We start from the raw sequence: 54,519 nt of genomic DNA on the forward strand, positions 1-54,519 counted from the left end.
GACTACGGCGCGGTGGTGCTCGCCACCATCGGGGTGCCGGGCGGGACCAGGCACACGCTGGTGGACCGGGCGGGGTACGACCGGTCGCGGGGCCGTCGGCGTTCCCGGGGCCGGCCCTCAGCGCGGGAGCGCGTCGAGCCAGCGGCCGACCAGGGTGCGGACGGTATCGGCGGCCTCGACCTGGGGGTTGTGGCCGACCCCGTCGAGGACGGCGGCGGCCATCCGGGGGTAGTGGTCGAGCAGGGCGAGCTGGTCGCGCCAGCCGACCAGGGCGTCCTGCCGGGTGGTGACCAGCAGGTGGCGGCCGCGGTGCCGCGCGGCCCGGTGCTCGGGCCAGTGCGGCAGCAGGAAGTCGGCTTCGAGCTCGGCGGCGGCCGCCCGGTCGTGCGCCTCCCAGCCGGGCCGGACGTACCGCTGGAACAGCTCCCAACTCGGGCCGGTGTGGCGGGCCATGACGTACCGGAACAGGTCGCGGTCGGCCGCCGGGAGCCGGGCGAGGAGGTCCTCGTCGCGTTCGACCACGGACTCCTCCGGCAGGTCGCGGTCGGCACCCCAGCGCACCACCGGCACCAGCAGCGCCGAGCCCAGCACCTGCTCGCCGAAGCGCGCGGTCACCGCCCGGGCCAGCTGGCCGCCGAAGGACTGCCCGACCACGGCGAAGGGCCGCCCGCCGACCTGGGCCTCGATCCATTCGGAGAGCGCCTCGGCCAGGGCGGCCGCCGAGGTCGGGCCCGACAGCCGGGGGCTGGCGCCGTGGCCGGGGAGGTCGAGGTAGAGGCGCCGCCAGCCGGGGCGGTCGGCGAAGGCGGGTTCGAGCGGGAGCAGGACGCGGTGGTCGACGGTGTAGCCGTGGATCAGGACGATCGGGGTGCCGTCGCCGAAGGCGGTGTGGTGGATCGCGGGGGCGGTCGCGGCGGTCGTGTCGGTCGCGGCGACGGCGTCGTTCAGGTCGGTCGTGTCGGTCGTGTCGGTCATGACGGCAGCGTCCAACCCTGACACCCGTGGCAAGGTCAAGCCGTCGAGTTCGGGTGGTAGATCAGGAGAGGCCCTTGACCACGTCCAGGTACTCCCGGATGGCGTCCCGGTTGCGCGTCAGGCACAGGATCCGGCGGGTCATCCGGTCCGTCTCGGACTCCAGGGTGGCGAGCATCTCCGGTGTGGCGTCGGCGAAGTGGATCGTCCGCGGGGTGTCCAGGCAGGGCAGGATCTGCTTGATGATCCGGGTCGGCAGCCCCGCGTCCAGCAGCCCGCGGATCTGCAGCACCCGGTCCACGAGGTACTCGTCGTACGCGCGGTAGCCGTTCGCCTCACGGCGCGGTGTGATCAGCCCCTGCTGCTCGTAGTAGCGCAGCAGGCGCGGAGTGGTCTCCGCCCGCCGGGCGAGCTCGCCGATGCGCATGTGTGACCACCCTCACCCCGGGCCGGCGCCATCCCGGCTGGACCTTGACACGAATGTCAACGATAGACGATCGGGCCCATGCCCACTCCCGAACTCCGCACCCCCGCACCGCCGGTGGCCCCCGCACCGAGGCTCCCCTGGCCCGCACTGCTGGCCATGAGCACCGCCGGATTCGTCACGATCATGACCGAGGCCCTGCCCGCCGGAGTACTGCCCGCGATGAGCGCCGACCTCGGCGTCGGCCAGTCCGCCGCCGGGCAGTCCGTCACCCTCTACGCCGTCGGCTCCATCGCGGCCGCCATCCCGCTGACCGCCGTCACCGGCCGCCTGCCGCGCAAGCGCCTGCTGCTGGTCGCCGTCGGCGGCTTCGCCGCGGCCAACGCCGTCACCGCCGTCTCACCCGACTACCCGCTCACCATGGCCGCCCGGTTCGCGGCCGGCCTGGTCGCGGGACTGCTCTGGGCACTACTGGCCGGGTACGCCCGGGGCATCGTCGCGCCGGAACAGCGCGGACGGGCGATGGCCGTCGCCATGGCCGGCTCGACCGTCGCCCTGTCGGTGGGCGTACCCGCCGGCACCCTGCTCGCCGGCCTGGTGGGCTGGCGGGTCACCTTCGGGCTGATGAGCGTGATCGCCGTGGCACTGGCCGGCTGGATGCTGCTCGCGCTCCCGCCACTGCCCGGCCGCGCCGACCAGGCCCGCGTCCCCGTCCGACGGGTGCTGCGGACGCCGGGCGTGGCCACCGTCCTGGCCGTCACCGCGACCTTCGTACTCGCCCACAACGTCCTCTACACGTACGTCGCCGCCCTGCTCGCGCCGTTGGGGCTCGACGGCCGGACGGACACCGTCCTGCTCGTCATCGGACTGTCCTCGCTGGTGAGCATCCTCGGCACCGGCGCCCTGATCGACCGGTACCTGCGCCCCCTGACCATCGCCGCCTCCGTCCTCCTCGCGGCCGCGGCCCTGCTCCTCGCCGCCGCCCTGCTCGGCTCGACCGGCCGGCCCGCCTACGCCGCCGCCGCACTCTGGGGCCTCGGCTTCGGCGGCGCCGCCACCCTCCTCCAGACCGCCGTCGCCGACGTGGCCGGCCCGGCCGGGGACATCGCCCAGTCGCTGCTCGTCACCTGCTGGAACCTCGGCATCGCCATCGGCGGCCTGGCCGGCGGCCTCCTCCTCGACCACGCCGGGCCGACCGCCCTGCCCTGGTCCGCCCTCGCCCTGCTGGCCGCCGCCCTCGCCACCACCATCGGCGGGCGCCGACACGGGTTCCCGGGGCGGCGGTGAACACTCCTCCGGGTGAAACCGACGCGCGTTCCGCGCCGACCGGGCCGCCGCACGGCAGGACGCATGACAGCCCGTGTCACCGTACGCCAACTCCAGCAGCGTGCCGACAAGTTGATCGACCTCGTCGCGGCCGGCGGGCGCGTCGGGATCACCCGCGACGGGCGGCTGGTCGCCGTCCTCGCGCGACCCGGCTCCGGCCCCGAGCCCGACCCCGGGCGGCGGGCACGGGAAGGCCTCGTTCACGACGGCACCGTCGCCCCCGAGAACGCCGCGACCGCGCGCGGCCTGGCCGACTGGACGTTCCCCGAGCCCGGCACCGGACTCAGATCGGCCTCCGACGCCCTCCTCACCATGCGGGAGGAGAAGGACCGCTGACCCGCCTCGGCTCCTGTGCGTCCGGCACCACCTGGACTCTGGGCCTTGGGCACTGGGGACGATTCCACCGCGTTGTGCACGTCTCCCTCCCCGCACGACTCCGAGGCCCGTGCGGCCACGCGCGCCGGTATGTGATCACGCAGCACACCAGTCTGACGAATGCGTCGTGGATGTCGTCGCGGACGTCCCAGCGGACGCGCCCTCGGATCCAGGCCTGGTCCGCTCGACGACCCATCACACGGGACTCCGAGCCTGAACCCGGCCACCGGCTACCGGGGCCTGGTCCGCTACCGGCTCGCCCGCCTCGCACACCTCGACCGCGCCACCGCCCGGCGCGGAGCTATGAACGCGCCGCACCGGGCGAACCGGTCCACGTCGACATCAAGAAGCCCGGCAACATCCCCGACACCGGCGGCCACAACAGCCCGGGCCGCCAGGCGGGCCTGACCTCCTACGGAACAAGCTGACACTGTCGGCCGTAGCGCTATCCGCCGCTGCGGAACAGCCCCAGAGCATCGGCCGCGCTCGGCCGACCCCAGTGAAGCACCTTAATCCCTACGAGCATGATGGCCACGTTCATGACCGGGTTCTTGATCTCCCCAGGCACATCGAGAAACGTCACGCCCAGGGTCAGCGCAATCCCCACTGACCCGACGGCCAGCCAACGCCATACCTCCCGGTCGGGCGCTGGGGTGACTTCGGCGAGGTGGACTTCAGGCAGTAGTTCACCGACACGTCCCTCGACGTACCGATCGGTAATCGTCGAAAGTTTGACCGTCAACCGTTTCAGGGCCGGTGCAGGCTCGGAGATCAGCGCGACTTCATCTGCTCGGAGAGCGCCGATGACCTTGGCGGCATGCTCCTTGGCCGCTTTACGTTGGTGGCTTCTCAGGCGATAGCCCCGCGAGCGATATGCCTGCCGCACCACCTTCTCGGCTGCTCGCATCGATACACGGGGAACAGTGTCGAGCGACGGCCTTTCGGTCCAGTGTTGATGTGCACGTGCACAGGCTGTCGCAGAGGCAATAAGAACAGCGACCCCGGACCAGTCGGCGACAGGCCGCCTCCCCAGACCTTGCCGCTGTGCAGCGCCTGAAACCGACCCTGCACCGAGAGCGCGGCCAAGTCGCCACGCCAGGATGGCCATCATGGACACGCCCACCGCAGCCGGCAGCAGTGCAAGCCACGCCGAAGCCGGAGTGTGGGGCAAGTCGTAGATGAGCCAGTGAGCGGCCTGGATGGCACTGTGCCACAGGCTGCTCAGGGGGTCCCCGACAGCAGGGCTGCTGTTGCCTTGCGCAGGTACCACTGACGAGGCCTGGAAGGCCTCCAACAGATCGTGATAGATGGTGAGACCATTCAGCTGGGTCAGCGCCCAGAGCACAATGGCATAGACCGGGGCCGCCCTGATGACCGAAGTACAGAAGCGGGTCAACGCCTCGGGCACCAGGTCGGGATGCAGAGGCCTGCTCTCATCACCTGCCACCTTCGGGATGACCTGATTAGCCTCATCGACCAACGACCGCGTCCAGCTCTCTGCGAGATCGTTCACCTTTCGGCCGACCACGCGAGGAGCCCAGCGGAGAGGTCGCAGCACCCAGCGGTCCCACCACTGCTGAACCACCACAAGGCCGCCGACCAGGAAGACGGCCAGAATTAGAGCGAGGCCTACGGCTGCTCGGACCATGCCCCGATGATGCCAGCGCCATCCGACATCGCGTCAGGATTCGTCGAACCTGCTGATCACGCTGCCATGGCCGGCAATGCGCCCACGCGCTCGCGGAACTCGGCGACAGCGGGCTCGGCCGCATAGGGCTTGAGGTAGCCGTCCAACTTGGTGAGGCGGCTGACGGCGCGGACGGAGTGGACCTTGGTTCCAAGGAGGCCAAGGTCGCGGTTCTCTGCGTCGAGGGCGCCGTCTAGGTCCTTGCCGACGAGGCGGGCGGAGCGGACGGCCTGGTCGCGGGGGACGATGTGGTCGATGGAGCACGAACAGGACCGCCGCGGACAGCCCCGGGGGCCCAGCGGCTCGGCCCGGCTCCGGAGGTAGTCCGGCAACGACTACGGCCGTCTCTTCCTCCGGGGCTCCCTTCCCTACTCTCCCTTCGTCAGGGAGGCGACGAAGCGGTCCAGGCGGGAGGTGACCTGCCGCAGGACGTCGATCGAGCCCAGGGGGTCGTCCGGCAGCTCCAGACCGTGGTCGGCGGCGGGTACTTCCAGGACCTCGTGTCCGGTCGATTCGGCGGTCCGGCGGTCCCACAGCTTGTCGGCGCCGCCGCCGACGAGGAGGGTCGGGGCTTCGGCGCGGGCGAGGGCGCGGGCGACCGGCTCGGAGGTCAGGACGGGGGTCAGCCAGGCTGCGGCGAGGCCGCGGTCGGCGGCAACGCCGCAGGCGAAGGAGGCCAGGGACTTGCCGACGAGCAGGCGGCAGGCGCCGCGCTCGGCGTCGACGGCCTCGGCGACCTGCCGCTCGACCCAGGCGGTCCGGTCCTCCGGCTCGAACGCCCGGAACTCGTCCGGGAGTTGCCACCACAGCTCCTGGACCGTCCAGCCGTGCCGGAGGAGCACCGAGCGGGCGAAGTGGAGGAGGGGCCTGGCGGGCGTGTACCCGATGCCCGGGACGACGAGCGCGACACGGTCGGGGGCTCCGTCGAAGCGGGTGGGGACGGCGAGCGGGGAGGGATCCGGCATGGGCGCAGGGTACGTGGCCGGTCGCTGTGACGTGATGTCAACCCTGACCATCGTCAGGGGCATTGCTTGACTTTCGGGTCGGGTGCCAAGGGGGTCTCGGCCTCTACCGTCCGGACCATGACGTACACGGACAGGAATTCGAGGCAGACCGGCGCCGCCAGGGCCACCGCCAGGCCCAGGGCCAAACCCAGGGTGAGGCCCAGGCCCGTCCTCGCCGTGGCCCTGCTCTGCGCGGGGGCCGGGGTGGTGGCGTGGCTGGCGCCGGAGCGGGGTGGCGGGGCGGGGCCGGTGCGGGTGTCGGCCGGGTGGTCGGCCGGCGGCTACCGGCGGGTGGCGGAGGCCGTCGGCGAGGCCCCGCACGCGGTGGCCTCGCTGCTGGAGCCGGCCACCGAGGTCGGGCTGCTGGTGCTGGGTCTCCTGCTGGCGTTCTGCTGGTGGACGGCCCGGGCCCGGCGGGCCGCCGGGGTGGTCGCGGGGGTGGCGCTGGTCGGGCTGGGCACGGTGCTGGCCTACGGGGCGAGCGAGGTGCTGAAGGTGGTCCTCGACGAGGAGCGGCCCTGCCGGGCGCTCACCGGGCTGCCGGGCACGGCGGTCGCCGCCTGTCCGCCGCCGGGCGACTGGTCCTTCCCCAGCAACCACGCCACCCTGGCGGTCGCGCTGGCCACGGGGCTGGTGCTGCTGCGCCCGCACTGGGCGGTGCTGGTCATACCCGTCGGCGGCGCCACGGCCGCGCTGCGGGTGGCGGCCGGGGTGCACTACCCGCACGACGTGATCGCCGGTGCCGCGCTCGGCGGCACGGTCACGGCGGCGGCGGTCCTCGCCCTGCGGCCGGCGGCCACCACTGCCGTGACGGCCCTGGCCGGGGTGCCGGTCCTCGGGCGGCTGCTGTCGGCACCGCCGATACCGTCGGCCCCGGGCGCGGGCTCGGGCTCCAGCTCAGGCGCGGGTTCCGGCGCCGGCGCCGGCGCCGCCCCGGGCGCGGCGGCCTCAGTCCCGTGGACCGCCCGCGCAGGTCGCGCCGAGGGTCAGTCCGGCCTCGTGCGCGAGGACGGCGGCGGCCGCCCGGTTGGCCACGCCCAACCGGGCCAGGATGGAGCTCACATGGGCCTTCACGGTGCCTTCCACCACCCCCAGCCGACGGGCGATCTGACCGTTGGACAGCCCGGCGGCGATCAGCGTCAGCACGTCCCGTTCCCGGGTGGTCAGGGCGGCCACCTGCTCCCGGGCGCCGGCACGCCGGTCGGCGGGGCCGCCGGCCCCGGTGGCGGCCAGGTGGGCGACCACCCGGGCGGCCACTTTGGGTGAGAGGTAGGCCGCCCCTCCGGCCACCGCGTGCACCCCGGCGAGCAGTTCCTCGGGCTCGCCGGACTTGATCAGGAAGCCGTTCGCGCCGCCGCTGAGCGCGCGCAGGATGTAGTCGTCCTCACCGAAGGTGGTCAGCATGAGTACTCCGGTGGCCAGGCCGTTCCGGCGGATCTCGGCGGCGGCCGTGATGCCGTCCGTCCCGGGCATCCGGATGTCCAGTACGGCGACGTCCGGCCGGTGGCGCCGGACCAGTTCGACGGCCTCCCGGCCGTCCCCGGTCTCGGCGACGATCTCGATGCCCGGGTCGGTGGCGAGCACCGCGCGCAGTCCCGCGCGGATCATGGGCTCGTCGTCGGCGAGCAGCACCCGGATCGGTGCGGTGGTCATCGGCGGCTCCTGTAGGTCGCTCGGTACGGAGGTGGTGGGGAAAGGGAGTTGCGGCGGGAGCGCGGGACGTGGAAGGCCGGAAGCCAGGGCTTCAGGAGACGAGCACGTCCCGCGAGACCAGCCGGGAGTCCTGGAAGCAGAGCCGGTAGGCATCGCCGGCCCGGTCCACGAACAGCTGGGCGGTGATGGCGTAGTACGCGCACAAGACCCCTTCCCCCGGCGGCGGCGCGGGCGTCGCCGGCCCGCTCGGCGGGCGGTACGGCAGCCGGTGGCCCGGCAGCAGACGCTCGACGGAGGCCTGGTCCTGCCCCACCTGGAGGGCGGCGTAGACCTCCGGGTCCAGCACCGACAGGCTGACTACGTAGAGCGTCCATACTCGCAGCGCCACGGTCAGCAGTACGGCCGTCCCCAGCGGGACGAGCACCACGGCGGCCAGCGTACGGCCCACCCTGCGCCGCGCCCGTCGCAGCTCGCGCACCGGCGACGACGGGGCGGCGGGCGGCAGCGGGACGGGCCCGGCGGCGCGGCGCGGCAGAGTGGCCTCGACCTCGAACCCGCCGTCCGGGCGGGCCCCGTGGGCGAAGGTGCCGCCCGCGAGCCGGACCCGCTCGGCCAGCCCGACCAGGCCGCGGCCACCGGTGGGCGGCACGGCAGGCGTCGAGGCGGACCTTCCCGCGGGTGCGGCGGACGTGCCGACGAACGCTCCGGTGAACGTTCCGGTGGGCGTTGCGCCGCGCGGGGTTGACGCGGGTGCCGAGCCCGTCGCCCGGGCGACGGTGAGCGCGGACGCAGGTACGGGCATGGGCGCGGGCACGGGCGCAGGTGCGGGCATGGGCACGGCCGCGGGCACAGGCGCGGGGCCGTTGGCCACCCGGAGGCGGGCGCCGTCGGCCGAGTACGCCACCTCCACGGTGACGGCCGCTCGCGGCGCGTGCTTGGCGGCGTTGGTCAGCGCCTCCTGCACCACCCGGTACGCGGCGTGCTCGGTGGCGCGCGGGAGTCCGTCCGGCTCACCGGTGATCTCCGAACGGACGTCCAGGCCGGCGGCGGCCGCCTCGGCGACCAGGTGCGGGATGTCCGAGTCGGCCGGTCCGTGGGCCGCGCGTGCGGCGGCGCCGCTCTCGTCCCCGTCGCGCAGGATGCCGATCACCTCGCCGAGCCGGTCGACGGCGGCGGCCGCGCCCGCCCGGATCTCCTGGACGGCCTCCCGGTGGGGCGGGGCCAGGTCGGGGGCGAGCTTGAGGGCCCCGGCGCGCAGGGCGATCAGGCTGAGGTCGTGGCCGAGGGCGTCGTGCATGTCCTGGGCGATCCGGGCCCGTTCGCGCAGTCGGGCCTGCTCGGCGACGAGTTGCTGCTCGCGCTCCAACCGCTCGGCCCGCTCCCACCCGGCGCGCACGAGTTCCTGCGACTGCCGCCAGAACCGGCCCAGCAGCCAGGGGCCCATCCCGGTGCTCACGGCGAGCGCGACGAACCGCAGCCCCAGGACGATCCAGGAGGGCACCGCCCCGACCACCAGCACCCCGGCCGCGACCAGCACGGCGAACACCACCACCGCCGGCCGCACCCGTTGCATCCGCAGCCCGGCCAGGAAGGAGAACCCGATCGCCGGCAGCGCCCACCAGAGGCTCGTGACACCGAGCCCGATACACACCGACGCCACCACGGGCAGCGCCGCCCCACTCATCCGCATGCCCACGACCCTACGAGGGCCGCCGCCGCACCGGATCTGTCGAAAGTCATGCCCGAGGCGCTCCGCCCGGCACCCCGAGCCCCATTCCCCGGCCCCGGCCCCGGCCCCGGCCCCGAAAAATAATAGCCATGGACATAGTAGCTATGTACTGTATCCGCCGTGAGTTCAACAGCTGAGGGCGCCACCGCAGGATTCCTGGTCTGGCGCCTGTCGATGAAGTGGCGGGTGGCGGTCGACCGGGCGGTCGCACCGCTGGGTCTGACGCACGCCCAGTACGCGGTGCTGGCCTCCCTGTACGGCATGTCGCGCTCCGGACTGCGCCCCAGCCAGCGCCGCCTCGCCGACCACACGGGCCTCGAAGCGCTCTACGTCTCCAAGCTCGCCCGCGCCCTGGAGGCCGCCGGGCTGGTGGCCCGCACCCGGGACCCGGACGACCCGCGTGCCATGCAGCTGTCGCTCACCGAGCAGGGCGGCGACGTCACCCGCCGCGCGATCACGGTGGTCCAGGGCCTCCTGGACCAGCTGCTGGCGCCGCTCGGCGGCCAGGACAGCCCCCGCGCCCGGGAGTTCACCCGCGAACTGGCCGTCCTGCTCGACGCACCTCTGGATCCGCCGCACGCCGAGAACGTCGAGAACGCCGAGGAGCCGTCATGACCACCGCCACCGCACCCGATACCGCCACCAACACCGCCACCACGGCCAACGCCGCACCGGCCACGGCCCCCGCCGCCCCCACGGCCCCCACCGCCGTCAACGGCCGGGTCATCGCCCTGGCCCACTACGCGGCGCGCGCCCTCCTGGAGGGCGTGCTGGACCGCCACGGAGCGACCTTCCACCAGAGCGTGACGCTCCGGGTCGTCGCGGTCGCGGGCGGCTCCATCGCCCGGGACGCGCTCGTCCGCGACGTCACCGGGTCGCTGAAGGCCGAGGAGTCGGTCGTCCATGGCGTGATCGGGGAACTGACCTCCGCCGGGCTGCTCTCGCAGGACCCGGCGGAGGCGTCCCGGCTGCACCTCACGGCGGCCGGCCGCGAACTCTACGAGCGCACCACCGCCGAGGCCGCCGGGATCACCGCCCGCCTGTACGCCGGCATCCCGGCCGAGGACCTCGCCGTCGCGGGCCGCGTCCTGGCGCTGGTCACGGAGCGCGCGAACGCCGAACAGGCCCGCCCCTGACGCCCCGTACGGTCGCCGGAACAGTCGGCCGTCGCGACGGTCTGCCGTCCCGACCGCCCGACTGTTCCGGCTGCTCCGACGACTCGGGTGCGACCGCCCTACGCCCGTGAGATAAAGGTTGGACGCATTCGAACGGGGGGAAGGTGACGGCATGGTCTTCGTCACGGTGTTCCTGGTCGCGCTCGTCGGCGCCATCGTCGGTGCCACGGCCTTCCTGGTACTCCGGGAACGCGCGCGGCGGCACCAGTCCGACAACGCCGAGGGAATGCTGATCGAACAGCACCGGACGGCTCACGCCACGCGCATGCGGGCGACGTACTCCAGCGTGTCCGTCCACCACGGGAACGGTGTGATCGGCGACGAGGGGAACCACCACCGCTCCTGACCGCTCACGGCCCGGTCACCACCTCAGCGAGACTGGGCGGCTACCAGCTCAGCGGCACAGGGCGGCGTCGACGACGCCTTCGAGGTGCCGGGTGACGGCGTAGTCGGCCGGGATGGTGGTCATCGCGATGTTCACGGCACGGCCGTCGTCGGTGGCGCCGCCCCGGGTCTCGTAGCCCGGGATGTCGCCGCCGTGCCCCCAGTAGACCCCGCCGCAGGTGAGCGTCCGGCTGAAGATGCCCAGTCCGGCGGCCATGCCGTCGCCGACCGGGACGGTGGTGCGCATCTGGGCGAGTTGGGCCGCGGGCAGCAGGCGGTCCGGGACCAGCAGTTCGGTGAAGAAGCGGTTGAGGTCCGAGTTGGTGGAGATCATCTGCCCGGCCGCCCAGGCCGCCGACGGGTCCAGCTCCGTGAAGTCGGCCAGCGGCGCGTCGGCGGAATCCCTGCGGTAGCCCTTGGGGTGGGCCTCCCGGATCGTCCGGTCGCCCACGGCCGGGAAGTAGGTGTGCCGCAGCCCGATGCGCCGGATGATCCGCCGGTCGATCTCCTCGGCGATCGGCCGGCCGGTCACCCGCTGGGCGATCAGGCCGGCCAGCACGTAGTTGGTGCTGCTGTAGCCGAACTTCTCCCCGGGCGCGAAGGCGGGCTTCTGCCCGAGGGCCATGTCCAGCAGCTCCCGGGGCTCGAAGTACCGGGTCCGCAGGGCGGTTTCCTCCAGCAGCCCCTCGTAGTCGGGCAGTCCGCTGGTGTGCTGGAGCAGCTGCCGGACGGTGATGCCGTGCCCGTCGATGCCCTCGCCGCGGACCAGGCCGGGGAGGTAGGTGTCGACGGAGGCGTCGAGGTCGACCTTCCCCTCCCCCACCAGCTGGAGCACGACGACGGCGGTGAAGGTCTTGGTGTTGCTGCCTATCCGCACCTGCCCGTCGACGGGGACCTTGGCGCCGGTGGCCAGGTCCCCCACCCCCGCGGTGTAGTCGCGGGTCCGGCCCCGCCCGTCCCGGACGGTCGCGAGCGCGGCGGGTATCCCGTCCGTCCGCACCAGCGCGTTCAGTCCCTGCTGCACGGCGTCCGAAGAAGCCGTGGCCGGCGCGGCCGCCGGTGCCGCCATGGCGGACAGTGCCGACGCCCCGACGGCCGCGACGGCCCCGGCGGTCGAGAGCGTGAGGGCGAGTGCCATGTGGCGGATGCGCGAACGACGCACGGGTCAACTCCTGTGGAATCGTGGGGGGTAGGAAACCCCCGGTCACGATCGCCAGTCTGTCCGCGCGACGGCCGGCCGACCTCCCCCGATCGAGGGAGCACCTTTCCCTCCCGACTCCCCTCCGACTCCCCTCCGGCTCTCCTCCGACATCAGGGCCGAGTCCGACGCCCCTCCGGCATCAGGGCCGAGCGGGCCCGCGCAGCGGCAGCGTCCGGCTGTAGACGACGCTCGTCGTGGTGCTGCCGAAGCCGGCCAGCTCGTCCACCAGGGTCTCCAGGTGCTCCATGGAGGTCGCCGCCACTTTGAGGGTGTAGCAGTCGTCGCCGGTGGTCCGCAGGCACTCCAGGACCTCCCGCCGCTCGGCGAGCAGTCGCCGCAGCGGCTCGTGCCGGTTGCCCGGGTACTTCAGCCGGACGACGGCGAGCACCGGGTAGCCGACCTTCGCCAGGTCCACCGTCGCGTGGTAGCCGGTGATGACGCCCAGCGACTCCAGGTTCCGCACCCGTTCCGTGGTCGCCGACGGGCTGAGGGACACCCGCCGCCCCAGCTCGCTGAGCGAGATGCGGGCCTCCTGTTGCAGCTCCTCGATGATCGCCCAGTCGGTGTCGTCAAGATTCACGGCCATGGCGCGAATCTACCGGGAAATCCCCGGCGATCCGCCGGACACAGAGGGAGGATGCCGTTCCGTCCGCCATGATCACGGGGATAGCCTCGATCCATGCAACTTGGCGTCAACGTACCGAACTTCGGCCCCGGGACCGACCCCGGCGTGCTGCGCGAGTGGGCCCGGACCGCGGAGGGCCTCGGCTTCGACCTCCTCATGGTGTCGGACCACGTCGCGGTGACCCCGGACGTGGCCGAGCGGTACCCGGAGCCGTTCTACGAGCCGTTCACCACGCTGTCCTGGCTCGCCGGGACCGCCCCCGGCCTGCGGCTGGGCACGACCGTCCTCGTCCTGCCCTACCGGCACCCGCTGCTGGTGGCGCGGACGGCGAGCACCCTCGACCGGCTCAGCGGCGGCCGGTTCGTCCTGGGCGTGGGGATCGGCTGGGCGCGCCGGGAGTTCGAGGCCCTCGGCGTGCCGTTCGGCGCCCGCGGCAGACTGACCGACGAGTACCTGGCCACGCTGCGGGACACCTGGGCGGGCGATTCGGGCCACCGGCCGGTACCGGTGTGGGTCGGCGGCCACAGCGAGGCAGCGCTGCGCCGGGCGGTCCGGTTCGGCGACGCCTGGCACCCGCTGCGGCTCCCCGTCGCCCGGATGCGGTCGGTCCTGGCCGAGCACCCGGTGCCGGGGTTCGCCCCCCGCATCGCCCTGCGGCTGACCACCGCGCCGGTCGACGACCCCGAACGGCCCGCCGGCGTCGGCACCCTCGACCAGGTCCTCGACGACCTGCGCCAGTTGCGCGACCTCGGGGCCGAGACCGTCGTGTTCCACCCCTACCACGGCGATCCGGAGGACACCCGTCGTCCGCAGCAGGCCTGGCGGACCCTCACCACCGTCGCCACCCACTGGAGGACCGCGTGATCACCGAAGCCGACGAGGCCCTGCTGCGCCGCGCCATCGCCATCGCCGCCCACGCGGTCGCCCTCGGCGACGCCCCGTACGGCTCGCTGCTGGCCGGCCCGGACGGCGAGGTCCTCGCCGAGGCCCACAACACCGTCCGGCGCGACGACGACATCACGGCCCACCCCGAACTGAAGCTCGCCCGCTGGGCCGCCCGCGAACTCTCCCCGGACACCGCCGCGCGCACCACGATGTACACCAGCTGCCAGCCCTGCGGCATGTGCGAAGGGGGCATCCTCCGCTCCGGCATCGGCCGGGTCGTGTACGCGCTCGCCACGGAGCAACTCGTCGAGCTCAACCCCGACTCGGGCGCCTGGCCGGCGGTGCCGACGGACGGCCCCGCCCTGCCCGAGGAGGCCCGGGCCCCGGTCGCGGCCTACTACCGGCGCACCTGACCACCAGCCCCCGCGCCGAATCCGCTCCCGGCCGCCCGCACTCCGGTGAGGAATGTCAGTGGCACCGGGGACACTCGGTGGCCCGCGCCGTCGAGCAGGAGAGCCCGCACATGCCGATCCACATCGCCGGCCGTCGCCGTACGGCGGCCGCGCTGACCGCCGCGTTCCCCGGCGCGGAGATCGTCGACGTCACCTCCAGGGCGCCGGACCCGTGGGTGCGGCTGAGCCCGTTCTACCCGCACGGCGGCATCCCGGTCCCCTACGGCGACGGCGCGACCAGCCAGTCCGTGGAGGGGATCTGGCAGGCCCTCAAGGTCTTCCGGGACGCCGATGTCGACCCCGCCAAGCTGCACGTCACCTCGATGAAGGGCCTCAAGCGGACAGTGCGCCGCTTCGGCCCCGTCCAGGGCCACCGGACCGGCCTGCACGGCGACCGGCTCCTGTCGTACGAGACGGCCCGCCGCCGGATCTACCTGCCGGCCTACCGATGGGTCCTCGAACACCGCGCCGCCGACCTGGTCGAGCGGCTCCGGGAGAAGGACGAGGTCGTACTCCTGGACTACACCACCAACGGCGACGTCGCCGACCCCAGCAGCCCGCTCTCCCACGCCGCGCTCGTCCGGCTGTACGCGGAGGGCCGCTGGCCCGCCGAGGACGGCATGGACCCGCACCCCGAGTAACCCCGGGGTGAGCGGTGGGCCGTGGAGCACCGAAGCCGTGCCGCCGGAGGGTGGGCTGATGATCATTCACTGAGTAGGGTGAATCACCGGACCGTGGGCAGCCGTTCGCACGCCGCCCTCGCGCGTCCGCAGGTGACCGCCGGCGCCTGCCACGCACGAAGCAGTCCCCGCGGCCGGCCCAGTGCGCCGCAGGGGAACGGAAAGTGAGCAGTAGACAGATGCAACCCACCTTCGTCCTGGTCCACGGGGCTTTCGCGAACTCCTTCTCCTTCGCGCCGCTCCAGACCGAACTCGGCCTCCTCGGACACCGCTCCGTCGCCGTCGACCTCCCGGGGCACGGCTTCGCCGCGACGTACCCCCGGGCCTACCAGGCGCCGCAGGACCTCGACGGGCTCGCCACCGCGCCCGGCGCCATCAAGGGCGTCACGCTCGCCGACAACGTCGCGCACCTCATCGGGATACTGGAGCGGGCCAAGCGGAACGGGCCCGTCGTCCTCGTCTCCCACAGCCGCGGCGGCCTGACGGCCACCGCCGCGGCCAACCAGCGGCCCGACCTGGTCGACCGCATCGTCTACGTCTCCGCCTGGTGCCCCGTCGACCTCGACGTCAACGCCTACTACGCCGAGCCCGAGATGGCCACGGCCGACGCCGCGGGGCTGATGGCGGCGCTGGTCGGGAACCCGGCCGAACTCGGCCTGCTGCGCATCAACTTCCGCACCGCCGACCCCGGCGTCCTCGCCTCCTTCCGGGCGTCCTTCCTCGCCGACGGCACGGACGACGAGTTCATGGTCTTCCTCAACACCTTCCAGCCCGACGAGAACCTGGACACCGGCACCCCCGACGACCGGGCCCGACCCGACACCTGGGGACGGATCCCCAAGTCGTACGTCCGGCTGGCCGAGGACGCCGGCATCCCGCTCGCCATGCAGGACCGCATGATCCGCGAGGGCGACGCGCTGACCCCGGAGAACCCCTTCGACGTCCACACGCTCCCCGGCAGCCACCTGAAGTGGCTGGTCGACCCGGCGCCGGCGGCCCGGCTCCTGGGGGACATCGCCGCGCTGCTGCCCGCCGAGTCCTGACCGGAGCCGGAGGCCGTCCGCCGCGTCGATCCCGGCGTGGGCGGACGGCCTCGCGGCCCCGACCCGCTCCGGCCCCACCCCGAGGAGGACGATGAACCCCGACGGCCCGCGGAACATCCTGGAGGTCGGCTCCCCGACCGCCGCCGCCCACCCGCCGTACGACGGGGTCCGCGCCACCGACCCGGTCCGCCTGATCCCCTACAGCTGGGTGCGGCAGACCAAACCCGGCGGCACCGTCTCGGCCGTCCTCGGCACCTGGCAGGAGGGCGCCGGCCGGGTCGAGCTGACCGTGCTCCCCGACGGCACCGCCGAGGGCCGGGTCACCGGCCGGGCCGCCGTCCCGCGCCCGTCCCGCCCGCCGTTCCTGCCCGGCTGGTCCGGCGCCGACGGCACCGGGCGTCCGACCGACACCTCCCCCACCCTCCTCAACGACCCGACGCCCGCCTTCCTCGCCCAACTCGCCTTCCCCGAGGCGTGGTTCTGGGTCACGACGGGCGAGGACCTGGAGTCGGTCTACTGCCTCTCCGTCCCCGGCGCCTCCGCCCAGATCCAGGACGACACCTACGGCTGGACGGTCCACCAGGGCGGCCGGCTCGCCCTCTGGGACGAGATCGAGCAGCTCCTCGCCGCCTGGCAGGAGGCCGGGCGCCCCGACCTCACCGCCGTCCGGCTCCGCGTCACGGCGGACACCCAGACGGCGTGGGTACCCGGACACCCCGCCCTGCGGTGGGAAAAGCGGTTGGTCTGACCGCGCCACCGGGCTGACAATCGCCGGATGACCGACGACCAGAGTGAGTTCCACCGGCGCCGCGCGGCCCGCATGACCTGCGAGCGCTTCCTCTCCACCGACCGCGTCCTCAGCATCCGCGAACGCCTCGCCCAACTCTCCGCCCTGGACGATCTGGACGTCCTCCCCGACTTCTACGGCAGCGGCGGGCCGGTGCGGCAGCTGGAGGAGCGGACCGCCGCACTGCTCGGACAAGAGGACGCGGTCTTCTTCCCCACCGGGACGATGGCCCAGCAGGTCGCCCTCCGCCACCACGCCGAACGCACCGGCAACCCGGCCGTGGCGCTGCACCCGCTCAGCCACATCGAGCGGCACGAGCGGCACGCCTACACCCAGCTCACCGGCCTGCGCGGCCTCTGGCCCACCACCGAACAGCGCCAGCCGACCCCCGGGGAACTCCACGCGGTCGGCGAGCCCTTCGGCACCCTCGTCGTCGAACTCCCGCTGCGCGACCCCGGCTACCTCCTCCCCACCTGGGACGAGCTGACCGCCCTCGTCGCCGCGGCCCGCGAGACCGGCGCCCGGGTGCACTTCGACGGCGCCCGGCTCTGGAACACCACGGTCCACTTCGACAAGCGGCTCGACGAGATCGCCGCCCTCGCCGACAGCGTCTACGTGTCCTACTACAAGGACCTCGGCGGCATCAGCGGCGCCGCCCTCGCCGGCGACAAGGCCCTCACCGCCTACGCCCGCACCTGGCGCCACCGCTACGGCGGCCAGCTCTCCCAGCAGTGGCCGGCCGCCCTCGCCGCCCTCCACGGCCTGGACACCGCCCTCCCCCGCATCCCCGCCCACATCCACCACGCCGCCACCGCCCTCACCCCGGCCCTGGCCGCCCTCCCCGGCGCCCGCCTGTACCCCGAGGTGCCACCCACCCACGAGTACCAACTCTGGCTTCCCCACCCGGCCGAGGCCCTCAACGCCGCCCACCTGGCACTGGCGGAGGAAGAGGGCATCTGGTTCGTCTCCCACTGGGAGGACGCCGCCCCCGGCCTCGCCGTGGCAGAAGTCAGCCTCGGCGAACCGGCCCTGGGATGGACGGCGGACGAGGTGACGGAGGTCGGCCTGCGCTTCCTGGACATGGCCGCCAAGGCCTGACCGGGGAAGACTCGCCGGGCCACCCCCGCAAGGGCGATGCGCCGCGAAACGGTTCGCGGGCATGTTGCCTTTATGTCAGACTGACGATATGAGCGAGATGCACGTGGGGGACCTGTCCACCGTCCGCAGCCGCGAGGAGTTGGCCGTGGCGATGGCCGACGGGGTGCGGCCGAAGTGGGTGATGTTCTGGGGGCACACCGAGCGCAAGGGCGGCGGGACCCGGCAGGAGTGCCTGAGCCAGTGGTGGCCCGGCGAGTTCACCGTCGACGGGGTCGCGTACGCCTCCGCCGAGCACTGGATGATGGCCGGCAAGGCCCGGATGTTCGGTGACGAGGAGATCGTGCGGCAGGTGCTGGCGGCCCGCACGCCCGCCGAGGCGAAGAAGCTGGGGCGGCTGGTCAAGGACTTCGACGAGAAGGCCTGGGTGGACGGCCGGTTCGAGCTGGTGGTGGCGGGCAACGTCGCGAAGTTCGGGCAGGACGAGGCGCTGCGCAGCTACCTGCTGGGCACGGGTGACCGGGTGCTGGTCGAGGCCAGCCCGGTGGACCGGATCTGGGGCATCGGGCTCGCCGCCGACGACATCCGGGCCCAACAGCCCGCCGAGTGGCGCGGGTTGAACCTGCTCGGCTTCGCCCTGATGGAGGCGCGGGCGCGACTGGCCGCATGAGCGGGATCGCTCCGCTGCTGGACGGGACGGTCGTGGTCTCGGCCGCCGCCGCCCTGTTCCTGGCGCCGCGGGTGCTGCGGCGGGAGGCCGGGCCCGCGCGGCGCGGGCGCTCGTACGGGCCGGAGCCGGTACTGGCGGCCGTCGTCGCGCTGATCTACCTCAACCAGGTGCTCGTCGCGGTCTACGTGAACCGCGTCCACCACGGCGACGTCTCCTTCATCACCCGCTACCTCCAGCCCGGCTGGTTCGACGTGCCCCGCCTCGACGCCCTCGCCGCCCGTTTCCCCGCCCCGGAACTCCTCGCCCCGTCCGTCCTGCGGGTCCAGGCGTTCCTCGAACTGCCGCTGGTACTGCTGGCGTTCGTCGCCGTCGTCCGCCGGCTGGACCGCGCGCTGTACGTCCGGCTGGCCCGCTCGCCGCTGGTCCCGCTGGCCGCCGCCTCGTACACGGTGGCGTTCTGCGCGGTGGAGTGGGACCTGCGGAACCCGTACACCGTGGACGACCTCGTCCTGCGTACGCTCGCGGCCTGCCTCACCCCTCCCCTGATCGCCTGGCTGGCCCGACGCGAAACCGGAGCCGAACCCGGAGCCGGAGCCGAGCCCGGCTCCGAGGCCAAGCCCGTACCCGAACCCGAACCCGCCCGCGGCCTGTTCCGCTTCACCCTCGACCTGTGGGCGTACGGCCAGCTGATGCTGGTGCTGTACGACACCGCGCTGCTCTACAACCTCGCCCGGCTCGGCGACCATCTCCCCTCCGCCGCGGCCGCGTTGGCGGTGCTCGTCGCCACCCGCACCGTCCCGCCCCGAGGCCCGCACCCGCGCCCGCAACCCGGCCCGTACACCGCCACCCTCGCGGGGACGATCGGTCGGGCGCTCGCGCTGTTCCTCGTCCCCGCCCTGTCGATCCGCTACGCGGAGTCCTTCGGCACGCCCGAACTCGCCGCCCTGGCAGGGCTCCTGGTGATCGGCGCGGCGGCCCGCCGGGACGCGCCGCGGCTCCTGCTGCCCGCCCTGGCGGGCGCGGTGGTCGGATACGCCGTCGCGGCCCTCGCGCCCGGCCCGTACTACGAGGCGACCCTCCTGCGGAGCGCGACCGGCGCACTTCTCGCAACGACCGCCCTCTGCGCGCTCCTTGACACCACTCGGGCACGACTGGTCGTGCGCTCGTAACTCCCCAGCCACATACTGTCGCCAAGATGTCACGCAGTCAGGGTCCGGATGGACAGGTTGGGGCGATCATGCGCATGCGGCCGACGGAACAACCCGCGGGCGGGCAGCCGGAGGGCGAGCTGCAGGCCGCCGAACTCCGCGCGGAGCTGGACGAATTACTCCGCGCGAGCCGCTACGCGAGCCAACGCGAACGGCGCCTGAACGAGGCGATCCGGGCCACCCCGGGCCGCCAGCGGCCGGACGGGGAGCTGCTGCGCCAGCTCGCCCAGGCCCGGACCCTGCGCGAGGGCCTGGGCGCCCGCTGCCTCCAACTCAGCGACCAGCTGGAGGCGCTGGAGAGCCGGATCCGCCACCAGCACCAGCCGCCACCGCAGCAGCACCAGCACCCCCAGCAGCAACAGCAACAACAACAGGCCCCGCAACCGCCGCGACAGCACCACCAGCCACCTCGGCACCAGGCCCCGCCGCCGCCCGTCCGCCCCGACCTCGGCGCCCTCACCGAGCGGATCACCGCCCTCCACCGGGCCGGCTCCCTCGCCGAGGCCACCGAGGTGATCGACACGGCCGCCGCCCGCCTCACCTCCGCCGACGCGGCGCTGCTGGTCGGCATGCTGGCCCGGTACGGCCCGACCGGCGGCTCGCTCCACCTCGCCCGCAGCATCGCCCGGACCGCGCCCGACCACTCCGTCGCCGTGCTCGCCGAGCTGCGCGAACTGGGCCTGGCCGAGGAGGCGGCCGAGGTGTTCCACGCCTTCTGGGGCTACCCGGCCGCCTCCGTGCCCGGCCTGCTCTCCGCACTGGACCAGGCCGGACTGGCCGCCGACAGCGCGACACTGCTCTGGGAGTGGGGGTCGGCGCCGATGCCCGAGCTGACCTCCCTGGCCGCCTGCCTCCAGCAGCACGGCCGCGCCGACGACGTCCGGACGCTGCTGCGCCAGGCCGCCGGCCGCTCCACCGCCGACCTCGCCGCCCTCGCGACCGGACTGCCGCCCGCACTCGCCACCCTCCTGCTGGGCGAACTGGCCGTCCTGCGCCCGCCCGCCGAGGTGGTCGGGCTGGCCACCGCCCTGGACGGCGCGGGCAACTCCGAGCTGTACGCGCAGCTGCTGGCCGCGCTGCTCGCCGACGAGGCCCGCCACCGCACCACCCTCGCCGCCCTGCGCACCGCCGGCCTGCCGACCCGCCCGCCCGCGGCCCCGCGCTCCCGCTGGGGACGCCGGTAGCGGCCGCACCGGCAGGCGGCCCGAGGACAGGGCCGAGGGCAGGACCGCGGGCAGGCGCAGGAGGCACACCAAGGGACCCGCGAAGCCCCCGAACAGCAAGGAGCCCCCGCCCGCCCCACCAGGGCGGACGAGGGCTCCCCGAGCGAAGCTCGGCCACCCGCTGCTAGCAGCCGATCAGCCGCGCGCCCAGGTACGCCTTGACCTGGTCCAGCGACACGCGCTCCTGCGACATGGTGTCGCGGTCGCGGACGGTCACCGCGTTGTCCTCGAGGGTGTCGAAGTCGACCGTGACGCAGAACGGCGTGCCGATCTCGTCCTGGCGGCGGTAGCGCTTGCCGATGGCGCCGGCGTCGTCGAACTCGACGTTCCACGCGGTGCGCAGGTCGGCGGCGAGGCCGCGGGCCTTCGGGGACAGGTCGGCGTTGCGCGACAGCGGCAGGACGGCGACCTTGACCGGGGCCAGGCGCGGGTCGAGCCGCATGCCGACGCGCTTCTCCATGACGCCCTTGGCGTTCGGCGCCTCGTCCTCGAAGTAGGCGTCGATCAGGAAGGCCAGCATGGCGCGGTTGAGGCCCGCCGCCGGCTCGATGACGTACGGGAAGTACCGCTCGCCGGACTCCTGGTCGAAGTACTTCAGGTCCTGGCCGGAGGCCTCGCTGTGCACCCGGAGGTCGTAGTCGGTGCGGTTGGCGACGCCCTCCAGCTCGGAGAACTCGCTACCGCCGAAGTTGAAGCGGTACTCGATGTCCACCGTGCGCTTGGCGTAGTGGGAGAGCTTCTCCTTCGGGTGCTCGAAGAAGCGCATGTTCTCGGTGCGCAGGCCGAGGCCGACGTACCAGTCCCAGCGCTGCTGGAGCCAGTACTCGTGCCACTGCTCGTCCTCGCCCGGCTTGACGAAGAACTCCATCTCCATCTGCTCGAACTCGCGGGTCCGGAAGATGAAGTTGCCGGGGGTGATCTCGTTGCGGAAGCTCTTGCCGGTCTGGGCGATGCCGAACGGCGGCTTCTTGCGCGAAGTGGTCTGGACGGCCTTGAAGTTGGTGAAGATGCCCTGGGCGGTCTCGGGGCGCAGGAACGCCAGGCCGCTCGCCTCCTCGGTGACGCCGAGGTGGGTCTTCAGCATGCCCGAGAAGTCCTTGGGCTCGGTGAACTGGCCCTTGGTGCCGCAGTCGGGGCAGTTGACGTCCTTGAGGCCGTTCGGCGGCGGGAAGCCGTGCTTGGCCTCGTACTTCTCCTCCAGGTGGTCGGCCCGGTGGCGCTTGTGGCAGGAGAGGCACTCGGTCAGCGGGTCGTTGAAGGTGGCGACGTGGCCGGAGGCCTCCCAGACCTCGCGGGCGAGGATCACCGACGAGTCGAGTCCGACGACGTCCTCGCGGGCCTGCACCATCGCGCGCCACCACTGGCGCTTGATGTTCTCCTTGAGCTCGACGCCCAGCGGCCCGTAGTCCCAGGCGGCACGCGTGCCGCCGTAGATCTCGCTGCAGGGGTAGACGAAGCCACGGCGCTTGCTCAGGCTGACGATCGTGTCGATCTTGTCGGCGGCCACAGTGCTCTCTTCAGTACGTACGGCACGGTCAGGGCACGGCTGGTTGCGCGTACCCGAATACCTCAGGTTACCGGCCATACGGGTACGTGATTCAAATCGGTATCGTCCGGCCGCTCCCACCCTCCGTCACCTCCCGTTCACCCGTCCGAGTGATTTGACAATCATTTCCATGTGAGATGAGAATGATTGTCATGATGATCGGACTGCCTCGACTCGGACTCTCCCGCCGCACCCGCCGCTCCATAGCCCTCGGCACCACCGCGCTCGCCGCCTCCCTCGCCCTCACCGCCTGCGGAGGCAGCAGCAGCGCCGACAGCGGCGGCGGCCGGCTGAAGGTCGTCGCGTCCTTCTACCCGATGGAGTTCCTGGCCCAGCAGATCGGCAAGGAGCACGTCGCGGTCACCGACCTGACCGCCGCCGGCGTCGAGCCGCACGACCTGGAGCTCACCGCCAAGCAGGTCGGCACGGTCCAGAAGGCCGACGCGATCATCTACCTCAAGGGCCTCCAGCCCACCGTCGACCAGGCCGTCGCGCAGTCGTCCAGCAAGCACAAGATCGACGCCACCGCCGCCAGCCCGCTGGTCGACCACCACCTCGACGAGGGCACCGAGGCCGGGGGCGGCGCCGACGGGGCCCACGGGGCCGACGGCCACAAGCACGAGGACACGGCCGGCGACCCGCACATCTGGCTCGACCCGACCCGCTACGCGGCGATCGCCAAGAGCGTCGGCGACGAGTTCGCCAAGGCCGACCCGGCGCACGCCGAGGACTACCGGAAGAACACCGACGAGCTGGTCGGCAAGCTCACCGCGCTCGACCAGGAGTTCCGGGACGGGCTGAAGGACGCCGGGACCCGGACCTTCGTCACCAGCCACGCCGCCTTCGGCTACCTCGCCGAGCACTACGGCCTCACCCAGGTCGCCATCAACGGCGTCGACCCGGAGTCCGAGCCCACCCCGGCCCGCCTCGCCGCGGTGCAGAAGGCCGCCAAGGACAACGGCGTCACCACCGTCTTCTTCGAGACCCTGGTCAGCCCCAAGCTCGCCGACACCGTCGCCAAGGACCTCGGCCTCAAGACCGCCGTCCTGGACCCGCTGGAGGGCGTCAAGGACCCCGCCAAGGACGACTACCTGACCGTCATGAAGCAGAACCTGGCCAACCTCCAGGCCGCCCTCGGCGCCCCGGCCGGAACCGCCGGAGCTGCCGGCACCGCCGGAACCGCCCCGACCGCGCCCGCCACGGCCGACGCCACCACCCCCGCCCCCGCGAACTGACGGGACCGAGCACCATGACCGACCCGATACCCCCGGCCGTCCGCCTCCGTGACGCCGTCGCCTCGCGCGGCGGCCGGCCGGTGCTGCGCGGCGTCGACCTCACCGTCCGCCCCGGCGAGGTCGTCGCCCTGCTGGGCGCCAACGGCTCCGGCAAGTCGACCACCGTCAAGGCCGTGATCGGCTCCGTCCCGCTGGAGCGGGGCACCCTGGAGCTGTTCGGCACCCCGTACGGCTCCTTCCGCGCCTGGCACCGGATCGGGTACGTCCCGCAGCGCACCACCGCCGCCTCCGGCGTCCCCGCCACCGTCCGCGAGGTGGTCTCCACCGGACGGCTGCCGCAGCACCGGCTGCTGCCCTTCCGCCGCCGGGACCGCGAGGCGGTGGACCGCGCGCTGGCCGCCGTCGGCATGCTGGAGCGCGCCGGGGACGGCGTGGCCGACCTGTCCGGCGGCCAGCAGCAGCGGGTGCTGATCGCCCGCGCCCTGGTCGGCACCCCCGACCTGCTGATCATGGACGAGCCGATGGCCGGCGTGGACGCCGCCAGCCAGCAGGTGCTCGCGGACACCCTGCGCGCCGAGGTCGGCCGCGGCGCCTCCGTCCTCCTCGTGCTGCACGAACTCGGGCCGCTGGAGCCGCTGATCGACCGCGCCGTGGTGCTGCGGGACGGCTGCGTCGCCCACGACGGCCCGCCCGTGCCCAACACCGGGCTGCACGCGCTGCCCGGCCACGACCACGTCCACCCGCACGCCGACCTGACCCCGCCGAGGCTGCTGGCATGACCGAGATGCTCTCCTACGACTTCATGCAGCGGGCCCTGCTCGCCGCCGTCCTGGTCGGGATCACCGCCCCGGCCGTCGGCATCTACCTGGTGCAGCGCCGCCAGGCGCTGATGGGCGACGGCATGGGCCACGTCGCGATGACCGGCGTCGGCCTCGGCTTCATCTTCCAGACCAGCCCGGTCTGGATGGCCGTGCTGGTCTGCGTGCTCGGCGCCGTCACCATGGAGCTGGTCCGCTCGCGCGGCAACCAGCGCGGCGACATCGCCCTCGCGATGCTCTTCTACGGCGGCATGGCCTGCGGCAAGCTGCTGGTCTCGATGTCCGCCCAGGCCGGGGCCGGCTCGCTGGAGAGCTACCTGTGGGGCTCGATCCTCACCGTCGCCCCCGCCGACCTGGCCACCATCGCGGTGCTCGGCGCGGTGGTCGTCGCGGTCACCGTGGGCCTGCGCCGCCAGCTCTTCGCGATCTGCCAGGACGAGGACTTCGCCCGGGTCACCGGTGTGCCGGTGCGCACCCTCAACCTGCTGCTCGCGGTGATGGCCGCGGTCACCGTCACGGTCGCCATGCGGGTGGTCGGGCTGCTGCTGGTCAGCGCGCTGATGGTGGTCCCGGTGGTCGCCGCCCAGCAGCTCACCCGGTCCTTCGCCGCCACCCAGGCCGCCTCGATCGCGCTCGGCGTGGTCGTCTCGCTGGCCGGCGTCACCGGCTCCTACCACCTGGACGTGCCCTCCGGCCCGGCCATCGTGCTGCTCGCCATCGCGGTCTTCGCGGTGTTCAGCCTGCTCGCCGCGCCGCTCGCCCGGCGGCGCCACCGCGGCACCGGCGAACACGGGCCGAAGGTGTGCGACGTCGAACTGCCGGAACAGGCCTCCGGCGAACCGTCCGGCACGACCACACCTGAGGGGCGGGCGGGGCTGGCACAATGATGTGCGAGACGCCCACGACCCCAGGAGGACCCACGGTGACCACCGCAGGCCCGTCGCCGCGCGCCCGCTCGACCCGGCAGCGAGCCGCCGTCTCGGCGGCCCTGGACGAGATCGCGGACTTCCGCAGCGCGCAGGAGCTCCACGACCTGCTCAAGCACCGCGGGGACTCCGTCGGTCTGACCACGGTCTACCGCACGCTCCAGTCGCTCGCGGACGCCGGCGAGGTGGACGTGCTGCGCACCGCCGACGGCGAGGCGGTCTACCGCCGCTGCAGCAGCGGGCACCACCACCACCTGGTCTGCCGGCACTGCGGCGCGACCGTCGAGGTGGAGGGTCCCGCGGTGGAGCGCTGGGCCAACTCGGTCGCCGCCGAGCACGGCTTCAGCGACATCGCGCACACCCTGGAGATCTTCGGGACCTGCGCGGAGTGCGCCAAGAAGGTCTGAGGCTCGTCCGCGCGCGTACGGCGAAGGGGACCCACCGGGCAGATCCCGGTAGGTCCCCTCCGTCGTACGCGCCCGTCAGCGCGGGGACGGCACCGGCGCGCCGACCTCGTTCGGGATCGCCCCGCCGAAGCGCCGGTCGCGCATCGCGTACTGCTCGCAGGCGCGCCACAGGTCGCGGCGGTCGAAGTCCGGCCAGAGCACGTCCTGGAACACGAACTCGGCGTAAGCCGACTGCCAGAGCAGGAAGTTGGAGGTGCGCTGCTCCCCGCTGGGGCGCAGGAACAGGTCCACGTCCGGCATGTCCGGGTGGTACATGTACTTGGCGAGGGTCTTCTCGCTGACCTTCTTCGGGTCGAGCTTCCCGGCCGCGACGTCCAGGGCGAGCGCCTGCGCCGCGTCGGCGAGTTCGGCCCGGCCGCCGTAGTTGACGCACATGTAGAGCGTGACGGCGTCGTTGTCCTTGGTCTGCTCCTCGGCGACCTGGAGCTCCTGGACGACGCTCTTCCACAGCTTGGGCATCCGGCCGGCCCAGCGGATCCGCACGCCCATCGCGTCCATCTCGTCGCGGCGGCGGCGGATGACGTCCCGGTTGAAGTTCATCAGGAACTTCACCTCGTCGGGCGAGCGCTTCCAGTTCTCGGTGGAGAACGCGTACAGCGAGATGTTCCTGACCCCGAGCTCGATCGCGCCCTTGAGGACGTCCAGCACCACGGACTCGCCGACCTTGTGGCCCTCGGTGCGGGGCAGTCCGCGCTCCTTGGCCCAACGGCCGTTGCCGTCCATCACGATGGCGACGTGGTCGGGGACCAGCTCGCCGGGGATCTTCGGGGGCTGTGCGCCGCTGGGGTGGGGGGTCGGGGGGACGTACGTCCTCTGCTTGCCGCCGCCGAAGAGCCGTCGCGCTGCCATGTGCTCACTTCTCCACGTATCTCATCGAGCGGATGCCCCGCTCCAGGTGCCACTGCAGATAGGCCGCGACCAGGCCGCTGCCCTCCCGCCAGTACCGCGGCTCGCAGGCGTCGGCCGTCTGCCAGTCCCCTGACAGCAGCGCCCCGAGCAGTACCAGTGTCTCAGGGGAGGGTACGGCACATCCGGGCACTCGGCAGTCGCCGCAGAGCACCCCGCCCGCGGGGAGGGAGAAGAAACGGTTCGGCCCCTCCAGGCCGCATTTGGCGCAGTCGGTGAAGCTCGCGCCGTACCCGTTCACCGCGAGCGAGCGCAGCAGGAAGGCGTCCAGCACCAGGTGCGACTCGTGCACCCCGGCCGCCAGCGTGCGCAGCCCGCCGACCAGCAGCAGGTACTGCTGGACGGCCGGTTCGCCCTCGTTCTCGGCGAACCGCTCGGCCGTCTCCAGCATCGCGGTGCCGGCCGTGTAGCGGCCGTAGTCGGTGACGATCGAGCCGCCGTACGGGGCGATCGTCTCCACCTGGGTGCAGAGCGGCAATCCGCGGCCGAACAGCTCACTCCCCCGGCTGAAGAACTGCACGTCCACGTGCGAGAACGGCTCCAGCCGGGCGCCGAACTTGGACTTGGTCTTCCGCACCCCGCGCGCGACCGCCCGCACCTTGCCGTGCTGGCGGGTCAGCAGGGTGATGATCCGATCGGCCTCGCCGAGCTTCTGCGCCCGCAGCACGACGCCGTCGTCCCGGAAAAGACTCATGGGGACCATTCTCCCCCACCCGCCCCCGGCTCCGGACGGCCCCGCCCGCCCGCACCGGGCTCCGGACAGCCGTGTTGCCCGCACCGGCGGTCGTGGGGGAGACCACGGCGGTGCGGGTCACGGCGGGCCCGGGGTGGGGAGGCCAGGCCCGTTGTGGGGGATTCCGAGGTGGTCTGAGGTGGTCCGCGGATCTTCGGAGGTGGACGGTACGGAAGGGCGGTCGCTACTGGTACGGCGTCCGGGTCGCCGCCTCCAGCAGCGCCCCGACCCGGGACCGCGGCAGGTCCAGGCAGCGCCCGACCGCGGCCAGCGCCTCGCGCTCCTGCGGCAGGTAGCGCCCGTCCGCCAGCGCGATCGCCGCGCCCTGCAGCAGCAGCCGCTCGCGGCCGGAGTGGGCCAGGTGCGGGGTGAGCGGTTCGACCACGGCGTGCAGTTCGACGGCCAGGCCGCCGGCCTCCGCCAGCCCCCGGCCGGGGGGCGCCTCCAGGTCGTGGGCGTGGTAGAGCTCGCCGCCGAGCCCGGAGAGCGCGGCGAGCGCGGCCAGCACCTGGGCCTCGCCGCAGTCCTCGAACCCGGCCTCGCGGACCGCCGCGCAGGCCGCCTCGCGGGCCGCCCGGTGGGCGGTGCCGCCGGCCGCGAGCATGGCCAGCGCGATGGTGTACTGGGCGTCCCGCAGCATCGCGCCGAGGCGCACGCAGGTGGGCTGCTCCAGACTCTCGACGCCGTACCGGCCGTGGCAGCTGGTGCACTGCACGCTGCCGAGCACCGGCCCGAGCGGGACCACCGGGGTCCCCAGCAACCGCAGCCACCGCCGGCCGTGCTGCCGGCGGTAGTTGCGGTCCCCGCCGCAGCCCGGGCAGAAGAAGTCACCGAGAACGTCAGTCCGCCACCGCGGGCGAACACCCCACAACCTGGTCACGGCGCCACTCCCCAGACATGGCAGGCGGCCTGCTCGACTATGGGCAGGTCACGCGACCGGACACCGAGGCCGTCCCACCGACCCGGCTTTCCGGTGGATCGATGTTGCCACGGTTACCGGCACGTGTCAGTACCTCGAACGGCTTCCGATTCGAAAAAATGTGGCGCAGGCCACAATCCGGGGCGGGGACGACGAAGGGCCGCCCCGTGGGACGGCCCTTCGCATACCACCCGTTCGAATTAGCCGCGCTGCGAGCGGTTGACGGCGCTGATCATGGCCTTCAGCGAGGCCAGCACGGTGTTGCCGTCGATGCCCACGCCCCACAGCACCTTGCCGTCCACCGCGCACTCCACGTACGCGGCGGCCTGGGCGTCGCCGCCCTCGCTCAGCGCGTGCTCGGCGTAGTCCAGGACGCGTACGTCCACGCCGATCCGGGCCAGCGCGTCGGCGAAGGCCGAGACCGGGCCGTTGCCGGTACCGGTCAGGGTCACCGGGGCGCCGTCCAGCCGGGCCTCGGCGGTCAGCGCGTCCCGGCCGTCCTCGGTGGTCAGGGTGCGCGAACCGCTCAGCGAGATCCGGCCCCACGGGTTGCCGGTGGTCGGCAGGTACTCGTCCTCGAAGACCCGCCAGATCTCGGCCGGGCTGACCTCGCCGCCCTCGGCGTCGGTCTTGGCCTGGATGATCCGGGAGAACTCGATCTGCATCCGGCGCGGCAGGTCCAGCTTGTGGTCGTTCTTCAGCACGTACGCCACGCCGCCCTTGCCGGACTGGCTGTTGACCCGGATGACCGCCTCGTAGGTGCGGCCGACGTCCTTCGGGTCGATCGGCAGGTACGGCACGCCCCAGGTGTGCTCCTCCAGTGGCACCCCGGCCGCCTTCGCGTCCGCCTCCAGGGCGTCGAAGCCCTTCTTGATGGCGTCCTGGTGCGAGCCCGAGAAGGAGGTGTACACCAGGTCGCCGGCGTACGGGTGACGCGGGTGCACCTCCATCTGGTTGCAGTACTCGGCGGTGCGGCGCACCTCGTCGATGTCGGAGAAGTCGATCTGCGGGTCGATGCCCTGCGAGAACAGGTTCATTCCCAGCGTCACCAGGTCGACGTTGCCGGTCCGCTCGCCCTGCCCGAACAGGCAGCCCTCGATCCGGTCCGCGCCCGCCATGTAGGCCAGCTCGGCGGAGGCGACGGCGGTGCCGCGGTCGTTGTGCGGGTGCACCGACAGGCAGACGAACTCGCGGCGGGACAGGTGGCGCGACATCCACTCGAACTGGTCGGCCTGGACGTTCGGGGTGGCCCGCTCGACGGTGGCGGGCAGGTTCAGGATGATCTCGCGGCCCTCGCCCGGCTGCCAGACGTCCATGACGCCCTCGCAGACCTCCAGCGCGAAGTCCAGCTCGGTGTCGACGAAGATCTCCGGCGAGTACTGGTAGCCGAAGACGGTGTCGTCGCCCAGCAGCTTCTCCGCGTACTCCATCACCAGCCGGGTGCCCTCGGTGGCGATCGCCTTGGTGGCCGCCTGGTCGTTGCGGAACACCACCCGGCGGAACAGCGGCGCGGTCGCGGCGTACAGGTGGACGGTCGCCCGCGGGGCGCCGACCAGCGCCTCCACGGTCTTCTCGATCAGGTCCTCGCGGGCCTGGGTCAGCACCGAGACGGTGACGTCCTCGGGGATCGCCCCCTCCTCGATCAGCGACCGTACGAAGGCGTGGTCGGTGGCCCCGGAGGCGGGGAAGCCGACCTCGATCTCCTTGTAGCCCATGGCCACCAGCAGGTCGAACATCTTGCGCTTGCGGGCCGGCGACATCGGGTCGATCAGCGCCTGGTTGCCGTCCCGCAGGTCGGTGGACAGCCAGCGCGGCGCCTTGGTGATCACCTTCTCCGGCCAGGTGCGGTCCGGCAGGTCGACGGTGCCGAACGGCAGGTAGCGCCCGTGCCGCATGCCCGAGGGCTGCTGGCGCACCGAGGCGGCGGTGATCGGGGTGGGGCGGTCGACGAAGGGGCGGCCGGCGGGGACGGACACGGCGGAGTTCTGCTCGGTCATGGAGGTGACTCGGCTTCCTGTGATGCGTGGTGCGGGCGGGTCGGGGGTGGTCAACACCTGGTCAACACCGACTGGCCGGCCTCTGCTGCCGCTCGCGATACACCCTTGGATCGCCGATTGCGCGCACAGCACGTTCCCCGCGGCGAGGGTGCCGGCCCCAGTGGACTACAGGCCCTCGACGCGGCAGCTAAGAAGAAGCAGCCCGTTGCGCATGATGGGCCCAGCGTAACCCAGCACCGCGCGCCCCCGAAGTGATCCGGGCCACCGTTCCACCCCTTGAGACGCCGACCGGTCGTGCCGGGGGTGGTGACAACCGGTCATCGAGGCCTCACCCTGGGCAACATGACCGCAGCAGCACCGTTCTGCACGATCGTCCCGCCGTTCGTCCTGGACCGCCTCGCCGAGGCCGGCCACGAACCCGCCGTCCACTCCCTGGCCCTCGACGCGGCGCACCGCGCGGCCCGCCTCTCCCCGGCCCCGCCCGTCGCCGCCCCCGGTCTCAACCGGGTCGTCTACGACGCCGGCCACGGCCAGCGGCTGCCCGGCCGCTCCGTGCGCACCGAGGGCCGCGCGGCCTCCTCCGACAGCTCCGTCAACCACGCCTACGACGGCCTCGGCGCCACCTTCGCGCTCTACGCCGACGTCTTCGGCCGGCACTCGATCGACGACCGCGACCTGCGGCTGGACGCCAGCGTCCACTACGGCCGCGACTACGACAACGCCTTCTGGAACGGCCACCAGATGGTGTTCGGCGACGGCGACAACGTGGTGTTCGGCGACTTCACCGCCTGCGTCGACGTCATCGGCCACGAACTCACCCACGGCGTCACCCAGTTCACTGCCGGACTGGACTACCAGGACCAGCCCGGCGCGCTCAACGAGTCGGTCTCCGACGTCTTCGGCTCGCTGGTCAAGCAGTACGCGCTGCGCCAGGCCGCCGCCGACGCCGACTGGCTGATCGGCGCCGGGCTGCTCGCCCCGGGCGTCCAGGGCGTGGCGCTGCGCTCGATGAAGGCGCCCGGCACCGCCTACGACGACCCGCGGCTCGGCAAGGACCCGCAGCCCGCGCACATGCGGGACTACGTGGACACCTCCCAGGACAACGGCGGGGTGCACATCAACTCCGGCATCCCCAACCACGCGTTCTACCTGCTGGCCACCGCGCTCGGCGGCTCGGCCTGGGAGCGCGCGGGCCGGATCTGGTACGACGCGCTGACCGGGCGCACGCTGCCCGCCGACGCCGACTTCACCGCCTTCGCCCGGGCCACCGTGGCCGCCGCCAGGTCCCGCTACCCCGACGACCGGTCGGTCGTGGACACCGTCACGGCCTCCTGGGCGCAGGTCGGGGTCAGCCCGGGGTGAGCGGGGCCGCGGACGGCCCCGGGAGTACGCCTGAAGGGTGGTTGAGACCGGGTTGAGGCGGGCTTAAGGTCACGGTCCGGGAAAAGCCCGGCAAACCCCCTCCCCGGGTAGCACCATGGACACCATGCGTATCCAGGTGACCCGGACCGGCGGCTTCGCGGGGATCGTCCGCCAGGCGGAGATCGACACCGCCGACCGCACGGACGCCCCGCACGTGCACGCACTCGCCCGCGAGGCCGTCGCGGGCGGGCTGCGCGCGCCCTCGTACGGGGTGCCGGACGGCTTCCACTACGAGATCACCGTCGACGGCCGGTCGGTGTACTGCGCCGACCCGAAGCTCACCGACTCGCAGCGCGAGCTGGTCTCCCTGGTGCTGCGCGAGGGCGCGTAGCACCAGGGAGACCGCGGTCGGGGCCTTACAGGGCCTGTCGGGCGGCGGCCCCCGGACTCAGAGCCAGCCGTCGAGCGCCGCCAGGAAGCCCGCCGGGTCGTCCCGGTGGACGGTGTGGCCCGTGCCGGGGACGGTGCGCACCTCGAAGCCCCGGGCACTGAGCTCCGCGGCGCTCGCCGCGTCCACCAGCATGCTGCCGTCGGCCAGGACCACCAGCGAGGGCACCGCCGGCCGGGCCGGCAGGTCCGAGCGCTGGTCGGCCAGGGCCAGCGCCGAGTCCTCGTCCCAGGCGGCCGCGGCGGCGATCTCGTCGTCCACGTCGGCCGGTTCCCAGGTCGGGCTGAGCGCCACGACCTGCTCCCGGGTGAGGTGCCGCAGCTGCGCCATCACCCGCGGGTCCATCCCGGTCTGGACGAACCGCCAGGCCGGGTCGACGTACACCGCGCGGGCCGGCTTCAGCCGCTCGACCGCGTCCGCCAGGACGATCCCGCCCAGCGAGTGGCCGATCGCGAGCTCGACGCCGGCCGGCAGGCTCTCCAGCAGGTCCTCGGCGTACGCCGCCAGGGGGTAGCGCTCCAGCGCGGTGTCACCGGTGCCGCGCGGGCTGGCGCCGTGCCCGCGCAGGTCCACGGCGAGCACCCGGTAGCCCCTCCCCGCCAGGGCCGGGCCGACCAGCCGCCAGGTGCGGTGGTCGGACATGATGCCGTGCACCAGCACGGCCAGCCGGTCCCCGCTGCCCCACTCCCGGGTGTGCAACTCCATCGCGGTGTAACCCTTCTGACGTCGCGTACGGCCGGACCACGGCGAAGGCCCGCCCGGACGCACAACGTCCGAACGGGCCCCAGGCCTCCCGGCGGCCCGAACTCCCTCGTCGGGAGCCCGGGTTCAGAAGCCGAGCTTGCGCAGCTGCTTGGGGTCGCGCTGCCAGTCCTTGGCGACCTTGACGTGCAGGTCCAGGTAGACCGGCGTGCCGAGCAGCGCCTCGATGTGCTTGCGGGCGGTGGTGCCGACGTGCTTGAGCCGCGCGCCCTTGGCGCCGATCACGATCGCCTTCTGGCTCTGCCGCTCGATGTAGACGTTGGCGTGGATGTCCAGCAGCGGGCGGTCCGCCGGGCGGCCCTCGCGCGGGAGCATCTCCTCGACCACCACGGCCAGCGAGTGCGGCAGTTCGTCGCGCACGCCCTCCAGCGCGGCCTCGCGGATCAGCTCGGCGACCATGATCTGCTCGGGCTCGTCGGTGAGGTCGCCCGCCGGGTAGAGCTGGTCGCCCTCCGGCAGCAGCTTGGTGAGCAGGTCGGCGACCAGCTCGACCTGCTTGTCGCCGACGGCGGAGACCGGGATGATCTCGGCCCACTCGAAGCCCAGCTCGATGCCGAGCTGGTGGATGGCGATGAGCTGCTCGGCCAGGCGCTTGGAGTCGACCAGGTCGGTCTTGGTGACGATGGCGACCTTCGGGGTCTTCTTGATCCCGGCGATCTCCTTGGCGATGAACTTGTCGCCGGGGCCGATCTTCTGGTCGGCGGGCAGGCAGAAGCCGATCACGTCGACCTCGGCCCAGGTGGTGCGGACCAGGTCGTTGAGGCGCTCGCCGAGCAGGGTGCGCGGCTTGTGCAGACCGGGGGTGTCGACCAGCACGAGCTGGGCGTCCGGGCGGTGCACGATGCCGCGCACGGTGTGCCGGGTGGTCTGCGGGCGATCGGAGGTGATCGCGACCTTCGTCCCCACCAGGGCGTTGGTCAGGGTCGACTTGCCCGCGTTGGGCCGGCCGACGAAGCACGCGAACCCGGAGCGGTACGAGGAGGAAGGGGCATTCATGGGCTCCATTCTCCCTGATCACCGGAGCCCCGCCGTCCGGGCCCACCCCGCGGGGGTGTCCGGGGCGCGCTCAGCCCTTCTTCCCGGCCTTCCCGCCCTTGCCGGAGGTGGGGATCAGCGAGACCACCACCAGCACCAGCAGGAAGCCCAGCGAGCCGTACAGCCAGAGCTCGGACCCGGTCTCCTGCCACTTGCCCAGCCCCATCACGAACAGCACCAGCCCGGCGAAGAACGCCACCGCCCCCATGCCCCAGTCCCCTCACCGAGTCCACTCCCCCGGTGAGATTATCTGCAAGGCCTGGGCTTCAAGACCATGCCGTCCGACAGCCCCGTACGGGGCACGCGGCGGGGCCGCCGAAGGCCCGCCAACGGCCCCCGGCGGCCCCGTACGGGCCCCTCGACGGGCCTCAGCGCGCCTCGGCGGACACCCGCAGCGTCCCGTCCGGCCCGGCCAGCAGCACGGGCGTCCCGGCCCCGCCCAGGTCCCGTACGGCCGCCAGGTCCGTCTCGGCCGGCTGCTCCGCCTCGCTCACCACGGCCGCCGCCTCCAGCGACCGGGCGCCGCTGGCCACCGCCATCGCCACCGCCGTCTGCAGGGCGCTCAGCCGCAGCGACTCCAGGGCGACCGTCCCGGCCACGTAGGTGCGCCCGGTCTCGTCACGCACCGCGGCCCCCTCGGCCACGCCGTTGCGGGCGCGGACCGAGCGGGCCAGGGTGATGATCTTCTTGTCTTCGGGGTCGAGCTCGACGATGTCACTCATGCCGCCGAGCATAGGCACCCGGCGCCGTTCAGTGGCCGACCGGGTGGGTGGGCCCCGGGTTCGGCTTGAGGACCTTGACGAAGGTCTTCGCGGCCCCGCTCGGCCGAGCCTCCTCGCGCTCGATCCGCTGCCGCCAGTACGGGTTGTCGTGCGGCAGGTGGCCGCTCACCCGGCCGTACATGCCGAAGGTCGTCAGGACGATGCCGAAGATGAACGCGAACAGCACGTTCGACATCCGGAAGTTGAGGATGTTGGCGTCCGGCCGCCCGAGCACCGTCAGGCCGTAGAAGCCCGACAGGACGAACAGCACGCCCACCGCCATGTTGAGGTTGGACGCGAAGTTCCCGCCGACCACCGCCCCCAGCACCAGGACCGCGCCCGCCACGATGGACAGGATGCTCAGCGCCCCGTTGGTCGACAGCCCGGCGATCCGGTCGCCGTGGGTGGCCAGGAAGCCCGGCTCGCCGGCCAGCCCCAGACACCCGAACACGATCAGGAAGACCCCCCCGAGCCCCGCCCCGACCCGCCACACCATGGCGAGTCGACGGTCGACGGTGGGCAGTTCGTCTTGCAGCTTCATGGCGACCTCCAGAGCTCGGCCATGGTCCAGCCGGGTGCCTAGCTGTAGGGGTGGCTCCCCTGCATGTGCGGCACCTCGTGCATGTAGAGCGAGCCGCACTGCTGGCAGCAGCGCAACCCGGTGCCCCACTCCTCCTCGGGCCGCGTCTCGGCGTCGTCGGACATGGTCCGGCCGCAGAGCGCCACCGACAGGTCCTCGTCCCGCACCACGTGCCAGGACTTGACTCCGCCGGCCGCCCCCTGCGGGCCGTACTCCGCGCGAAGTTTGTGCGTCATGCCCTCCATGGTCGCTCGGCGACCGCCCACCCGCTACTCGCCCGCCGGCTCCTCGGCGTCCTCGGTGCGGCGGACGGGGGCGGCGACCATCGAGCCGATCCGGTTGCGGCGGCCCGCCGAGGACTCGGCGGTCAGCAGGATGCCGGACAGGCCGCCCTCCACCGGGTCGGGCAGCGGGATCTCGCAGGAGGAGCCGGGGATCGGCACCCGGCCCAGGTGCTTGGCCAGCAGGCCGCCGACGGTCTCGACGTCCTCGTCCTCCAGCTCGATGCCGAACAGCTCGCCCAGGTCCTCCACCAGCAGCCGGGCGGTGATCCGGTACGAGCCGTCCCCGAGGTCCTCCACCGGGGCGATCTCCCGGTCGTACTCGTCGGTGATCTCGCCGACGATCTCCTCCAGGACGTCCTCGATGGTGACCAGGCCGGCCGTGCCGCCGTACTCGTCGATCACGATCGCCACGTGCGAGCGGCGCTGCTGCATCTCGCGCAGCAGGTCGCCGGCCGGCTTGGAGTCCGGGACGAAGACGGCCGGCCGTATCACCGCGCCGACCTCCTCGGACTCCGCCTCCCGGTTGATGTGGGTGCGCCGCACCAGGTCCTTGAGGTAGACGATGCCGACCACGTCGTCCTCGTTGTCGCCGACCACCGGGATCCGCGAGAAGCCCGAGCGCAGCGCCAGGGTCAGCGCCTGCCGGACGGTCTTGTGCCGCTCGATCATCACCAGGTCGGTGCGCGGCACCATCACCTCGCGCACGATGGTGTCGCCCAGCTCGAAGACCGAGTGCACCATCCGGCGCTCCTCGTCCTCGATCAGGTCGTCCTTCTCCGCGAGGTCCACCAGGGCCCGCAGCTCCGCCTCCGAGGCGAACGGACCCTCCCGGTAGCCCTTGCCCGGGGTCAGCGCGTTGCCGAGCAGGATCAGCAGCCGCGGGATCGGGCCCAGCACCGCGGCCAGCGGCAGCAGCACGAAGGAGGCCGCCGTCGCGGTGGTGAGCGGGTGCTGGCGCCCGATCGTGCGCGGCGAGACCCCCACCGCGACGAAGGACACCAGCACCATCACGCCGAACGCCAGCAGGACGGCCTGCCAGGTGGGCGTCACGTTGCGCACGCACACCACGGTGACCAGGACGGCCGCCGCCATCTCGCTGGCCACCCGGATCAGGGTGGCCAGGTTGAGGTAGCGGATCGGGTCGGAGGCGACGGTCAGCAGCCGCGCGGAGCCGCGCCGACCGCTGCGCACCGCCTCCTCCGCCCGGAACCGGGAGACCCGGGAGATGCCCGCCTCGGCGCACGCGGCCAGCCAGCCGAGCACGACCAGCAGCACGGCACCGAGGATGAAGCTCGTACTCTCACCACTCACAGGGGTTCGGGCTCCGCGCTCAGTGGGTGGTGGGGGCCGGGGAGATGCCGCCGAGGCCCCGGCCCGTCCGCCAGTCGTCCAGGATGCGCTTCTGGAGGGCGAACATCTCCTCCTCTTCCTCCGGCTCCTCGTGGTCGTAGCCGAGGACGTGCAGCACGCCGTGCACGGTGAGCAGTTGCAGCTCCTCGTCCATCGAGTGCTTGGAGGGGGCCGCCAGGCCCTGCTGCTCGGCGACCTCGGGGCAGAGCACGATGTCGCCGAGCAGGCCCTGCGGCAGCTCGTCGCCCTCCTTGCCGGGACGCAGCTCGTCCATCGGGAACGACATCACGTCGGTCGGGCCGGGCAGGTCCATCCACTGGATGTGCAGCTCCTCCATCGCCGCACTGTCCACCAGGATCACGGACAGTTCGGACTGCGGGTGGATCCGCATCTTGTCCAGTGCGAAGCGGGCGACGTCGAGGATGGCTTCCTCGTCGGCCTCCCAACCGGACTCGTTGGCGATGTCGATCGACATGACGGGCTGTGTGCTCAGCTTTCGGTGCGATGGGACTGGCGGGGTGCGCGGGGTGCGCGGGGCGCCGTGGCCTTGCCGGGGCGCCGCTGGGCGGGCTTGCGGTCCGCCGGGGCGGCCTCCTCCGCCTCCTGGCGGGCGTCCCAGCGCTCGTAGGCGTCCACGATCCGGCCGACCAGCTTGTGGCGGACCACGTCGGTGCTGGTGAGGACGGAGAAGTGGATGTCGGGCACGTCGGCCAGGATGTCCTGGACGACCTTGAGACCGCTGCGGGTGCCGCCCGGGAGGTCGATCTGGCTGGTGTCGCCGGTGACCACCACCCGGGAGTTGAACCCGAGGCGGGTGAGGAACATCTTCATCTGCTCGGGCGAGGTGTTCTGGGCCTCGTCGAGGATGATGAAGGCGTCGTTGAGGGTGCGGCCGCGCATGTACGCGAGCGGGGCGACCTCGATGGTGCCGGCCGCCATCAGGCGCGGGATGGAGTCCGGGTCCATCATGTCGTGCAGCGCGTCGTACAGCGGGCGCAGGTACGGGTCGATCTTCTCGTAGAGGGTGCCGGGCAGGAAGCCCAGCCGCTCCCCCGCCTCGACCGCCGGGCGGGTCAGGATGATCCGGTTGACCTCCTTGGCCTGGAGGGCCTGGACGGCCTTGGCCATCGCCAGGTAGGTCTTGCCGGTGCCCGCCGGGCCGAGGCCGAAGACGATCGTGTGCTTGTCGATCGCGTCGACGTAGCGCTGCTGGTTGAGGGTCTTCGGGCGGATCGTCCGGCCCCGGTTGGACAGGATGTTCGCGGTGAACACCTGCGACGGCGCCGGGCTGTCCGGGTCCTGGCTGCGGATCATGGCGATGGAGCGCTCCACGGAGTCCTCCGTCAGCGGCTGGCCGGTGCGCAGCACCAGCATCATCTCGGTGAAGAGCCGCTGCACGAGGGCGACCTCGGCCCGGTCCCCGGTGGCGGTCACCTCGTTGCCGCGGACGTGGATGTCCGCGGCGGGGAAGCCCTGCTCGATCACGCGCAGCAGCGAGTCCGCGGTGCCGAGCAGGGTGACCATCGGGTGCTTCTCGGGGATCACGATCCGGGCGCTCACACGGCCGTCGTCGGTCGTTTCGGGGCGCGACTGTCCGTTGGTACGGGTCTGCGATGTGTCACTCATAGGTCGGCGCTGGGGCCTGCCTCATCCCATCCGTGGTCTCGGGTGCCGCTGGGTGTCTCCGGGGCACCAGGGTACGCCGCGAGCGTGATCGCCGTGGCGGGCGGCGGGGCCGCACCCGACGATGCTCCGGCAGATCGCAGGCCGGCGCGAGCCCATTTTTTTCACCGGGGACACTGCCGGGACTCTCCCGTGCCGCTCCGGTTCCCCGGGCCGGTCACGACGGGCGGCGGGCCGGCACCGGCACCCGGTCGAGGTCGGCGGCCAGCACCAGCTCCCCGTCGAAGTGCTTGCGGGCGTCGGCCAGGTGCTGGCCGAGGTCCGGGTAGCGCTGCGAGAAGTGGGTCAGCACCAGGGTGCGCACCCCGGCCTCGGCGGCGGCCTTGGCGGCCTGCCCGGCGGTGAGGTGGCCGTGCTCCTCGGCGAGCCGGGCGTCGGCGTCGGTGAAGGTCGCCTCGACGACCAGCAGGTCGGCGCCCTCGGCCAGCGCGTACACGCCGTCGCACAGCCGGGTGTCCATCACGAAGGCGAACTTCTGGCCCGGTCGCGGCTCGCTGACCTCGGCCAGGGTGACGGTGCGGCCGTCCACCTCGATCGCGCCCTCGTGCTGGAGCCGGCCCACCGCCGGGCCGCGCACGCCGAGGGCGGCCAGCCGCTCCGGCACCAGCCGCCGGCCGTCCGGCTCGGAGAGCCGGTAGCCGAAGGACTCCACCGGGTGGTCCAGCCGGACGGCGTCCAGCGCGAAGCGGGCGCCGGGCGCCGGCAGCGGCCCGGGCTCGTCGATCGGCCGGGGCCGCAGCACGGCCGTCTCGTGGTAGGCGGTGGAGTGCCGCAGCCGCTCGAAGTAGACCTCGCCGGAGGCCGGGAAGTAGACGTCGACCGGGTGCGGGACCCGGTCGAGGTTGATCCGCTGGATCACCCCGGCGAGGCCCAGGCAGTGGTCCCCGTGGAAGTGGGTGACCGCGATCCTGGTGATCTGGGTGGCCGTCACCCCGGCGTGCAGCATCTGGCGCTGGGTGCCCTCGCCGGGGTCGAACAGCAGGCCCTCGCCGTCCCAGCGCAGCAGGTAGCCGTTGTGGTTGCGGTGCCGGGTGGGCACCTGGCTGGCGGTGCCGAGGACGACGAGTTCGCGCTGGGACACCTGCGGTCAGACCATGCGCTCGGTCATCGACATGCCGCCGAGCACGTGGACGTGCGCGTGGAAGACGGTCTGCCCCGCGCCGGCACCGGTGTTGAAGATCAGCCGGTAGTCCTCGATGCCCTCGTCCGCGGCCACCGCGCCCGCCTCGGCGAGCAGTTCGCCGGCGGTCTCCGGCTCGGCGGCGGCCAGCGCGGCCGCGTTCGGGTAGTGCGCGTGCGGGATCACCAGCACGTGCACGGGAGCCTTGGGGGCGATGTCGCGGAAGGCGAGGGTGCGCTCGGTCTTGCGCACCACGGTCGCCGGGATCTCGCCCGCCACGATCTTGCAGAACAGGCAGTCGGGCTGCGGCTCGCCGGCCATGGCTCTCTCCTCGGGATCGGTGTGTCGGGTGGTGGGGCCGTACGGGCGCAGCCTAGCCGAGCCGGGCGACGGCCTGCTGGCGCTTCCGGCGCCCCGGGGCCGCACCCGCGGGGCGGGACGCCACGGAGCCGCTACGCCCAGGGCAGCGGCGGCGCGGTACGCGCCGGGGCCCCGGCGAGCTTCGCCAGGGCGAGCCGGACCCCCTCGGACAGCTGCGGGTCCTCGCCGGCCGCCCAGTGGTGCGGGGCGAACGGCACCTCGACGTCCGGGTCGACGCCGTGGTTCTCCAGGCCCCAGCCGTACTTCTCCAGCCACAGCGCGTACTTGGGCTGGGTGACGAGGGTCCCGTCGACCAGCCGGTAGCGGCTGTCGATGCCGATCACCCCGCCCCAGGTGCGGGTGCCGACCACCGGGCCGATGCCGAGCACCTGGATGGCGGCGCTGACCACGTCGCCGTCCGAGCCGGTGAACTCGTCGGCGAGCGCGACCACCGGGCCGCGCGGGGCGTCCGCCGGGTAGGGCACCGGGTGGTCGGTGTCCCGGATGACGTCCCAGCCGATGATCCGGCGGGCCAGCTTCTCGATCACCAGCTGCGAGGTGTGGCCGCCCCGGTTCCCCCGGACGTCGACGACCAGGCCCTCCCGGGCCATCTCGGTGCTCAGGTCGCGGTGCAGCTGGGCCCAGCCGGCCGTCTGCATGTCGGGGATGTGCAGGTAGCCCAGCCGCCCGCCGGACAGCTCGCGCACCGCGGCCCGCCGCCCGGCCACCCAGTCGTGGTAGCGCAGCGCCTCCTCGTCGGCGAGCGGGACGACCACCGGGTGGCGCCGGTCGGTGCCGTCCTTCCCGGCCACCGTCAGCTCGACCGGCTGCCCGGCGGTGCCGGCCAGCAGCGGGGCCGGGCCGGTGACCGGGTCCACCGGGCGGCCGTTGACGGCGAGCACCGCGTCGCCCGGGCGGATCGCCGCGCCGGGCGCGGCCAGCGGCGAGCGGGCCCTGGGGTCGGAGGACTCCCCGGGCAGGATCCGGCCGATCCGCCAGTGCCCGCCGTCCCGGACGAGGTCGGCGCCGAGCAGGCCCTGGCGCCGGGCGGGCTCGGTGTACCGGCCGTACGGCATCACGTAGGCGTGCGAGGTGCCGAGTTCGCCGTGCACCTCCCAGAGCAGGTCGACCAGTTCGTCGTGCGAGCCGACCCGCTCGACCAGCGGCCGGTAGCGCTCCAGCACCCCGTCCCAGTCGACGCCGGAGAGGTCGGGGCGCCAGAAGTTGTCCCGCATCAGCCGGCCGTTCTCGGCGTACATCTGCCGCCACTCGGCGGCCGGGTCGACGGTGATCCGCAGCCGGGCGAGGTCGACGGCGGCCTCCTCGTCGTCGCCGCCCTTGTGGTCCGCCGGGACGACCCTCAGCTCGCCCTGGTCCAGCACGGCGACCCGGGTGCCGTCCGCGCTGACCGAGAAGTCGTCCACGCCGTGCACCAGCTGCTCGACCCGGCGCTTGCGCAGGTCGAAGCGCTCCAGCACCGGACGGGGCCGGTCGTCGTCCAACGAGGCTGCCTCGTCGCCGAGTTCGCCCGTCAGCGGGGCCCTGGTCCAGAGCACGCCGTCCTTCGCGGCGGCCAGCTCCTCGAAGCGGCCGCCCTCGACCGGGAAGGGGATGATCCGGTCGGCGATGCCGTCCAGGTCCACCCTGGTCACCGGCGCGGCGTCGGCGGCCGCCGCCTCGCCGTCCGCCTTCCGGGCCTTCGGCTCGTCCTCCTCCCCGCCGAGCGGGCGCCCGGCCCGTTGCGGCCCGAACGGGGAGGGCGTGTCGGCGGCCAGCGTGACCAGGTAGGGGCGGCAACCGTTCGGGAAGGACAGGTCGAAGACGTGCGCGTCGTAGACCGGGTCGAAGTTGCGCACCGACAGGAAGGCCAGATAGCGGCCGTCCGCGGTGAAGGAGGGCGAGCTGTCCACGAAGCGCGGCTGGGTGACCTCGCCGACCGTCCGGGTCGCCAGATCGGCCAGCACGATCTGGCGCAGCGAGTGCGGGCCCATCCCGCGCACCGGGCGCGACCAGGCCAGCCAGGCCGAGTCCGGGCTGAAGGCCGGGGTGCCGGGCTCGCCGTCGGCGCTGCGGTCCAGCTCGTGCACGGCGCCGTCGGCGAGCGTCACCAGCAGCACCCGGCCGTCGTGCGCGCCGAGCGCGGCCTGCTTGCCGTCCGGGGAGACCGTCAGCGCGTTGACCCGGCCGAGCCGCCCCGCGGCCAGCCGGCGGCGCTCGGCGCCGTGCAGGTCGGGGGCGAACTCCAGGGCGTCCCCGCCCTCGGCGTCGGACACCCAGAGCACCCCCTGGGCGCCGTCCTCGCCGGGCACCACCCGGGCCAGCCGCCCGCGCACGCCCGGGGTCTCGTCCAGCACCCGGGCCGGGCCCTCGCGGTGGGTCAGCCAGTGCACACCACCGCGCACCACCACGGCGCTGCCCCGGCCGGTGCGGTCGGGGGCGACGGAGTCCAGCCAGTGCGCGGCGGGCACCGGGCGGGGGCGGCGCCCGGCCCGCGGGCCGGCCAGCCGGACGTCCAGCCGGCGCGGCTCGGCGCCCGCCAGGTCGTCCAGCAGCCAGAGGTCGCCGGCCCGGTGGAAGACCACCCGGGTGCCGTCGGTGCCGGCGCCCCGGGCGTAGAAGCCGTCCGGGTCGGCGGTGTGGCGGCGCAGGTCGGTGCCGTCCGGGCGGCTGGACCACAGCTCGCCGACACCCTCGTGGTCGGACAGGAAGGCGATCCGGTCCCCGACCCACAGCGGGGAGTCCAGCTGCCCGTCCAGCTCCGCGTGGACCCGGGCGAACTCCTCCCGGCCGAGCCACAGCTTTCCGGCCCGCCCGCCCCGGTACCGCTTCCACCAGGCCGGATCGCGGCCGTTGACACTGCTCAGCAGCACCCGGTCACCACCCGGCTCGAAGGCGAGCCCGCCGACCGGCCCGTACGGCAGCCGCTGCGGCTCGCCGCCGTCCAGCGGCACGGCGTGCGCCCAGGTGCGGCGCAGGCTGGCCTCGCCGGCCCCGGTGGCGGCGATCGGACGGCCGTCGGCGCTCCAGCCCAGCACCCGGGTCTGGTGGCTGCCCCAGTGGGTGAGCCGGCGCGAGGGGCCGCCGTCCACCGGCACCACGTGCACCTCGGGGGCGCCGTCCCGGGTGGAGGTGAAGGCGAGGTGCCGCCCGTCCGGGGAGAACCTCGGGTGGTGGACCGGCAGGTGGTCCGCCGTCAGCCGCCAGGCCCGGCCGCCGTCCAGCGGGGCGAGCCAGAGGTCGTCCTCGGCGACGAAGGCGAGCAGGTCGCCGTGCAGGTGGGGATGGCGAAGGTAGGCGCCCGCCGAGGAGTTCGGGGAGGTGCTCTGGGAGTCCGTCACCCGGCCAGCCTAGGCAGGTACACGGACCGTCCGCGCCGTTTTTCCCAGACTCCCGGCGCCGTCCGCGGACGGCCGTGCCGCGGTCGCCGCCGGGGTGTACGGGGGCGCGCCGACGGCCTGCCGGGGGTGCGCCCGGGGTGCTACGACCAGCGGCCGGTGCGCCCGAGCAGCAGCGCGCCGGCGGCCACCCCGGCGGTGGAGGTGCGCAGCACCGAGGGGCCCAGCCGGTACGGCCCGGCGCCCGCCCCGGCGAAGGCCGCCAGCTCCTCCGGGGAGACCCCGCCCTCCGGGCCGACCACCAGGACGATGTCCCCGCCCTCCGGCAGCACGGCGTGCGCCAGCGGTTCGGCGCCCTCCTCGTGCAGCACGGCGGCGAACGCGGCCCCCGCCAGGACGGGCGCCAGCTGCCGGGTGGTCATCGGCTCGCGGACCTCGGGGAAGCGCAGCCGGCGGGACTGCTTGCCCGCCTCCCGGGCGGTGGCCCGCCACTTGGCGAGCGCCTTGGCGCCGCGCTCGCCCTTCCACTGGGTGATGCAGCGCGAGGCGGCCCACGGGATCACCACGTCCACGCCGACCTCGGTCATGGTCTCCACGGCCAGCTCGCCGCGGTCGCCCTTGGGCAGCGCCTGGACGACGACGATCCGCGGCGCGGGCTCCGGCTCGCGGCGCACGGCGGCGACCCGCACGTCGATCGCGTCCTTGCCGAGCACCTCGGCGACCGTGCCGTCCACGCCGAGCCCCAGCCCGTCGGCCAGGGTCACCGCCTCGCCCGGCTCCAGCCGCTTCACCGCGGCCGCGTGCCGCCCCTCCGGGCCGTCCAGGCGCACCACGGCCCCGGGCGCGGCGGCGGCGATCCGCTCGGTCTCGACGACGAAGACGGGCGCGGTCATGACGGGGAACCTCTTTCGTGCGGAAGTGGGACGGACACGCGAAAGGGGTGCCGGGGTCGTTGGCCCCCGGCACCCCTCCGCGGACGGCTACCGGCCGTTGAAGGCGTCCTTCAGCCGGGAGAAGAGGCCCTGCTGGCCCGGCGCGAACTGGCCGGACGGCCGCTCCTCGCCGCGCAGCACCGCGAGGCGGCGCAGCAGCTCCTCCTGCTCGGGGTCGAGCTTGCTGGGCGTCTTCACCTCGACGTGCACTATCAGGTCGCCCCGGCCGCCGCCGCGCAGGTGGGTGATGCCCCGGCCGTGCAGCGGGATCGACTGGCCGGACTGGGTGCCGGGCCGGATGTCGACCTCCTCCAGGCCGTCCAGGGTCTGCAGCGGCACCTGGGTGCCGAGCGCGGCCGCCGTCATCGGGATGGTGACGGTGCAGTGCAGGTCGTCCCCGCGCCGCTGGAAGATCGTGTGGGTGGTCTCGGCGATCTCGACGTACAGGTCGCCGGCCGGGCCGCCGCCGGGGCCGACCTCGCCCTCGCCGGCCAGCTGGATCCGGGTGCCGTTGTCGACACCGGCCGGGATCTTGACGGTCAGCGTGCGGCGGGCGCGCACCCGGCCGTCGCCGGCGCACTCCGGGCACGGGGTCGGCACGACGGTGCCGAAGCCCTGGCACTGCGGGCAGGGGCGGGAGGTCATGACCTGGCCCAGGAAGGACCGGGTGACCTGGGAGACCTCGCCCTTGCCGCGGCACATGTCACAGGTCTGCGCCGAGGTGCCGGGGGCCGCGCCCTCGCCGCTGCACGTGGTGCAGGTGACGGCGGTGTCGACCTGGAGCTCCTTGGTGGTGCCGAAAGCGGCCTCCTCCAGGGTGATCTCCAGCCGGATCATGGCGTCCTGGCCCCGGCGGGTGCGCGAGCGCGGGCCGCGCTGGCCGGCCGCGGCGCCGAAGAAGGCGTCCATGATGTCGGAGAAGCCGAAGCCCGCCGCGCCGGCGCCGAAGCCGCCCGCGCCGCCGCCCGGGGACAGCGGGTCCCCGCCGAGGTCGTAGACCTGGCGCTTCTGCGGATCGGAGAGCACCTCGTAAGCGGCGTTGATCTCCTTGAACCGCTCCTGCGTCTTCGGGTCCGGGTTGACGTCCGGGTGCAGTTCGCGCGCCAGGCGCCGGAACGCCTTCTTGATCTCGTCCTGCCCCGCATCCCGTCGGACGCCGAGTACCGCGTAGTAGTCCGTGGCCACCAAATGCTCCGCTTGTTCCGCCTGTAGTAGTGCTGCGACTGGTCACCGCCGCCGGATTTCCGACGGCGGCCTTTGCTAGGACTCGGCCAGGATCTGGCCCACGTACCGCGCCACCGCTCGCACCGCCCCCATTGTGCCCGGGTAGTCCATCCGGGTCGGACCGATCACACCCAGTTTCGCCACGCTCTCGTCGCCCGAACCGTAGCCGACCGAGACGATGGACGTGGAAGTCAGCCCCTCGTAGGTGTTCTCCCGCCCGATCCGGACCGTCATCGCGGCGTCCGCGGTCTCACCCAGGAGGCGGAGCAGGACGACCTGCTCCTCCAGGGCCTCCAGCACCGGCTGGATGCTGAGCGGGAAGTCGTGCCCGAAGCGGGTCAGGTTGGCCGTGCCGGCCAGCATGATCCGCTCCTCGTTCTGCTCGGCGAGCGTCTCGAACAGGGTCGCCAGGACCGTGCTGACGGTCGGCCGCTCGGCCGGTTCGAACTGCGCCGGCAGCTCCTCCAGCAGCCCCGGGACCTCCGGGAGGCGCCGGCCGGCGGCCCTCGCGTTGATCCGGGCCCGCAGGTCCGCCAGCACCGTCTCGCCGACCGGGCCCGGGCAGTCGACCATCCGCTGCTCGACCCGGCCGGTGTTGGTGATCAGCACCAGCATCACCTTGGCCGGGGCCAGCGCCACCAGCTCGATGTGCCGGACGGTGGAGCGCGTCAGCGAGGGGTACTGCACCACCGCGACCTGCCGGGTCAGCTGGGCGAGCAGCCGCACGGTGCGCGCGACCACGTCGTCCAGGTCGACCGCGCCGTCCAGGAAGTGCCGGATGGCCCGGCGCTCGGGGGCGCTCATCGGCTTGATCTCGGCGAGCTTGTCGACGAAGAGGCGGTACCCCTTGTCGGTCGGGATGCGGCCGGCGCTGGTGTGCGGCTGGTGGATGTAGCCTTCCTCCTCCAGCGCCGCCATGTCGTTGCGGACGGTCGCCGGCGAGACCCCGAGGTTGTGCCGTTCCACCAGGGCCTTGGAGCCGACCGGCTCCTCGGTGCCCACGTAGTCCTGCACGATCGCGCGGAGCACGGCGAGCTTGCGTTCGTCCAGCTGGCGGACCTCACCGGCCATGGGGCACGCACCTCCGTCTTCGCACGTTGTCCGACTGTGTCCCTTGCTGCTGCGGGCCGCTCCGAAGACCCTTGCCCTGGCACTCTGAACACGCGAGTGCCAAAACCGTACCTGCCAGTGTAAGGCCCGGGTCCTACGGCAGGAACGGCCGGACCGGGGTGATCCTCCCCGCAGTTCCGCTCACGGCCCGCGGGGCCCCGGCGGTTCGATCCTCCCGGTGCCGGGGTGGTGCCGGGAGGCCGTCCGGGTGGCAGCATCGAAAGCGACGGCGAATGGAGGAGCAAGCGATGTCGAGCTCGGGCCAGCACACCCGTTTCGCGCCGGACCGCGGCCTGACCGGCCGCATGGTCGCGACGATGTTCGTGATCGGGCTGCTGTACGTCGGTTTCACCGGCCTGCTGATCGCGCTGCTGCGCGGCGCCTGGCCACTGATCGTCCTGATCTCCGGCGGGCTGTTCGTGGCCCAGTTCTGGTTCAGCGACAAGATCACCGAACGGGCGATGGGCGCCCGCCAGGTGTCCCCGGAACAGTTCCCCCAGCTGCACGGCACCATCGACCGGCTCTGCGCCCTGGCCGACATGCCCAAACCCCGCGTGGCGGTCGCCGACAACGACATGCCGAACGCCTTCGCCACCGGCCGCAACCCGCAGAACGCGGTGGTCTGCGTGACCACCGGGCTGCTGCGCCGGCTGGAGCCCGAGGAACTGGAGGGCGTCCTCGCGCACGAGCTGTCGCACGTCGCCCACCGGGACGTCGCGGTGATGACGATCGCCGGCTTCCTCGGCGTCCTCGCCGGGGCGATGACCCGGATCGCGATGTACGGCGGGTTCATGGGCGGCGGGCGCAACAACAACGACCAGAACGCGGCCGTCCTGGCGCTGATCATCCCGCTGGTGTCGGTCGTCGTCTACGCGATCAGCTTCCTGCTCACCCGGCTGCTGTCCCGCTACCGCGAACTCGCCGCCGACCGGGCCGCCGCCCAGCTCACCGGGCACCCCAGCGCCCTCGCCTCGGCGCTCACCAAGGTGACCGGGCAGATCGCGGCCATCCCCAGCAAGGACCTGCGCCAGGCCCAGCCGTACAACGCCTTCTACTTCGCCCCCGCGCTGAGCGCCCGGGAGGCCGCCTCGCAGCTGTTCTCCACCCACCCGAGCCTGGAGAAGCGGCTGGAGCAGCTGGCGAAGATCTCCGAGCAGCTCGGCCGCTGAGCCTCAGTTTTCGACCCGAGAGGACCGCCGTGGGAATCCTGGACGCCCTGTTCGGCCGCACCAAGCCCGTCAAGCCCGACCTCGACCAGCTGTTCGGCGTGCCGTCCGCCGCGCTCACCCTGGAGGCCGGGGCCGGGTTCACCCCCACCGGGCTCGGCTCGGTCTGCTTCGCGGCCGTCGAGGGCGCGGCCTTCGTCCAGGTCCAGCAGCAGGTCCGGGCGCTGCTGGACGCCGACACCGAGCGCGGCGGCGTCCCCGTGGAGGCCTCCAAGGACGGCTACGGCTACTCCTGGCTGCTCGCCCGGCACCGCCCCGAGGAACTGCCCGAACTGGTCAACGACCTGCACGCGGTCAACAGCGAACTGGAGGCGAACGGCTTCGGGCCGCAGCTGCTCTGCTCGCTGGTCGGGTTCCGCGACCCGGACGGGCGGTCGCTGGCCCTCGTCTACCTCTACAAGCGGGGGACGTTCTACCCCTTCGCCCCGATGCCCGGCGGCGGGGAGCGGCGCAACAGTCCGCTGGAACTGCAGGTCAACGCGATGCTGGGGAACGACCTGCGGCTGGAGAAGGACCTGAGCCGCTGGTTCCCGGTCTGGGGCGCGCCGGGCCTCTGACGCGCCGTCCGCCCTCCCTATGATCACCCGTATGCGCAGCCGCCAGTACGGACCCGACCTGACCCCGCCGTGGAAGAAGCAGCAGCCCGCCCCGGAGGTGCCCGCCGAGCGGGACCTGGTGGTCGAGGAGGCGGCGACCGGCTACTGCGGGGCCGTGGTGCGCTGCGAGAAGACCGCCGAGGGCTTCACCGTCACCCTGGAGGACCGGTTCGGCAAGCACCGGGTGTTCCCCCTGGTGCCGCGCGGCTTCCTGCTGGAGGGAAGGGTCGTCACCCTGGTCCGCCCGGCCGGCCCGGCCCCCGCCCGCGCCCCGGGCCGCACCGCCTCCGGCTCCGTCGCCGTCCCCGGCGCCCGCGCCCGGGTCGCCCGCGAGTCCCGCATCTACGTCGAGGGCCGGCACGACGCGGAATTGGTCGAACGGGTCTGGGGCGACGACCTGCGGATCGAGGGCGTGGTCGTCGAGTACCTGCGCGGCATCGACGACCTGCCCGCGATCGTCGCCGACTTCGCCCCCGGCCCCGGCCGCCGCCTCGGCGTCCTGGTCGACCACCTGCTCCCGGGCACGAAGGAGCACCGCATCGCCGCCCGGGTCACCGGCGACTCGGTACTGGTCGTCGGCCACCCCTACATCGACATCTGGCAGGCCGTGAAGCCCTCCTCCGTCGGCATCCCCGCCTGGCCCGCCGTCCCCAGGGGCGAGGACTGGAAGGAGGGCACCTGCCGCCGCCTCGGCTGGCCGGTGGACACCCCCGCGGCCTGGAAGCACATCCTCTCGAAGGTCGACTCCTACAAGGACCTGGAGCCCGAACTCCTGGGTCGGGTCGAGGAACTGATCGACTTCACGGCCCTGCCGGAGTGACGGCGGGGAAAGTCGGCAGTCACCAGACTCACACCCATCGGATCCACAGGAACGGCCTCGCCGAAGAGGCTGGTCCGCTCGGAGAGGTGCGCACACGGTAAGCCCTCGGTCAGTCCACCAGGTCACGTACGACGGCGTCGGCCAGGAGGCGGCCCTGGAGGGTGAGGGTGGCGCGGCCCCGGGCGTAGGGGCCGGGGGCGAGGAGGCCGTCGGCGAGGTGGCGGTCGGCGGCCTCGCGGCCGGTGTCGGTGAGGAGGTCGAGGGGGATGCCGTCGACCAGGCGGAGCTCCAGCAGGATGCGTTCGACGCGGCGGTCCTCGTCGGCCAGCACCTCGCGGGCCAGGGCCGGGGTGCGGTGCTCGGCGAGGGCTTGGGCGTAGGCGGCGGGGTGCTTGGCGTTCCACCAGCGGACGCCGCCGACGTGGCTGTGGGCGCCGGGGCCGGCGCCCCACCAGTCGCCGCCGGTCCAGTAGAGCTCGTTGTGGCGGCAGCGGCCCTCGGGGGTGGTGGCCCAGTTGGAGACCTCGTACCAGGAGTAGCCGGCGGCGGCGAGCGCCTCCTCGGCGATCAGGTAGCGGTCGGCGTGCACGTCGTCGTCGATCATCGGCAGTTCGCCGCGCTTGACGCGGGCGGCGAGCCGGGTGCCCTCCTCGACGATCAGCGAGTACGCGGAGACGTGGTCGGGCCCGGCGCCGATGGCGGCGTCCAGGGAGGCCCGCCAGTCGTCGTCGGACTCGCCCGGGGTGCCGTAGATGAGGTCGAGGTTGACGTGTTCGAAGCCGGCCGCGCGGGCCTCGGCCACGCAGGCCTCGGGGCGGCCCGGGGTGTGGTGGCGGTCGAGCAGCTTCAGGACGTGCGGGCGGGCGCTCTGCATGCCGAAGGAGAGCCGGTTGTAGCCGCCCTCGCGCAGTTCGGCCAGGTACGCCGGGTCGACGGACTCCGGGTTGGCCTCGGTGGTGACCTCGGCGCCGTCGGCGAGCCCGAACTCCTCGCGGATCGCGGCGAGCATCTTGACCAGGTCGCGGGCGGGCAGCAGGGTCGGGGTGCCGCCGCCGAGGAAGACGGTGTGCACCGGCAGGTCGGCGGAGCCCAGCACCTTCCGGGCGTGGCGGATCTCGGCGACCACGTTGTCCGCGTAGGTCTCCTGGGAGGCGACGGCCCCGGAGGAGCGCAGCTCGGTGGCGGTGTAGGTGTTGAAGTCGCAGTAGCCGCAGCGGCTGGCGCAGTACGGCACGTGCAGGTAGAAGCCGAACGGCCGGTCGCCCAGCCCGTCGAGGGCGTGTGCGGGCAGGGAACCGTCGGACGGCACCGGATCGCCGTCGGGGAGTGCGGAGGGCATGACCCCATTGTCCCGTACGGCCCGACCGAACCCGGCGGGCCGTACGGGGGCGGGGCCGGTCAGGCCTCGTTGGCGCCCGCGTACATGGCGGTGACCGCGTCGGCGTAGGTCCGCTCGACCACCGGGCGCTTGATCTTCAGGCTCGGGGTGAGCTCGCCGTGCTCGATGTCGAGGTCGCGCGGCAGCAGGTGGAACTTCTTGATCGTCTGCCAGCGCTGGAGGTCGCCGTTGACCCGCTTGACGAAGCCCTCGATCAGCTCGTGGACGGCCGGCTCGACGGCCAGCTCGGCGTAGGACTTCCCGGCCAGGCCGTGCTCGGCGGCCCACGGCAGCAGGACGGCCTCGTCCAGGCCGATCAGCGCGGTGCAGTAGTTGCGGCCGTTGCCGATCACCAGGATGTTGCTGACGAACGGGCAGACCGCCTTGAACTTGCCCTCGACCTCGCTGGGCGCCACGTACTTGCCGCCGGAGGTCTTGAACAGGTCCTTCTTGCGGTCGGTGATCCGCAGGAAGCCGTCCGGGCTGAGCTCGCCGATGTCCTCGGTGTGGAACCAGCCGTCCGGCTCCAGCACCTCGGCGGTCTTCTCCGGCAGGTTGTGGTAGCCGCGCATGACGCCGGGGCCGCGCAGCAGGATCTCGCCGTCCTCGGCGATCCGCACCTCGGTGCCGGGCAGCGGGCGGCCCACGGTGCCGATCCGCACGTCCTCGGCCCGGTTGACGCAGGAGCCGGCGCTGGTCTCGCTCAGGCCGTAGCCCTCCAGGATCGGCACCCCGGCACCGATGAAGAAGTAGCCGATCTCCGGGGCGAGCGCGGCGCTGCCGGAGACCGCGCCGCGCAGCCGGCCGCCGAAGGCCGCCCGGATCTTCGCGTACACCAGCTTGTCGGCCAGCGCGTGCTGCACCCGAAGGCCGAGGGGGGCGCTCTCGGTGCCGGTGGCGATGCGGCTCTGCTGGACCGCCCGGGCGTGCTCGCGGGCGACCTTGGCCGCCCACAGGAAGATCTTGTACTTGGCGCCGCCCTCGGCCCGGGCCCGGCCCGCGATGCCGTTGTAGACCTTCTCGAAGATGCGCGGCGCGGAGGCCATGATGGTCGGCCGGATCGCGGGCAGGTTGTGGATGATCCGGTCCACCCGGCCGTCCACCGCCATCACGTGCCCGGTGGCGATCTGCCCGGAGATCAGCGTCTTGCCGAACACGTGGGACAGCGGCAGCCACATGAACTGCACGTCGTCGGGGCCCAGCAGGCCGCTGGCCTCCTGCGCCCGGCCCTCGTACGCCCAGCAGTCGTGCACCAGGCGCACGCCCTTGGGGCGGCCGGTGGTGCCGGAGGTGTAGATGAGGGTGGCCAGCTGCTCCTTGCCGAGCCCGTCGACGGCCTTCTCCACCGCGTCCGGGTGCTCCGCCAGGTACCGGGCGCCGCGCTCCTCCAGTTCGGCGAGGGTGAGCAGGTCCAGGCCGCCGGTCTCGGGGGCCTCGGCGGGCGCGTCGAAGAGGATCACGGTGCGCAGTTCGGGCAGCTGGTCGAGCTGCCCGACGGCCTTGGCCAGTTGGGCCTCGTTCTCGGCGAACAGCGCCCGGGAGCCGGAGTCGGAGAGGATGAACGCGGTCTCGTCCGCGTTGGTGCTGGGGTAGACGGTGGTGATCGCGGCGCCCGCGCACATGGCGCCGAGGTCGGCGACGATCCACTCCAGGCGGGTCGAGGAGGCCAGGGCCACCCGGTCCTCGGGCCGGATGCCGAGCGCCATCAGGCCTGCGGCCACCGCCTTGACCCGGACCGCGGTCTGCGCCCAGGTGAGCGAGCGCCACTGCTCGGCGCCGGGCGCGCCGTCGGCGGCCTGCTCGTCCACCGGCGAGGGGTAGCGGTAGGCCTCGGCGTTCGGGGTCAGGGCGACCCGCTCCAGGAACAGGTGGGCGACGGAGGCGGGGCGCCCGGCGACGAGGTCGGGCCTGCCGGAGTCGATCAGGGACTGCGCGGAACTCAACGAGGACCTCCGGTGGCGGGTGGCCGTCTGAGGGATTGTCGCGGCGTCCGTGGGGGCGGTCGCCGGGCCCCGGTTCACCTGAGCGGTACCGGTCAGTAACAAAGGGGCAATCAGCAGCCTAGGGGGAAACCGGTCATTCCGTAAGGGGGCGGCGCCCGACGGCACGACCCCGCGCGACCGGTGCCGCACCCCGCCGTTCGGCAAAGGCCCGGCAAACCTCCGGCTCCCGGACGCCGAATGACCTGTACGACGCTACAGAACACCGAGAATTGGGGTGCGAACCCGACCGGCGACGACAAGAGTGTGCTAGTGCTGATCAGACTGCTGAGGGCGTACCTGCGCCCGTACTCCCGACCGATCACCCTGCTGGTGCTGCTCCAGCTGGTGTCCACCCTCGCGGCGCTCTACCTGCCGACGCTCAACGCCGACATCATCGACGACGGCGTGGTCAAGGGCGACACCGGCTACATCCTGCGCGTCGGCGGGGTGATGATCGCGGTCACCGTCCTCCAGGCCCTCTGCTCCATCGGCGCGGTCTACTACGGCGCCCGCACCGCGATGGCCTTCGGCCGGGACGTCCGCGCCGCCGTCTTCGACCGGGTGCAGAGCTTCTCCGCCCGCGAGGTCGGCCAGTTCGGCGCCCCCTCGCTGATCACCCGCACCACCAACGACGTCCAGCAGGTCCAGATGCTCGCCCTGATGAGCTTCACGCTCATGGTCGCCGCGCCGATCATGTGCGTCGGCGGCATCATCATGGCGCTCAACCAGGACGTCCCGCTGTCCGGCCTGCTGCTCGCCGTCATCCCCGTGCTCGGCGTCGTCGTGGTCCTGCTGGTCCGCGCGCTGCGCCCCAGGTTCCGCAGCATGCAGGTACGGATCGACACCGTGAACCGGGTCCTGCGCGAGCAGATCACCGGCATCCGGGTCATCCGCGCCTTCGTCAAGGACGACCAGGAGCAGGCCCGCTTCGCCGACGCCAACGAGGACCTCACCCAGGTCTCCCGCCAGGTCGGCCGGCTGATGTCCATCATGTTCCCCGCCGTCATGCTGGTGGTGAACGTCTCCAGCGTCGCCGTGCTCTGGTTCGGCGCCCACCGCATCGACAGCGGCGCCATGCAGATCGGCGCGCTCACCGCGTTCCTCTCCTACCTGATGCAGATCCTGATGAGCGTCATGATGGCCACCTTCATGTTCATGATGGTGCCGCGCGCCGAGGTCTGCGCCGAGCGCATCCAGGAGGTCCTCGGCACCGACAGCAGCGTCGTCCCGCCCGCCGCCCCCGTCACCGAGGTCCCGCACCGCGGCACCCTGGAACTGCGCGGCGTCGACTTCCGCTACCCCGGCGCCGAGGCCTCGGTGCTGCGCGGCATCGACCTCACCGCCGGCCCCGGCCAGACCACCGCCATCATCGGCTCCACCGGCAGCGGCAAGTCCACCCTGCTCGGCCTCGTCCCCCGGCTCTTCGACGTCACCTCCGGCCGGGTCCTGCTCGACGGCGTCGACGTCCGCGAACTCGCCCCCGCCGCGATCGCCGAGAGCGTCGGCATCGTCCCGCAGAAGCCCTACCTCTTCTCCGGCACCGTCGCCAGCAACCTCCGCTACGGCCGGCCCGACGCCACCGACGAGGAGCTCTGGCACGCCCTGGAGATCGCCCAGGCCAAGGAGTTCGTCGAGAAGCTGCCCGAAGGCCTGGACGCCCCCATCGCCCAGGGCGGCGGCAACGTCTCCGGCGGCCAGCGCCAACGCCTGGCCATCGCCCGGACCCTGGTCCGCCGGCCCTCCGTCTACCTCTTCGACGACTCCTTCTCCGCGCTCGACTACGCCACCGACGCCCGGCTCCGCAAGGCCCTCGCCCGCGAGACCTCCGACGCCACCGTCCTGATCGTCGCCCAGCGGGTGTCCACCATCCGCGACGCCGACCGGATCATCGTCCTCGACGAGGGCGCCGTCGTCGGCAGTGGGACCCACCACGAGCTGATGGCCGACAACCCGACGTACCGGGAGATCGTGCTCTCCCAGCTCACCGAGCAGGAGGCGGCGTGACCACGCCCGGCAACAAGCCCGA

56 protein-coding genes and 1 pseudogene are annotated in these 54,519 nt (G+C 73.1%); 25 read left to right on the forward strand and 32 right to left on the reverse strand.

Features of this window, described 5'->3' with window-relative positions; genetic code table 11:
- Positions 1–117: 117 nt before the first annotated feature.
- Positions 118–975 (reverse strand): alpha/beta fold hydrolase, encoded by an 858-nt coding sequence (locus tag ACWDCZ_RS05815; RefSeq protein ID WP_449815307.1) that lies wholly within the window; start codon positions 973–975, stop codon positions 118–120.
- A 61-nt stretch (positions 976–1,036) separates the two neighbouring features.
- A complete protein-coding gene (locus tag ACWDCZ_RS05820; protein WP_449815308.1) occupies positions 1,037–1,399 on the reverse strand; it encodes a MerR family transcriptional regulator in 363 nt (120 codons plus the stop codon).
- A 78-nt stretch (positions 1,400–1,477) separates the two neighbouring features.
- On the opposite strand from ACWDCZ_RS05820, the gene ACWDCZ_RS05825 reads away from it, so the two are divergent.
- Complete coding sequence (locus tag ACWDCZ_RS05825; protein ID WP_449815309.1) at positions 1,478–2,683, forward strand: MFS transporter; 1,206 nt, start codon at positions 1,478–1,480, stop codon at positions 2,681–2,683.
- Between the two features lie 63 nt (positions 2,684–2,746).
- The gene (locus ACWDCZ_RS05830) at positions 2,747–3,058 is read left to right on the forward strand and encodes a type II toxin-antitoxin system Phd/YefM family antitoxin (RefSeq protein ID WP_449815310.1); all 312 of its coding nucleotides are present in this window, start codon (positions 2,747–2,749) and stop codon (positions 3,056–3,058) included.
- 484 nt (positions 3,059–3,542) lie between these two features.
- On the opposite strand, the gene ACWDCZ_RS05835 is transcribed toward ACWDCZ_RS05830, so the two are convergent.
- The 4 genes from ACWDCZ_RS05835 to ACWDCZ_RS05850 form a co-directional block, all read right to left on the reverse strand.
- On the reverse strand, positions 3,543–4,745 hold the full coding sequence (locus ACWDCZ_RS05835; protein WP_449815311.1) for a hypothetical protein: 1,203 nt from the start codon (positions 4,743–4,745) through the stop codon (positions 3,543–3,545).
- A gap of 56 nt (positions 4,746–4,801) precedes the next feature.
- A complete protein-coding gene (locus tag ACWDCZ_RS05840) occupies positions 4,802–5,116 on the reverse strand; it encodes a hypothetical protein (protein WP_449815312.1) in 315 nt (104 codons plus the stop codon).
- A 36-nt stretch (positions 5,117–5,152) separates the two neighbouring features.
- Positions 5,153–5,749 carry an alpha/beta hydrolase gene (locus ACWDCZ_RS05845; RefSeq protein ID WP_449815313.1) on the reverse strand — a complete coding sequence of 199 codons (597 nt, stop codon included), beginning with the start codon at positions 5,747–5,749 and terminating at the stop codon, positions 5,153–5,155.
- A 320-nt stretch (positions 5,750–6,069) separates the two neighbouring features.
- Complete coding sequence (locus ACWDCZ_RS05850; RefSeq protein ID WP_259316949.1) at positions 6,070–6,249, reverse strand: hypothetical protein; 180 nt, start codon at positions 6,247–6,249, stop codon at positions 6,070–6,072.
- A gap of 34 nt (positions 6,250–6,283) precedes the next feature.
- Here ACWDCZ_RS05850 and ACWDCZ_RS05855 point away from each other — a divergent pair.
- Positions 6,284–6,508, forward strand: a pseudogene (locus ACWDCZ_RS05855) (phosphatase PAP2 family protein); the annotation flags it as partial.
- Positions 6,509–6,736: 228 nt separating this feature from the next.
- On the opposite strand, the gene ACWDCZ_RS05860 reads toward ACWDCZ_RS05855, so the two are convergent.
- Entirely contained in the window at positions 6,737–7,441 is a 705-nt protein-coding gene (locus tag ACWDCZ_RS05860) for a response regulator (protein WP_074000739.1), read from the reverse strand.
- Positions 7,442–7,532: 91 nt separating this feature from the next.
- On the reverse strand, positions 7,533–9,131 hold the full coding sequence (locus tag ACWDCZ_RS05865) for a sensor histidine kinase (RefSeq protein ID WP_449815314.1): 1,599 nt from the start codon (positions 9,129–9,131) through the stop codon (positions 7,533–7,535).
- A 159-nt stretch (positions 9,132–9,290) separates the two neighbouring features.
- Between ACWDCZ_RS05865 and ACWDCZ_RS05870 the strand changes: the two genes are divergently transcribed.
- The 3 genes from ACWDCZ_RS05870 to ACWDCZ_RS05880 all read left to right on the forward strand — a co-directional run bounded on the left by ACWDCZ_RS05870 (position 9,291) and on the right by ACWDCZ_RS05880 (position 10,691).
- Positions 9,291–9,785, forward strand: a complete 495-nt coding sequence (locus ACWDCZ_RS05870) for a MarR family winged helix-turn-helix transcriptional regulator (RefSeq protein ID WP_449815315.1) — start codon at positions 9,291–9,293, stop codon at positions 9,783–9,785.
- Positions 9,782–10,306: a MarR family winged helix-turn-helix transcriptional regulator gene (locus ACWDCZ_RS05875; protein WP_449815316.1), complete on the forward strand. Its 525-nt coding sequence runs from the start codon at positions 9,782–9,784 to the stop codon at positions 10,304–10,306. Before ACWDCZ_RS05870 ends, ACWDCZ_RS05875 begins: the two co-directional genes overlap by 4 nt.
- A 151-nt stretch (positions 10,307–10,457) precedes the next feature.
- On the forward strand, positions 10,458–10,691 hold the full coding sequence (locus ACWDCZ_RS05880; protein WP_049656043.1) for a hypothetical protein: 234 nt from the start codon (positions 10,458–10,460) through the stop codon (positions 10,689–10,691).
- A 48-nt stretch (positions 10,692–10,739) separates the two neighbouring features.
- Here ACWDCZ_RS05880 and ACWDCZ_RS05885 read toward each other — a convergent pair whose 3' ends face one another.
- Complete coding sequence (locus tag ACWDCZ_RS05885; RefSeq protein WP_449815339.1) at positions 10,740–11,867, reverse strand: serine hydrolase domain-containing protein; 1,128 nt, start codon at positions 11,865–11,867, stop codon at positions 10,740–10,742.
- A 202-nt stretch (positions 11,868–12,069) separates the two neighbouring features.
- On the reverse strand, positions 12,070–12,516 hold the full coding sequence (locus ACWDCZ_RS05890; RefSeq protein WP_449815317.1) for an Lrp/AsnC family transcriptional regulator: 447 nt from the start codon (positions 12,514–12,516) through the stop codon (positions 12,070–12,072).
- 93 nt (positions 12,517–12,609) lie between these two features.
- Between ACWDCZ_RS05890 and ACWDCZ_RS05895 the strand changes: the two genes are divergently transcribed.
- The 9 genes from ACWDCZ_RS05895 (at position 12,610) to ACWDCZ_RS05935 (ending at position 20,559) form a co-directional block, all read left to right on the forward strand.
- Positions 12,610–13,419 carry an LLM class flavin-dependent oxidoreductase gene (locus tag ACWDCZ_RS05895; RefSeq protein WP_449815318.1) on the forward strand — a complete coding sequence of 270 codons (810 nt, stop codon included), beginning with the start codon at positions 12,610–12,612 and terminating at the stop codon, positions 13,417–13,419.
- Positions 13,416–13,853: a nucleoside deaminase gene (locus tag ACWDCZ_RS05900; RefSeq protein WP_074001150.1), complete on the forward strand. Its 438-nt coding sequence runs from the start codon at positions 13,416–13,418 to the stop codon at positions 13,851–13,853. The genes ACWDCZ_RS05895 and ACWDCZ_RS05900 overlap by 4 nt, the downstream gene beginning before the upstream one ends.
- Positions 13,854–13,963: 110 nt before the next feature.
- Complete coding sequence (locus ACWDCZ_RS05905; RefSeq protein ID WP_449815319.1) at positions 13,964–14,533, forward strand: DUF6939 family protein; 570 nt, start codon at positions 13,964–13,966, stop codon at positions 14,531–14,533.
- 218 nt (positions 14,534–14,751) lie between these two features.
- The gene (locus ACWDCZ_RS05910; RefSeq protein ID WP_449815340.1) at positions 14,752–15,615 is read left to right on the forward strand and encodes an alpha/beta fold hydrolase; all 864 of its coding nucleotides are present in this window, start codon (positions 14,752–14,754) and stop codon (positions 15,613–15,615) included.
- Positions 15,616–15,706: 91 nt separating this feature from the next.
- Positions 15,707–16,363 (forward strand): hypothetical protein, encoded by a 657-nt coding sequence (locus ACWDCZ_RS05915; protein WP_449815320.1) that lies wholly within the window; start codon positions 15,707–15,709, stop codon positions 16,361–16,363.
- 27 nt (positions 16,364–16,390) lie between these two features.
- Complete coding sequence (locus ACWDCZ_RS05920) at positions 16,391–17,500, forward strand: threonine aldolase family protein (RefSeq protein WP_449815321.1); 1,110 nt, start codon at positions 16,391–16,393, stop codon at positions 17,498–17,500.
- 88 nt (positions 17,501–17,588) lie between these two features.
- On the forward strand, positions 17,589–18,167 hold the full coding sequence (locus ACWDCZ_RS05925) for an NADAR family protein (RefSeq protein ID WP_079271723.1): 579 nt from the start codon (positions 17,589–17,591) through the stop codon (positions 18,165–18,167).
- Positions 18,164–19,336, forward strand: coding sequence for a hypothetical protein (locus ACWDCZ_RS05930; protein ID WP_449811458.1), 1,173 nt, complete (start codon positions 18,164–18,166; stop codon positions 19,334–19,336). The genes ACWDCZ_RS05925 and ACWDCZ_RS05930 overlap by 4 nt, the downstream gene beginning before the upstream one ends.
- A 68-nt stretch (positions 19,337–19,404) precedes the next feature.
- Positions 19,405–20,559, forward strand: a complete 1,155-nt coding sequence (locus ACWDCZ_RS05935; RefSeq protein ID WP_449815322.1) for a hypothetical protein — start codon at positions 19,405–19,407, stop codon at positions 20,557–20,559.
- A gap of 163 nt (positions 20,560–20,722) precedes the next feature.
- On the opposite strand, the gene ACWDCZ_RS05940 is transcribed toward ACWDCZ_RS05935, so the two are convergent.
- Positions 20,723–22,105, reverse strand: coding sequence for a glycine--tRNA ligase (locus tag ACWDCZ_RS05940; protein ID WP_030233601.1), 1,383 nt, complete (start codon positions 22,103–22,105; stop codon positions 20,723–20,725).
- Between the two features lie 191 nt (positions 22,106–22,296).
- Here ACWDCZ_RS05940 and ACWDCZ_RS05945 point away from each other — a divergent pair, with 191 nt between their 5' ends.
- From ACWDCZ_RS05945 to ACWDCZ_RS05960, 4 genes are read left to right on the forward strand one after another with little or no spacing between them, the layout of a single operon-like run.
- The gene (locus tag ACWDCZ_RS05945) at positions 22,297–23,379 is read left to right on the forward strand and encodes a metal ABC transporter substrate-binding protein (RefSeq protein ID WP_449815323.1); all 1,083 of its coding nucleotides are present in this window, start codon (positions 22,297–22,299) and stop codon (positions 23,377–23,379) included.
- A 14-nt stretch (positions 23,380–23,393) separates the two neighbouring features.
- The gene (locus tag ACWDCZ_RS05950) at positions 23,394–24,158 is read left to right on the forward strand and encodes a metal ABC transporter ATP-binding protein (RefSeq protein ID WP_049651099.1); all 765 of its coding nucleotides are present in this window, start codon (positions 23,394–23,396) and stop codon (positions 24,156–24,158) included.
- Complete coding sequence (locus ACWDCZ_RS05955; protein ID WP_049651098.1) at positions 24,155–25,084, forward strand: metal ABC transporter permease; 930 nt, start codon at positions 24,155–24,157, stop codon at positions 25,082–25,084. The genes ACWDCZ_RS05950 and ACWDCZ_RS05955 overlap by 4 nt, the downstream gene beginning before the upstream one ends.
- Positions 25,085–25,119: 35 nt before the next feature.
- Positions 25,120–25,530: a Fur family transcriptional regulator gene (locus ACWDCZ_RS05960; protein WP_049651097.1), complete on the forward strand. Its 411-nt coding sequence runs from the start codon at positions 25,120–25,122 to the stop codon at positions 25,528–25,530.
- A 75-nt stretch (positions 25,531–25,605) separates the two neighbouring features.
- Here ACWDCZ_RS05960 and ACWDCZ_RS05965 read toward each other — a convergent pair whose 3' ends face one another.
- The 4 genes from ACWDCZ_RS05965 to leuA all read right to left on the reverse strand — a co-directional run bounded on the left by ACWDCZ_RS05965 (position 25,606) and on the right by leuA (position 30,145).
- A complete protein-coding gene (locus tag ACWDCZ_RS05965) occupies positions 25,606–26,439 on the reverse strand; it encodes an isoprenyl transferase (protein WP_049651096.1) in 834 nt (277 codons plus the stop codon).
- A gap of 4 nt (positions 26,440–26,443) precedes the next feature.
- Positions 26,444–27,190, reverse strand: a complete 747-nt coding sequence (gene recO / locus ACWDCZ_RS05970; protein ID WP_049651095.1) for a DNA repair protein RecO — start codon at positions 27,188–27,190, stop codon at positions 26,444–26,446.
- Between the two features lie 223 nt (positions 27,191–27,413).
- Positions 27,414–28,109 (reverse strand): hypothetical protein, encoded by a 696-nt coding sequence (locus tag ACWDCZ_RS05975; RefSeq protein ID WP_049651094.1) that lies wholly within the window; start codon positions 28,107–28,109, stop codon positions 27,414–27,416.
- A gap of 239 nt (positions 28,110–28,348) precedes the next feature.
- Positions 28,349–30,145, reverse strand: a complete 1,797-nt coding sequence (gene leuA, locus ACWDCZ_RS05980) for a 2-isopropylmalate synthase (RefSeq protein ID WP_449815324.1) — start codon at positions 30,143–30,145, stop codon at positions 28,349–28,351.
- Positions 30,146–30,487: 342 nt separating this feature from the next.
- Between leuA and ACWDCZ_RS05985 the strand changes: the two genes are divergently transcribed.
- The gene (locus tag ACWDCZ_RS05985) at positions 30,488–31,507 is read left to right on the forward strand and encodes a M4 family metallopeptidase (RefSeq protein ID WP_074000728.1); all 1,020 of its coding nucleotides are present in this window, start codon (positions 30,488–30,490) and stop codon (positions 31,505–31,507) included.
- A 124-nt stretch (positions 31,508–31,631) separates the two neighbouring features.
- Complete coding sequence (locus ACWDCZ_RS05990) at positions 31,632–31,898, forward strand: protealysin inhibitor emfourin (protein WP_049651101.1); 267 nt, start codon at positions 31,632–31,634, stop codon at positions 31,896–31,898.
- A 57-nt stretch (positions 31,899–31,955) separates the two neighbouring features.
- On the opposite strand, the gene ACWDCZ_RS05995 is transcribed toward ACWDCZ_RS05990, so the two are convergent.
- From ACWDCZ_RS05995 to hrcA, 15 genes are all read right to left on the reverse strand, one after another.
- Entirely contained in the window at positions 31,956–32,660 is a 705-nt protein-coding gene (locus tag ACWDCZ_RS05995) for an alpha/beta fold hydrolase (protein ID WP_449815325.1), read from the reverse strand.
- A gap of 123 nt (positions 32,661–32,783) precedes the next feature.
- Complete coding sequence (gene era / locus ACWDCZ_RS06000) at positions 32,784–33,713, reverse strand: GTPase Era (RefSeq protein ID WP_049651090.1); 930 nt, start codon at positions 33,711–33,713, stop codon at positions 32,784–32,786.
- Positions 33,714–33,783: 70 nt separating this feature from the next.
- Entirely contained in the window at positions 33,784–33,960 is a 177-nt protein-coding gene (locus ACWDCZ_RS06005; RefSeq protein WP_158077653.1) for a hypothetical protein, read from the reverse strand.
- 160 nt (positions 33,961–34,120) lie between these two features.
- Positions 34,121–34,474 (reverse strand): cytidine deaminase, encoded by a 354-nt coding sequence (locus tag ACWDCZ_RS06010; RefSeq protein WP_049651100.1) that lies wholly within the window; start codon positions 34,472–34,474, stop codon positions 34,121–34,123.
- Positions 34,475–34,502: 28 nt separating this feature from the next.
- Positions 34,503–35,054: a DUF4383 domain-containing protein gene (locus ACWDCZ_RS06015; RefSeq protein WP_049651089.1), complete on the reverse strand. Its 552-nt coding sequence runs from the start codon at positions 35,052–35,054 to the stop codon at positions 34,503–34,505.
- Positions 35,055–35,092: 38 nt separating this feature from the next.
- The gene (locus ACWDCZ_RS06020) at positions 35,093–35,329 is read right to left on the reverse strand and encodes a hypothetical protein (RefSeq protein WP_063780135.1); all 237 of its coding nucleotides are present in this window, start codon (positions 35,327–35,329) and stop codon (positions 35,093–35,095) included.
- A gap of 33 nt (positions 35,330–35,362) precedes the next feature.
- Positions 35,363–36,688, reverse strand: coding sequence for a hemolysin family protein (locus ACWDCZ_RS06025; RefSeq protein ID WP_049651087.1), 1,326 nt, complete (start codon positions 36,686–36,688; stop codon positions 35,363–35,365).
- Positions 36,689–36,707: 19 nt separating this feature from the next.
- Positions 36,708–37,202 carry an rRNA maturation RNase YbeY gene (gene ybeY / locus ACWDCZ_RS06030; RefSeq protein ID WP_049651086.1) on the reverse strand — a complete coding sequence of 165 codons (495 nt, stop codon included), beginning with the start codon at positions 37,200–37,202 and terminating at the stop codon, positions 36,708–36,710.
- A gap of 14 nt (positions 37,203–37,216) precedes the next feature.
- Positions 37,217–38,251 (reverse strand): PhoH family protein, encoded by a 1,035-nt coding sequence (locus ACWDCZ_RS06035; protein ID WP_375876428.1) that lies wholly within the window; start codon positions 38,249–38,251, stop codon positions 37,217–37,219.
- A gap of 316 nt (positions 38,252–38,567) precedes the next feature.
- On the reverse strand, positions 38,568–39,491 hold the full coding sequence (locus ACWDCZ_RS06040; protein WP_117487723.1) for a ribonuclease Z: 924 nt from the start codon (positions 39,489–39,491) through the stop codon (positions 38,568–38,570).
- Positions 39,492–39,497: 6 nt separating this feature from the next.
- Positions 39,498–39,851 (reverse strand): histidine triad nucleotide-binding protein, encoded by a 354-nt coding sequence (locus ACWDCZ_RS06045; protein ID WP_049651083.1) that lies wholly within the window; start codon positions 39,849–39,851, stop codon positions 39,498–39,500.
- Positions 39,852–39,982: 131 nt separating this feature from the next.
- Complete coding sequence (locus ACWDCZ_RS06050) at positions 39,983–43,228, reverse strand: S41 family peptidase (RefSeq protein WP_449815326.1); 3,246 nt, start codon at positions 43,226–43,228, stop codon at positions 39,983–39,985.
- A gap of 140 nt (positions 43,229–43,368) precedes the next feature.
- A complete protein-coding gene (locus ACWDCZ_RS06055; RefSeq protein WP_375876393.1) occupies positions 43,369–44,118 on the reverse strand; it encodes a 16S rRNA (uracil(1498)-N(3))-methyltransferase in 750 nt (249 codons plus the stop codon).
- Positions 44,119–44,205: 87 nt separating this feature from the next.
- A complete protein-coding gene (gene dnaJ, locus ACWDCZ_RS06060; RefSeq protein ID WP_049651911.1) occupies positions 44,206–45,342 on the reverse strand; it encodes a molecular chaperone DnaJ in 1,137 nt (378 codons plus the stop codon).
- Positions 45,343–45,417: 75 nt separating this feature from the next.
- Positions 45,418–46,452, reverse strand: coding sequence for a heat-inducible transcriptional repressor HrcA (gene hrcA / locus ACWDCZ_RS06065; protein WP_049651912.1), 1,035 nt, complete (start codon positions 46,450–46,452; stop codon positions 45,418–45,420).
- 287 nt (positions 46,453–46,739) lie between these two features.
- Here hrcA and htpX point away from each other — a divergent pair, with 287 nt between their 5' ends.
- The 3 genes from htpX to ACWDCZ_RS06080 are packed head-to-tail and all read left to right on the forward strand — an operon-like array spanning position 46,740 to position 49,133.
- The gene (htpX, locus tag ACWDCZ_RS06070; RefSeq protein WP_049651913.1) at positions 46,740–47,660 is read left to right on the forward strand and encodes a zinc metalloprotease HtpX; all 921 of its coding nucleotides are present in this window, start codon (positions 46,740–46,742) and stop codon (positions 47,658–47,660) included.
- A gap of 29 nt (positions 47,661–47,689) precedes the next feature.
- Complete coding sequence (pspAB, locus tag ACWDCZ_RS06075; protein WP_375876392.1) at positions 47,690–48,274, forward strand: PspA-associated protein PspAB; 585 nt, start codon at positions 47,690–47,692, stop codon at positions 48,272–48,274.
- Positions 48,275–48,305: 31 nt separating this feature from the next.
- On the forward strand, positions 48,306–49,133 hold the full coding sequence (locus ACWDCZ_RS06080) for a DUF3097 domain-containing protein (protein ID WP_380744175.1): 828 nt from the start codon (positions 48,306–48,308) through the stop codon (positions 49,131–49,133).
- Positions 49,134–49,242: 109 nt separating this feature from the next.
- Here the strand turns inward: ACWDCZ_RS06080 and hemW are convergent, their stop codons facing one another.
- Positions 49,243–50,472 (reverse strand): radical SAM family heme chaperone HemW, encoded by a 1,230-nt coding sequence (gene hemW / locus ACWDCZ_RS06085; protein WP_049651917.1) that lies wholly within the window; start codon positions 50,470–50,472, stop codon positions 49,243–49,245.
- A 59-nt stretch (positions 50,473–50,531) separates the two neighbouring features.
- The gene (locus ACWDCZ_RS06090; protein ID WP_449815327.1) at positions 50,532–52,454 is read right to left on the reverse strand and encodes an AMP-dependent synthetase/ligase; all 1,923 of its coding nucleotides are present in this window, start codon (positions 52,452–52,454) and stop codon (positions 50,532–50,534) included.
- A gap of 309 nt (positions 52,455–52,763) precedes the next feature.
- Here ACWDCZ_RS06090 and ACWDCZ_RS06095 point away from each other — a divergent pair, with 309 nt between their 5' ends.
- On the forward strand, positions 52,764–54,497 hold the full coding sequence (locus ACWDCZ_RS06095; protein ID WP_049651919.1) for an ABC transporter ATP-binding protein: 1,734 nt from the start codon (positions 52,764–52,766) through the stop codon (positions 54,495–54,497).
- Positions 54,498–54,519 lie beyond the last annotated feature (22 nt).

The organism is Kitasatospora sp. NPDC001225 (assembly GCF_053597855.1).

Bases quoted from the DNA above. Each gene is read 5' to 3' on its own strand.
- ACWDCZ_RS05815 (WP_449815307.1), bottom strand. From the start codon at position 975: ATGACCGACACGACCGACACGACCGACCTGAACGACGCCGTCGCCGCG.
- ACWDCZ_RS05820 (WP_449815308.1), bottom strand. From the start codon at position 1,399: ATGCGCATCGGCGAGCTCGCCCGGCGGGCGGAGACCACTCCGCGCCTG.
- ACWDCZ_RS05825 (WP_449815309.1), top strand. From the start codon at position 1,478: ATGCCCACTCCCGAACTCCGCACCCCCGCACCGCCGGTGGCCCCCGCA.
- ACWDCZ_RS05830 (WP_449815310.1), top strand. From the start codon at position 2,747: ATGACAGCCCGTGTCACCGTACGCCAACTCCAGCAGCGTGCCGACAAG.
- ACWDCZ_RS05835 (WP_449815311.1), bottom strand. From the start codon at position 4,745: ATGGTCCGAGCAGCCGTAGGCCTCGCTCTAATTCTGGCCGTCTTCCTG.
- ACWDCZ_RS05845 (WP_449815313.1), bottom strand. From the start codon at position 5,749: ATGCCGGATCCCTCCCCGCTCGCCGTCCCCACCCGCTTCGACGGAGCC.
- ACWDCZ_RS05860 (WP_074000739.1), bottom strand. From the start codon at position 7,441: ATGACCACCGCACCGATCCGGGTGCTGCTCGCCGACGACGAGCCCATG.
- ACWDCZ_RS05865 (WP_449815314.1), bottom strand. From the start codon at position 9,131: ATGCGGATGAGTGGGGCGGCGCTGCCCGTGGTGGCGTCGGTGTGTATC.
- ACWDCZ_RS05875 (WP_449815316.1), top strand. From the start codon at position 9,782: ATGACCACCGCCACCGCACCCGATACCGCCACCAACACCGCCACCACG.
- ACWDCZ_RS05880 (WP_049656043.1), top strand. From the start codon at position 10,458: ATGGTCTTCGTCACGGTGTTCCTGGTCGCGCTCGTCGGCGCCATCGTC.
- ACWDCZ_RS05885 (WP_449815339.1), bottom strand. From the start codon at position 11,867: ATGGCACTCGCCCTCACGCTCTCGACCGCCGGGGCCGTCGCGGCCGTC.
- ACWDCZ_RS05890 (WP_449815317.1), bottom strand. From the start codon at position 12,516: ATGGCCGTGAATCTTGACGACACCGACTGGGCGATCATCGAGGAGCTG.
- ACWDCZ_RS05895 (WP_449815318.1), top strand. From the start codon at position 12,610: ATGCAACTTGGCGTCAACGTACCGAACTTCGGCCCCGGGACCGACCCC.
- ACWDCZ_RS05905 (WP_449815319.1), top strand. From the start codon at position 13,964: ATGCCGATCCACATCGCCGGCCGTCGCCGTACGGCGGCCGCGCTGACC.
- ACWDCZ_RS05910 (WP_449815340.1), top strand. From the start codon at position 14,752: ATGCAACCCACCTTCGTCCTGGTCCACGGGGCTTTCGCGAACTCCTTC.
- ACWDCZ_RS05915 (WP_449815320.1), top strand. From the start codon at position 15,707: ATGAACCCCGACGGCCCGCGGAACATCCTGGAGGTCGGCTCCCCGACC.
- ACWDCZ_RS05920 (WP_449815321.1), top strand. From the start codon at position 16,391: ATGACCGACGACCAGAGTGAGTTCCACCGGCGCCGCGCGGCCCGCATG.
- ACWDCZ_RS05925 (WP_079271723.1), top strand. From the start codon at position 17,589: ATGAGCGAGATGCACGTGGGGGACCTGTCCACCGTCCGCAGCCGCGAG.
- ACWDCZ_RS05930 (WP_449811458.1), top strand. From the start codon at position 18,164: ATGAGCGGGATCGCTCCGCTGCTGGACGGGACGGTCGTGGTCTCGGCC.
- ACWDCZ_RS05935 (WP_449815322.1), top strand. From the start codon at position 19,405: ATGCGCATGCGGCCGACGGAACAACCCGCGGGCGGGCAGCCGGAGGGC.
- ACWDCZ_RS05945 (WP_449815323.1), top strand. From the start codon at position 22,297: ATGATGATCGGACTGCCTCGACTCGGACTCTCCCGCCGCACCCGCCGC.
- ACWDCZ_RS05950 (WP_049651099.1), top strand. From the start codon at position 23,394: ATGACCGACCCGATACCCCCGGCCGTCCGCCTCCGTGACGCCGTCGCC.
- ACWDCZ_RS05955 (WP_049651098.1), top strand. From the start codon at position 24,155: ATGACCGAGATGCTCTCCTACGACTTCATGCAGCGGGCCCTGCTCGCC.
- ACWDCZ_RS05965 (WP_049651096.1), bottom strand. From the start codon at position 26,439: ATGGCAGCGCGACGGCTCTTCGGCGGCGGCAAGCAGAGGACGTACGTC.
- recO (WP_049651095.1), bottom strand. From the start codon at position 27,190: ATGAGTCTTTTCCGGGACGACGGCGTCGTGCTGCGGGCGCAGAAGCTC.
- leuA (WP_449815324.1), bottom strand. From the start codon at position 30,145: ATGACCGAGCAGAACTCCGCCGTGTCCGTCCCCGCCGGCCGCCCCTTC.
- ACWDCZ_RS05985 (WP_074000728.1), top strand. From the start codon at position 30,488: ATGACCGCAGCAGCACCGTTCTGCACGATCGTCCCGCCGTTCGTCCTG.
- ACWDCZ_RS05990 (WP_049651101.1), top strand. From the start codon at position 31,632: ATGCGTATCCAGGTGACCCGGACCGGCGGCTTCGCGGGGATCGTCCGC.
- ACWDCZ_RS05995 (WP_449815325.1), bottom strand. From the start codon at position 32,660: ATGGAGTTGCACACCCGGGAGTGGGGCAGCGGGGACCGGCTGGCCGTG.
- era (WP_049651090.1), bottom strand. From the start codon at position 33,713: ATGAATGCCCCTTCCTCCTCGTACCGCTCCGGGTTCGCGTGCTTCGTC.
- ACWDCZ_RS06005 (WP_158077653.1), bottom strand. From the start codon at position 33,960: ATGGGGGCGGTGGCGTTCTTCGCCGGGCTGGTGCTGTTCGTGATGGGG.
- ACWDCZ_RS06010 (WP_049651100.1), bottom strand. From the start codon at position 34,474: ATGAGTGACATCGTCGAGCTCGACCCCGAAGACAAGAAGATCATCACC.
- ACWDCZ_RS06015 (WP_049651089.1), bottom strand. From the start codon at position 35,054: ATGAAGCTGCAAGACGAACTGCCCACCGTCGACCGTCGACTCGCCATG.
- ACWDCZ_RS06020 (WP_063780135.1), bottom strand. From the start codon at position 35,329: ATGACGCACAAACTTCGCGCGGAGTACGGCCCGCAGGGGGCGGCCGGC.
- ybeY (WP_049651086.1), bottom strand. From the start codon at position 37,202: ATGTCGATCGACATCGCCAACGAGTCCGGTTGGGAGGCCGACGAGGAA.
- ACWDCZ_RS06035 (WP_375876428.1), bottom strand. From the start codon at position 38,251: ATGGTCACCCTGCTCGGCACCGCGGACTCGCTGCTGCGCGTGATCGAG.
- ACWDCZ_RS06045 (WP_049651083.1), bottom strand. From the start codon at position 39,851: ATGGCCGGCGAGCCGCAGCCCGACTGCCTGTTCTGCAAGATCGTGGCG.
- ACWDCZ_RS06055 (WP_375876393.1), bottom strand. From the start codon at position 44,118: ATGACCGCGCCCGTCTTCGTCGTCGAGACCGAGCGGATCGCCGCCGCC.
- hrcA (WP_049651912.1), bottom strand. From the start codon at position 46,452: ATGGCCGGTGAGGTCCGCCAGCTGGACGAACGCAAGCTCGCCGTGCTC.
- htpX (WP_049651913.1), top strand. From the start codon at position 46,740: ATGTCGAGCTCGGGCCAGCACACCCGTTTCGCGCCGGACCGCGGCCTG.
- ACWDCZ_RS06080 (WP_380744175.1), top strand. From the start codon at position 48,306: ATGCGCAGCCGCCAGTACGGACCCGACCTGACCCCGCCGTGGAAGAAG.
- hemW (WP_049651917.1), bottom strand. From the start codon at position 50,472: ATGCCCTCCGCACTCCCCGACGGCGATCCGGTGCCGTCCGACGGTTCC.